The following is a 56,796-nucleotide window of genomic DNA, read 5'->3' on the forward strand; positions in this document are numbered from 1 at the left end:
CGTGGCGGCGGCCGCGCCCGGGGTCCCGCGGTCGGTGGGGAGCGTGGCGAGCCACAGCACGTGCTCGCCGCGTGCCTCGGCGCGTGCCGCGACGGCGAGCGCCACCTCGGACTTGCCGACCCCCGCGGGGCCTGTGAGGAGGGCGCGCCCGCCGGAGTGCAGTACGCGGTCGAGGCGGTCGAGGAGTTCGGCCCGGCCGACCGGGACGCGGGGTCCCTCCGTGCCCGCGCGCGAAGGCGGGTACGCACCGATGTTCACGTACCCCCACCACCTTCCGGCGCGCGGGCCCCCTGCCCGTTGGAGCAGAGAATACGAACCCGCTCGGCCCAGTCCAGGCCCGGTGTCCGGCATGCGGACAGGTCCGTACCGGACCGGCAGCGGGGCGCGCCCGTGGACAGTGCCCACAGACGCGCCCCTGACCTGCGTGGATGCCGGTCTTGCCGCTGTATCAGAAAGTGAGACTCCAGCTGTCGATGTAGCCGGTGTCACCCGATGCCACGTCGCGGACCTGGAGCTTCCAGGTCCCGTTGGCGACCTCGCCGGAGGCGTCGACCGTGTACGTCGCGAGGACGTTGTCGGCGCTGTCCGAGCCGGAGGAGGTCTTCAGGTTGCGCACGGTCCCGTCCGGGGCGATCAGGTCGATGACCAGGTCACCGCGCCAGGTGTGCTTGATGTCCACGTCGACCTTGAGGGCGGCCGGGGCGTTGCCGGTGAGGCCGGTCACCGCGATCGACGACGTGACCGTCGAGTTGTCCGAGATCGCGACGTCGGCGCCGTTGGTGAAGGTCGTGCCCCCGGGTGCGGTGCCGGTGACCGCGTCGACCGTCTTCGTGGCGTCGGCGATCCCGGCGCCGCAGCCACCGGAGCAGGTGCCGGGCAGCGGACGGGCGTTCGCCTTGATCGCCGACTCGATGTCGGCCGGGGCCAGCGACGGCTTGACCGACTCCAGCAGGGCGGCGAGACCGGCGATGTGCGGTGCGGCCATCGAAGTGCCCTGGTAGGGCTTGTAGTTCTCGGCGGACTGGGTGGTGGCGCCCGAGTTCAGCGTGGAGAGGATGCCGTTCTCGGGGGTGGTGACGGTGCCCGGGGTGTCGGTGGCGCGGCGGGTCTCGCCGCCGGGCGCCGACACGTCCACGACCGAGCCGTAGTTGGAGTAGAAGGACCGGCCGCCGTCGCGGTTCGTCGAGGCCACGTTGATGATGTTGGCGCAGTTGGCCGGGGTGAACCGGGATGCGTTGGCGTTGCTGTTGCCCGCCGCCACCACCACCGTGGTGCCGCGGGACACGGCGCCGTTGATGGCGTTCTGGTAGACGCTGGGGCAGCTGAAGCTGGGGCCGCCGAGGCTCAGGTTGACGACCTTCGCCGGGGTCGTGTTGGCCGGGACTCCGGGCACGCTGCCGCCGGACGCCCAGGTGATGGCGTCGGCGATGTCCGAGGACGAGCCGCCGCACTTGCCGAGCACCCGCACGTGCTGGACCTTCGCGTTGTACGCGATGCCCGCGACGCCCTTGCCGTTGTTCGTGGTCGCGGCGATGGTGCCGGCGACGTGCGTGCCGTGCCACGACGAGTTGCCCGCCTTGGAGTCGGGGCCGCACTCACCGTCGGTGAGGTTCCAGTCTCCCTCGTCCTTGGGGTCGCCGTCGCGGCCGCCGCCGTCACGGGCCTCCGAGGAGCTGGAGATGAAGTCGTAGCCGGGGACGGTGTTGGCCGCCAGGTCCGTATGGGCGGCGTAGCCGGTGTCGATGACGGCGACGGTGACACCGCTGCCCGTGGTCTTGTCCCAGGAGCCGGGCACGTTCATGCCGCCCGTGGCCTCGAACAGGTCCCACTGCTTGGCGTACTCGGTGTCGTTCGGGGTGACGGCCATCGCGTACGCGCGGATGTCCGGCTCCACCGAGGCGACCGAGGGGTCGGCGCGGAAGGCGTCCATGACCTCGGTGAGGTCCTTCTTCGAGGCCTCCCCGCCCAGGTCGACGAGGGCGGCACCGCCGGCGAGGCGGCGCTCGAAGCGCAGGCTCTCCCCGGTCTGGGCGCCCTTGGCCTTGGCGTCCCCGGCTGCGGCGGTGTTCGAACCCGCTTCCTCTGCCTGGGACTTGTAGGTGACGATGACCTTCTCGACGGGCGAGTCGGGCAGTTCGGTCATCGCTTGCGAAACCGGGGCGGGCTTCGGCGAGGGTTCCCCCGAGGCGGCGGCGAACGCCACGGAGGAAGTGGCGGCGGCGCCCAGAATCGTGGCGCTCGCGGCCACGACGGATATGAGTCTCCGTCCGGAACCGTTCAAGATGATCCCTTTCAACTGACGGTGCGGAAGCAGAGGGGCGGCGCATCGCGTCCGCGGTTCGCCGTGGGGGTGCGATCCGCGGAGCCCCGGGCCGGGTACGCCCGTGCGCCGCCTCCTGCGCGACGGCCCCTGGTCAAGAGCCGCCACCGGACATCACCCAGAGTCAGCATGTACCTGACATGCAGATGGCCGGGATTCGCCGGTGCGGCAGACAGTAGGGAACGCCGAGGTGAACCCGATACGGGGAAAACCCTTGTCACCCCCCGCACAGCCCCCCTCGAGCGGTCGCCGATCCCGCCTTCTCGCCCCGCTGACCTGCGGCGGCGCTTCGAGCTGAGCGCCCGGCCGGCCCGACGGACAATGGGAGGCGGGGGCCGTCGCCCAGAACCCGCGGAGGTCGGCGTGGATGTCCTGGTCCTGATCGGGCGCGTCCTGTTCGCGCTCGTGTTCCTCTACTCCGCGGTGGGGCACCTCACCCAGCACAAGCAGCTGGGCGCCTACGCCGCGTCCAGGGGCCTGCCCGCAGCGGAGGCCGCGACCCTGCTCAGCGGGGTGCTCATGCTCCTCGGCGGCCTGAGCGTCGTGCTCGGCGTCTGGGCGGACCTGGGCGCCCTGCTGATCGCGCTCTTCCTCTTCCCCACGGCGCTGGTCATGCACGCCTTCTGGAAGGAGACCGACCCCCGGACGCGCCAGACGGAACAGATCTCGTTCCTGAAGGACCTCGCCCTCGGCGGCGCTGCGCTGGTGATGTCGGCCTTCTTCGCCTACGCGGCCCACGACCTCGGACTGACGCTCACCGGCCCCCTGCTCTCCATGCGGTGAGCGCGGCGCCGGGGCGTCCGCCATCGGCCGGCCCCGGGTAGCGGCCCCGGCCCGGTGGACGGGCCCGCGGCTCCTCCCGCTCGGCCGGGACCTCGGTTGGATCTCGGTCGGGATCTCGGTTGGATCTCGGTCGGGATCTCGGTCGGGACCTCGGCCGGGACCGGAGCCGCCACGCCGTACGACGACGTGCCGCGAGGCCCGCTCGGAACGGCGGCTGCCCCGGTCCTCCCGGCGAACGCTCAGCCCGTGCGCAGCCGTGGCGCCCGCGCCGCCGCGGGGACCGGGCCCCCGTCCTCGCGCAGATCGTCGCGGAGCGCCGCCGCCCAGCAGGCCAGCCCGGCGACATCGACCCCGTGGGGCCCTTCGCCCCCGTGGGGCCCTTCGACCCCGTGGGGCCCTTCGACCCCGTGGGGCCCTTCGACCCCGTGGGGTTCTTCGACCCCGTGGGGTTCTTCGGCTCCGTGGGGTTCTTCGGCTCCGTGGGGTTCTTCGGCTCCGTGCGGCCCCTCGATCCCGTGCGGCCCTCCGGCTCCGTACGGTGCGATGGACTCCGCGCCCCGGGCCAGCAGCGCGGCGCCCCCCGCGGCATTGCCGCGTGCGGCGTGTGTCAGCCCCACCGCCAGCTGCGCCAGTCCCCGCCACAGTCCGCGCTCCTCGTCCGGCCCGGACTTCCAGGCGTCCTCCAGTACCTCATGGGCGTGGAACGGCATCCCCGCGTCCAGCAGCCGCTGTGCCTCCGCCAGCGTCTCCGCGGGCGAGCGGACCACCCCCTCCGGCTGCCGGTCCACCCCTTCCGCGCCGTACGGAAGCGGCCGGCCCAACCCGTCCCGCGGACGCGCACTGCGCGCCCTGCCCTCGTCATCGCGATCCCTCGACGTCCTGCTCACGCCCCGATTGTCACCCCTCGGCCCCGATCGGGCCCAACGCCGGACCCGCCGCGCACGCTGGGGCCGTGTCTCCGGGCACGGCGCGTATTGAGGTAGTGTTCTTCTGCGCGCTCGGCCGGGGCAGGCCCCGGGGGAAGCGCACACCGGGACGTGGCGCAGCTTGGTAGCGCACTTGACTGGGGGTCAAGGGGTCGCAGGTTCAAATCCTGTCGTCCCGACGGTATGGAAGCAGCTCAGAGGGGCCCCTCGGGGCCCCTCTCGGTCTTTTCCGGAGCTTCCCGTGGTGCACGGACAGTCATCTGCCCCGGCCTGTCCCCGAGTGAGCGGCAAGTGCCCGTAGTCGGCCGGCACTTCGCGCGCCCGCGGTACGCCCCCGTACTCCTCCGGCCGTTGCGGGACCGTCCGAGCCCGCTCCGCCGTCGCGCTCCGAGGAAGGCTCCCCCGGACGTGTGCGCAGCTCGGTGGTGTCGCTGATGGCGGCCCTCCCTTCCGTATCCGGTGCGGTCCCTCCCTGCCCCCTGGCCGGCTCCTCCTCGTGATCGCGCCCCCGGTCGGCTGAAACGCGATCCGCGCGACGGAGCCCGGGCCGCGGGCCCGCCCCCGGTGCGGCGAGCCCCGCCGCGTGTCAGCGGACCACCGAGTGTCAGCGCGCCACCGCGATCGCCGTGACCACCAGCCCCGACTCGACGAGCCAGCGCCCCTCGAAGCCCTTCAGCGGCTGCCCGCCGACGACCGGGCCGTCCACGAGCAGCCGGGCGCGGAACGTGGCGTCGTCGGGGTCGATCGTGACGACCGCCTCCTCGAAGTCCAGCCAGCGCCGGGCCAGCGGATACCAGGCCTTGTAGACGCTTTCCTTGGCGCTGAACAGCAGCCGGTCCCAGCAGACTTCCGGGCGCAGGGAGCCGAGCCGGTCCAGCGTCGCGCGCTCCTCGGGCAGGGTGACCAGATCGCGGACTCCCGGATCGGGCAGGGGCAGATGGGGTTCGGCGTCCAGGCCGATCGTCAGCACGTCGGCGGCATGGGCCACCGCGGCCGCCCGGTAGCCCCGGCAGTGCGTCATCGCGCCGACCGCGCCGGCCGGCCACTGCGGAGCCCGCGCGGCCCCCGGCAGGATCGGTCCGGGCGGGAAGCCGAGCTCTTCGAGCGCCCCGCGGGCGCACACCCTGACCGTGCCGAACTCCCGCTGCCGTTCCGGCACGGCCTTCGCCACGACGGCGCGCTCCTCGGGGTACATCTCCGGCGCCTCCGGGTCCCCGAACGCCTCGCGGACCGCGATCGGCGGGGGCAGCAGCTTGCCGATCACGCGCGTGCTCCGTCCGGTACCAGCGGGAAGACCTCCACGGGACGGCCGGGCGCTCCCGGGCGTTTGCGCCACTCCCGCGGATAGCCGAGCGAAACCTCCTGGTGCGGCACGCCCTCCCACCAGATCAGCCGCGGGATGTGCAGATGGCCGTAGACGACGGCGGACGCGCGGAACCGGCGCGGCCAGTCGGCCGTCGCCTCGGTCCCGCACCAGAGTGCGAACTCCGGGTGCCACAGGACCCCGGTGGGCTCGCGGACCAGCGGAAAATGGTTGACCAGCACGGTCGGCAGGTCCGCAGGCACCTCGGCCAACCTGGCCTCCGTGATCTCCAGCCGGGCACGGCACCAGGCGTCGCGTGACGGATGAGGATCCGGGTGCAGCATGAACTCGTCCGTGCACACCACACCGGCCTGCTCCGCGGCCGCCAGGGCCTCCTCCTTGGAACGCGTTCCGGCGGGCCGGAATGAGTAGTCGTAGAGGACGAAGAGCGGGGCGATCGCCACCGGCCCGCCGGGGCCGCCCCAGACCGGGAACGGGTCCTCGGGAGTGACGACCCCCAGCTCCCGGCAGACCCGTACCAGATGCTCGTAGCGCTGCTCGCCGCGCAGGCGCACCGGGTCGTCGGGGGGTGTCCACAGCTCGTGGTTGCCCGGTGCCCAGATCACCTTGGCGAACCGCCCGGCCAGCAGCTCCAGTGCCCAGCGCACATCGGCGACGTACTCGCCGACGTCACCGGCGACGATCAGCCAGTCCCCGTCCGACTCCGGGTGCAGCCCTTCGGTGATCTCGCGGTTCTCGGCATAGCGGACATGCAGGTCGCTGACGGCCACGAGCCTGGGGCCGCCCCGGGGGCCGCTTCCGGCGCGTACCTCCGCGGGCGTCTCCGGACCGCCACGGACCTCATAGCTCACGGTGCACTTCCCAGCTCCTCGGTTGGACGGACGGCTCGGTTGGACGGCTCGGTTGGACGGACGGCTCGGTAGGGCGGCTCGGTAGGGCGGCTCGGTAGGGCGGCTCGGTAGGGCGGCGGTGCGTGGCGGTGGAGCGCACCGCGGTGCGACGGCTGTACGACGGTGCAACGACGGCGGGTGCCGGGCCGGTTCCCGGCACGGCGGCGTACACCGCGGCCCGGGGGGACCGCCCGCGGCGGGTCGGCGGCTGGAGCGGGACGGGCCGCTCAGCTCACTCCGAGAGACCGCTGCCGTACGGGGCGTACAGGTCGAGCAGCCGTACCCGGGCCGAGTGCAGCCGGTGGGCCAGGACGCGCCCGACCCACTGGCCTATCGCCGAGCCGAACGCCGGGTCGGCTTCCATCAGGCCCCGGACGGGCAGCGCGTCGAACTCCTGGGCGCGCACCGGGGTCATGGCCTCGGCGCCCAACTGCCAGACGTACGGCGGGAACAGCCATGACCAGCCCACGAGTTCGCCGAAGCCGAGGTTCTCTATCACTGCGGGGCGGCGGCCGGGAACCCGGATGTCCAGGGTGACGGTGCCGGACCGGATGATCCAGAACCGGTCGGCGAGGCGGCCCTCCTCGAAGACGCGAGCCCCTTCGGCGAACTTGACGTCCTTGGCCATCTCCATCAGCCGGCCGCGGTGCTCGGTGGACAGGGCGGCCGTGATCCGTGTCGAAGAGGTACTCATTGCTGGGGCCTCCGTTCGCCTCAAGGCCATCGTGAGCCGTCCGGGCGCCGAATGCACGACCTGGGACCGCATGCCGTGGCGGGTGTCCGATTCGCCGAGCACGGAGAGCGTCCGGGGCTGCGAGCGCGTCGGTCGCCGGTCCGGGAGGTCCCGCCCAGCCCGAAGGTCCGCCCAGCCCGAAGGTCCGGGGAGCCCGAAGGTCCGGGATGTGGTGAGGTCCGGGGTGCGGGGAGCGGTGAGGTCAGGGGTGCGGGGAGGCGCGCTGTACCGGATGGCCCGACGAGCAGCGGCTTCCGTTGGACAGCGCAGTCCGAGGCGCGGGAGACCTCGAGGTTCCGGAGAGCCCGAGGTGCGGGAGAGCCCGAGGGGCCGGAAGCCGCGTCGGTCGCCGGGCGAGGTTCCGAGTCGCCCCCCGTGCACCGGGACGGTCGCGCCGCAGCGGGGACGCGCGGCGGCGAGGGGCGCTCCGAACGCGGCGACCGGCTCGTGGTGCCGGTGAGCGCTCCGCGGGTACGGGGCGCTCACCGGGGCCAGTCCTTGGTGATCTCGAAGCTGTGGGACTCGCAGCCGAGGAGCCGTCCGTCCTTGTCCGCGAAGGTGCCGGTGACCTGGTAGACGTCCCGGGCCATATGGCCGATGGGCAGCCGCTCCGGCGGCAGCACGATCTCGTAGGGGCCTCCGCGGCGGTAGTCGCCGAGCAGGATCTCCTGATGGCCGACCGTCACGCCCTGCCGGGTCCGTTCGTCGACGAACCGAAGCCCCTCCAGATCCCGGCCGGAGCCCACGGCGAACTCCAGCCGTACCCGGAACTCCGAGCCTTCCCGCAGCACCAGCGGTGGGGGTGGCGGCCCGGCGCCTCCATCCTCCGGGGGCGCGAGACGTACGTGCATGTCGGGGCGCCCCTCCACCTGGATCGTCACGCTCAGTAGCTCGAAGTCCGAGGTCACGTTCATCGCCTGCGCCAGCTTTCGCCGCTGATGAGAAGAAACAACCGGTATTTCAGCCTAGTCATGCATGCGCCGGGTAGTCGCCGCATGAGGCCCGGCGGAACGCGGTACGCCTGGGGAGGGCCGGGCGGTGCTGCCTTCGCGAGCCCGCCGAGCGGGTGCGAGGCCGCGAGGCCGCGAGGGCAGTGCCATGGTCGGGTTCGCGGCCGGCGGGTACGGACCCGGAGCGCTCAGCGCCGGCGCGGACGAAGGGCGGGGACGGAGCATCGGCAGGGACGGACGAAGGGCAGAAACGGAGCATCGGCAGGGACGGACGGCAGGGCGGGGACGGAGCATCGGCAGAGACGAAGGGCGACGCATGGTGTCAGGACTGGACGGCCGGCCCGGTGGCAGCAGCGACCGCCGGTTCACTGTCGAGGTACGGCCGGGCCCCGAAGCGGGCGTCGTGGTCGTCCAGGTCACGGGGGAACTCGACCACGACACGGCGGAACCGCTGCGCTCGGCCCTGGGGAACGCGGTCGCGGGCGGGGCCCGGCGGATCGTCGTGGACTGCGCCGAGCTGCGGTTCTGCGACTCCACCGGGCTGAACGTGCTGCTGCGGGCGAGGCTGGCCGCACAGGGCGGCGAGGCCCGGGTGGAACTCGCCGCGCTGCGGCCGCAGGTGGCCCGCATGCTCGCCGTCACCGGTGCGGCGGCGGTCTTCCCCAGGTACGCGAGCCTCGGCGAGGCGCTCGCCGTCCCGCGGCAGGAGTAGCCGTGAGCGCCGCACCTTCCCGGCAGGGCCGGACCCGTCGCCTCGGTATCTCGGGGACGAGGGGTGTGGTCGGCCGCTGCCGGGACTTCAGCGCGACGGCCCTCACCGACTGGGAGTGGCTGCCGCCCGGGGGGCTCGCCCGCCCCCCGTCGGACGACCCGTACGCCTGGGACACGGGCACCGACGTCGAACCGGACTGGGACGAGGAGCGGCGGGCGGTCGCCGAGGACGTCCTGATGGTCGTCTCCGAACTGGTCACCAACGCCTGTCTGCACGCCGGAGGGCCGCTGGAGCTGGTCCTCGACTGCACGCCCGAGCGGCTCCGGATCGAGGTCAGCGACGCCAGTCCCCGGGCACCCCGGCCGCGTCCGCACCCCGACCCCGCGGTGCCCGGCGGGCACGGGCTGGTGGTGCTGGGCCGGCTCGCCCGGGCGTGGGGCTCGATGCCCCGCGACTCGGGGAAGACGGTGTGGGCGGAGGTCGCCGCACCCCGGATGCCGTGAGCGGCCACGGGGCGCCGAGCCGGTCTCCCCGTGCGAGAGTCGTTAGTGGGGCCGGGGTCGGGGCCGGGGTCGGCGGACGGCCGCCGGAACGGGCCTCGGCCACGGGACACAGGACGATTCGGCACACGAGGTCGGCCATGGACGAACCGGGACGCACTCGGCCCGCCACGGGGCGCGAGCCTCTGGAGCGGGTACGGCCACCGGCGGAACTGAGCGAGGAAGGGCTCCGGAAGATCCTGGCCGGGCTCTCCGCGGTGCGCGACGGCGACTTCTCCTCCCGGCTCCCCGAGGAGGCCGGCGGGATCATGGGCGAGATCGCCGCCGTCTACAACGGCATGGCCGACCAGTTGTCGCTGGTCGCCTCCGAGGTCACCCGGGTCGCCAGTGAGGTCGGCGGCGAGGGGCGGCTCGGCGGGCACGCCCGGGTGGAGGGCGCGGGAGGGGTGTGGCAGGAGCTGACCACCGGCGTCAACACCATGGCCGACAACCTCACCTCCCAGGTCCGGTCGATCGCCCAGGTCGCCTCCGCGGTCGCCCGGGGCGACCTGACCCAGAAGATCCGGGTGGATGCGCGGGGGGAGATCCTGGAGCTGAAGGAGACCATCAACACGATGGTCGAGCGGCTGTCGTCGTTCGCCGAGGAGGTCACCCGGGTGGCCCGCGAGGTGGGCACCGAAGGCGATCTGGGCGGTCAGGCCACCGTCCGCGGGGTGTCCGGCACCTGGAAGGACCTCACCGACAACGTCAACTCCATGGCCACCAACCTGACCAACCAGGTGCGGAACATCGCGCAGGTCACCACCGCGGTCGCCCGGGGCGATCTCACCCGCAAGATAGACGTGGACGCGCGGGGGGAGATACTGGAGCTGAAGACGACCATCAACACGATGGTCGACCAGCTGTCGTCGTTCGCCGCGGAGGTCACCCGGGTCGCCCGGGAGGTCGGCAGCGAGGGCCGGCTCGGCGGCCAGGCCGAGGTCGAGGGCGTCTCCGGCACCTGGAAGCGGCTCACCGAGAACGTCAACGAGCTGGCCGGGAACCTCACCCGCCAGGTCCGCGCCATCGCCGGGGTCACCAGCGCCGTCGCCGAGGGGGACCTGACCCGCTCCATCACCGTGGAGGCGCCGGGCGAGGTCGGAGACCTCAAGGACAACATCAACGCGATGGTGGAGTCGCTGCGCGCCACCACCCGCGCCAACCAGGAGCAGGACTGGCTCAAGACCAACCTCGCCCGGATCTCCGGACTCACGCAGGGCAGCCGCGACCCCGTCCAGCTGGCGCACGTGATCATGGAGGAGCTGCCACCGCTCGTGTCGGCCCAGTACGGCGCGTTCTACCTGGCGGTACCCGCGGGCGAGGGGCCGGACGCCGGCCGGGGGCGGGCACGGGATGTGGGCGTGGACGTGGACTTGGGCGTGGACGTGGACGTGGACGTGGGTGAGAGTGCGGACGTTGGTGAGGGCGAGGGCGAGGGGACAGACGAGGGCGAGGGGGCGGGTGCCGGGCCGGGCGGCGGCGACGGTCGGGGACCGGGCGCGGGGGAGGGCGGCATCGAACTCGTCAGGATCTCCTCCTACGGCGCGCCGCCCGCGGCGGAGTCCGAGCCGCCCGCGCGCTTCCGGCTCGGGGAGTCCCTCGTCGGACAGGCCGCGCTGAGCCGCCGCACCGTGGCCGTGGACGGCCTGCCACCCGGCTACGTCACGATCTCCTCCGGACTCGGCGCCGCACCGCCCGCGGCGCTGATCGTGCTGCCGATCCTCCTCGAGGACCAGGTTCTCGGCGCCGTGGAACTCGCCTCCCTGGGGCCCTTCTCCGGTCTCCAACGCGACCTCCTGGGCCGGTTCGTCGAGTCGGTCGGCGTCGTCGTCAGCTCCCTGATCGCCCACGCCCGCACCGACGAGCTGCTGGAGCAGTCCCAGCTGCTGACCGCCGAACTGCGCGCCCGCTCGCAGGAACTGCAGGTGCGGCAGGAGGAACTGCAGAGTTCGAACGCCGAACTCGCCGAGAAGGCGGCCCTGCTGGCCGACCGCAACCGTGACATCGAGCGCAAGAACCTGGAGATCGAACAGGCCAGGCAGGAACTCGAGGAACGGGCCAAGCAGCTCTCCCGTACGTCGATGTACAAGTCGGAGTTCCTGGCCAACATGAGCCATGAGCTGCGCACCCCGCTCAACAGCCTGCTGATCCTGGCCCAGTTGCTCGCACAGAACCCCGAGGGGAACCTGACGGAGAAGCAGGTCGACTACGCGGAGGTGATCCACTCCGCGGGCTCGGACCTGCTCCAGCTGATCAACGACATCCTCGATCTGTCGAAGGTCGAGGCGGGGAAGATGGACGTCCACCGCGAGCCGTTCTCGCTGGGCCGGCTGCTGGAGTACGTCGAGATGACCTTCCGGCCCCTGGCGGCCGAGCGCGAACTGGACTTCCGGGTCGTGACCGTGCCCGGGGTACCGGCGGAGATCACCACGGACGAACCGCGGCTGCGGCAGGTGCTGCGCAACCTGCTCTCCAACGCGCTGAAGTTCACCGAACGAGGCGGAGTCGAACTCCGGGTCCAGCGGGCCGCCGACGGCGAACTCCCCGAACGGATGCGCGGTGTGCCGGTGGTCGCCTTCCGGGTGCGGGACACCGGCGTCGGCATCGCGTCGGAACACCTGGACACCATCTTCGGCGCGTTCCAGCAGGGCGCCCTGGCCACCGGCCGCCGCTACGGCGGCACCGGGCTGGGGCTCTCCATCAGCCGGGAGGTCGCCCAGCTCCTCGGTGGCGTGATCGTCGCCAGGAGCCGGCTCGGTGAGGGCAGCGAGTTCACCTTCTACGTGCCCGCCGGCGGCGCCCCGCCACGCGGTCAGGTGCCGGGGACCGGTCAGGGGCCGCTGGAGCGGGGCGGTGGGACCCCGGCCCCCGACGGCGGATCGCTCGCGGGACGTGTCGTCCTGGTCGTCGACGACGACGTGCGCAACGTGTACGCGATCACCGAGATCCTGGAGGCCGAAGGAGCGCATGTGCTCACCGCGGCCGACGGGCGTTCCGGCATCGAACTGCTCACCGCGCACCGGGAGGTGGACCTCATCGTGATGGACGTGATGATGTCCGGCATGGACGGCCATACGGCCACCGCCGCGATCCGCGGCACGCCCGGCTACTCCGACGTGCCGATCATCACGGTCACCGCGAAGGCGATGCCCGGGGACCGGGCCCGCAGTCTGGAGGCCGGGGCGAACGACTACATCACCAAACCCGTCGACGCCCACGAACTGGTAGAGCGCGTGCGCCACTGGCTGGACCGGGACTGACGGGGGCGGGAGACACGGGCGGCGTTCGCTCGGACCTGCCCGGGGGAGGGCGGCAGCCGCCGCCCTCCCCCGCCGGCGACGGGCCTCGCCCCGAGGAGCGGGGTGGCGCGAGCCGGACGGAGTCGGTGGTGGGGTCAGCCGGACGGGATGGCCGGTCGTCGGGGTGGCGCGAGCCGGACGGAGTCGGTGGTGGGGTCCGGCGGGAGGGAGCGGCCGGTCGTGGGTCGTAGGGCGGTCGCCGACGACGACGCAGACGTGCCGGTCGGGGCCGACGGCGAGTTGCGAGGCGCCGGCGGCCGGGAGGGGACTGCTGTCAGGACACCCGGAAGACCACCAGGCTCGTGTCGTCGTCGGTGTCACCGGTCACCGCGGTCAGCAGGGCGTCCGCCTGCTCGTCCGGACCGGCGGGCCGGAGCCGCTCCACCGCCCGCCGCAGCCTCTCCAGCCCCTGGTCGATACCGGTGCGCCGGCTCTCCACCAGCCCGTCCGTGTAGAGCATCAGCGTGTCCCCCGGCTCCAGACGCGTCACCGTCTCCTTGTACGTCACCGCCGGGACCGCGCCCAGGAGGATGTTCTGCGGGGGTTCGAGCAGACCGGCGGCGCCGTCGCGGAGCAGTACGGGCGGGAGGTGGCCGGCGCTGGCCCAGCACAGCGAACGGTCGGCAGGGTCGTACAGGCCGCAGACCGCGGTGGCGGTGGGCCCCCCGTGCGTGTGCAGGGTGACCTCGTTGAGCCAGGCCATCAGACGGCCCGGACGGTGGCCGGTGAACGCCAGTCCGCGCAGGGCGTTGCGCAGCGCCACCATGCCCGTCACCGAGTCGATCCCGTGCCCCGCGATGTCCCCGGTCACCACGAGCACCCGGCCGTCGGGCAGCGGCAGGACGTCGTACCAGTCGCCGCCCACCCGGTACTCCTCCGCGGCCGGCCGGTAGCGGGCCGCCACCTGGAGACCGGGTAGCCGCTGCAGCTCCGGCATCTCGGGGACGATCGCCTGCTGGAGCTGGAGTACGAGCTGCTGCCGCAGCGCGGCCTGGGTCTGCGCGGCGGTCAGCCGGTCGAAGGTGGCGCTCAGCGCGATCTCCGTGTGGTGCTGCGCCGACACGTCCTGGTACACACCGGTGATACCGCTGAGCACACCGCCGGTCAGCAGCGGCTCCGCGGCGATCCGCAGATGCCTCAGTCCGCCGTCCTCACGGACCGCCCGGACCACGGTGTCGCCGCCCTCCCTGCGCCGTGTCAGCGCCGTCAGCAGTTCGTCGAGCCTGCCGGTGTCCTCCCGGTGCAGATGCGGGGCCAGCCGCCGCAGTGGCACGGGGGAGGTACCCGGCTCGAGCCCGAAGATGCGGTAGGCCTGCTCGCTCCACCGCGATTCCCCCGTGATCAGGTCGTCCTCGAACGCGGCCACGTTCTCCAGCCGGCCGAGCACCCGGCTGAGGGAGAGCCCGGGATCGGTGGCGCCGTGCCAGAGCACCACCGTGCGGTCCGGGCCGACCGGAAGCACCCGGACGTCGTGCAGCGGGTCCGGGCCGCCGACCCGGTGCTCCACGGGGACCCGGGCCGCCCGCTGCGGAGCCGCCGACTCCCGAGCGGACGCCGCCAGCCGCACGAGGTCGGCGTGCATGGCGGGGAGCACCTGGGCGAGCTGCCGGCCGGCGGGACCGTGCACATGGCGGACCGAGTCCAGCGCCGGCCGGTTGAGGTGCTCGACGTGCAGTGCGCCGCTCTCCATGTCAGCGCGCAGGACCATGGCCGGATGCGTCAGCAGATCGAGCAGCGGGGCGAGCACCCCGGGCTCGGTGGTGCCGGGGGCGGCTGCGTCCAGGATTCTCGCCGCCGGTGCGGCGAGCCCGGTCAGCGCCCGCCGGACGGGCTCGTCCAGGACCGCGGGGCCCGGCCAGTCGACGAGGGCGAGTCCCGTCACCACGCCGCGCTGCCGCAGCGGAAGGACCGCCCGCGCCGCGCCGGGATCCGGCCCCGGCAGTGCCTCCGCCGGGCCCGTGCCGTCGGGCAGCCAGAGCGGCGTACCCTCGCCGAGCACCCGGTGCAGCGTGCTGCCCCCGGTCGGCGGCACCCAGCGCCAGTGGGACGCCTCCAGCGGGTTCATCCCGGCCCGGCCCGCCAGTTGCAGACAGTCCGTCTCGGTACGGCGGAACAGCCACAGTGCCCGGGCTCCCAGCGGTCTGAGCCCGCCGTCCAGGAGGGTCGCGGCGATCTCGTCGGCCGTGCCGCCGAGCCGTGCCGCCGCCTCGGTGCCGGCCTCGGCCCACCGCGCCCTGCGGTCCGCGCTCCCGGCCTCGCCGTACCCGGACCGCGCCGCATCGTCCGCGGTCCGCGGGCCGCCGTCCCGCTCGGGCGGCGGATCTCCGGAAGCGGCGCCCGGCGGGCCGGTGGCGCCGTCGACGATGTCGGCGGCGAGGTCCTCGGGGCCGACGTCCATCGTCTCGGCCAGCCGGACGAGGTGGTCGGCGGCCTCACCGGGGGTGAGGGAGTGCTGTGCGACGAGCACGCCGCCGGCCAGATCCAGCAGATGGCGGCGGGCGGCCTCGCGGCGTAGCGCGGCGAGTTCGGCGGTCAGCCGGGTGACCGCGTCGGCCAGCCGGTCGGGCTCCGGCCCGACCGGCCCCTGCTCGGGCATCGTCATCTCGTCTCCAGCGTGCCGCACCGGATTCCACCCGCGGGCGCCGCCCCGGGCCCGGCGCCCTGACGGTCAGCTGCCGCGCGGCCGCTCCGCCCGACGGTCCCGAGCTCCCCGCGGGCGGTGCGTGTCCTGCCGCGCGTGCACGGGCGTCCTCTCCTCGGCGCTTCCGGTGCCCCTGATGCCCCCGGTGTCGCTCTGGCGGCGCAGCTCCTCCGCCCTGCGGTGCAGCCGGGCGCGGTGTTCGGGCTCCTTGCAGCGTTCGGCGCCTCGGGTGAGTTCGTCGGCCATGAGCCGGAGCTCCTCCGGGGTCCTGGCCGGTTCGCGTGCTGTACCCATGGCTCCTCCTTCCGGGCCCGACACCTGACGGGGCCGGGCCAGGGGCCATGTGCCAGGCAAACACGGCCGGGTCGCCCCCGCATCCCCGGTCGTCACCCGGTGTGACGAAGGGGCTTCCTGCCTGGTTGGTTCCCGCCTGTGTGCCTGTGTGCCTGTGTGCCTGTGTGCCCGTGTGCCCGTGTGTCCTGCGCCGCGACGTGTCCCTTGCGTCCCTGCGTCCCTGCGTCCCTGCGTCTCTGAGTCCTTGGGTCTCTGAGTCCTTGGGTCCATGGGTCCTTGGGTTCCCCGTCCGTACGTCCTGTCCTCACGACCGTACGTCCTGTCCGCAGGCCCCTACCGTCCGCCCTTGCGTCCCTGCCGTCCGTACGCCCGTGCGTCGGGCGCCCTCCGGGTCCGGCCGTCCCGTCCGCCGTCCCCGCCTCGCGCGCCCCCGTCCCGGGATAACCGGGAGGAACCGGGGCAGGTGCGGAGTGTGAGGGAAGGGAGGCGAGTCATGGCACGGCTGGTGAAGGACGTGATGACGACCGGAGTGCTGGCACTCCCGCCGGAGGCGTCGCTCGTCGAGGCAGCCCGGCTGATGCGTGACATGGATGTGGGGGACGTCCTCGTCGCGGACAGCGGCCGGCTGCTCGGTGTGCTCACGGACCGGGACATCGCGGTGCGGTCGGTGGCCATGGGACACGATCCGCACTCCATGCCGGTCCGCTCCGTCTGCACTCCCGGCGTTCTCACGGTCGGCCCGCACCTGGACGCCTGGCAGGCGATGAGGATCATGGGGGAACACGGGGTGCGCAGGCTCGCGGTGGTGGAGGACGGCCGTCCGGTCGGGGTCGTCAGTCTGGGGGATCTCGAGAGGGCGCGGGAGCCGGGATCCGTTCTCGCCGGCATCAGCGCGGCCCCGCCGAACAACGGGGCCTGAGCGGGGCGGGTGAGTGGCCCGGGCCGGTGGGGGAGCGAGCCGGGTGTCACAGATGCCGGTTCGCGTAGTGCTGTTCGATGAGGCGGACGGTGGCCGCGTCGTCGTCGTATCGCCCCTGCTCGAAGTCCGGGGCTTCCCTGACGCGCTTCCCGACGCAGTCGAGCTGCACCGTCCTGCGCTCGTGGTCGATGCGGGAGACCAGCCCTGCCGGGACGAGTCGGCGGTGGCCGAACACCCGGGGCCCGGTGTTCACGACGAGGTGGGCGCGGCCCACGTCCCCGGAGTGCTCGTCGATCGTGCCGACGTGCCCGTCGGTGGCCTCGACGCGGTAGCCGGCGAGCTGTGCGCCGGGCGCGTGTCCCGAACCCTCCGGGTAGCTCCAGATCCCTGCGTTCACGGTGTCGTCCTGCCTTTCCGGGCATGGGCTTGTACGGTCGTTCGTCCTTCCCGCCGGGGCGCGTGAGCACCCCGGGAGATGTGGTGCGACCGGTGGTGTGACGGGACCGGTGGTGTGACGCCACGGGTGGGGCGGGCGCGGGTGGGGCGGCGCGACCCGGTGGAGCGACGCCGAGGCCGGCAGGGGGCCGCCTTCACGGCTCCTGCCCGCCCTCGTCCGCGAGCAGCGCCGCGCGCAGTTCGGCCAGGACCCTGGTCAGCAGCCGGGACACGTGCATCTGCGAGATGCCGAGCCGCTCGCCGATCTCGGCCTGGGTCAGGTCGTCTCCGAACCGCAGGGCCAGGATGGCGCGTTCACGTTCCGGCAGCCGGGCGATCAGCGGCTTGAGGCACTCCAGGCACTCGACGACGTGCAGTGCCGGGTCCTCGTCGCCGAGACGGCCGGCGAGGGGGCTCGTGCCCTCGTCGTCCTGGAGCGGCTCTATCGAGCGGGCGACGTAGCCGTTGGCGGCCTGCTGGCCCTCCAGGACCTCCCCCTCCGTGAGATCGAGGTGGGTGGCCAGCTCCGCCGGGGTGGGCGCGCGGCCCAGGTCCTGCTCCAGGACGTCGTACGCCTTTGCGAGATCCAGCCGGAGTTCCTGTAGCCGCCGCGGCACGTGCACCGCCCAGCTGGTGTCGCGGAAGAAGCGCTTGACCTCGCCGACCACGGTGGGCAGTGCGAAGGAGGTGAACTCGATCTCGCGCTCGACGTCGAAGCGGTTGATCGCCTTGATCAGGCCGACCGTGCCGACCTGGACGATGTCCTCCATGGGCTCACTGCGGCCCCGGAACCGGGCGGCGGCGTACTTCACCAGGCTGAGGTTCAGTTCCACCAGCGTGTTGCGGACGTACGAGTACTCCGCCGAACCCTCCTCGAGCGTGCGGAGCCGCCGGAACAGTGCGAGCGAGAGGGCGCGCGCGTCGAGCGCGCTGACGGTCCGGAAGTCCGGGATCTCCGGCAGGTCGCCGAGCGCCGCAGGCCGGTCCGGCCGTGTGCCACCGACGTCGGATCCGCGGGTGGGGGAGCTGGGCATGGGTGTCCTCCGGCGGGAGGGGGCGGCACCGCCGACGGTGCCGGGGCCGTCGGTCGGACTCTGCCGGCCTGGTACCTATCTGGTACCCAAATGTACCTTTCCGGCGCATCCGGTGTCCGGTGCGCCGGAGGTGACGCGGTGCCGTGGACGCCTGGGGAACGGCCGGTCCGGGTAGGCACGGTGAGGGTCGCCGACCGCGGGCGGCGGTGGCGAACGGTGACGGCCGCGAGGCCCGCCGTCAGGGCAGATAGCGCTCCAGGGCGGCGGCGCCCTTCTCCGCTATCTCCTTGCGGGCACGGGCCACGTTCTCGGGCGTGCACTCGCGGCCGGACGCCATCACCAGGTCCTCGGGGTCGAAGGGCCGCTCCGACCCGGTGAAGTACCGAGCCGGCCGCCGCCCGCTCTCGGGCTGCTGCTCTCCTGCGTTGTCCTGCTTCATGGTCTGCCTCCGGGCTCGTCCGGATGGGGACTGAGTACCAGCATCACGCGGTATCCGGCGCGATGCAGCCCGGCGGGGGGAAGGCGGAGCGAAGCGGCCGCGAAGGGGAGCGAAGGCGCCGCGAAGGGGGCCGCGAAGGGGACCGTGAACACGGCCCGTTGTGAGTGGACGGCTACACCCCGCGAGATAGCGGAGCGCGACGGCGCGACGGCACGACGGCACGACGGCGCGAGGAGCACCGGGGGTGCGCACGGGGATGTGCCGTCGCGCCGTGAGTGCCGGCCCGGGGCCTCTTGCCACGCTCGCGGATACGCGGCACGACCTCGGCGGGCACGGGGCGCACCGCGCGCCGGCGCTCGGCACGATCCCGGGACCCGCCGCGGAGACCGCGTACATCGCGTGGGTCCGGGCCCCTGCGTATCGCGTGGGTCGGGGTCCTGGCGGCGGTCGTCTGGAGGTGTGGACCACGCACCTCGGCCCCTCTCGGTGCCTGGTGCGCCAGCGCGCCAGTGCGCCTGTGCGCCCGCGTGTCTTGCGGCATCGTGGCCATGCGGCCGGGCCGGGGCGGCCCGGGACGCGGCGACGGGCCTGTGGCGGTCCCGCGCTCCCGGTGCGGTCCCGGCCGTCAGGCGATCGAGGCCGAGACGACAGCGGCGACCGCGAGGTTGCACGCCGCCGTGACCCAGACCGCCGGATGCGGTTCCGGCTCGACCAGCGTCGCCCCCAGCCTGCCGGGCGTCACCAGGTCCACCACCAGGAACGCCACGGCCATCAGCAGCAGCCCCAGCATTCCGAACGCGGCCGTCGACACGAGCCCCTTGGCGAAGTCGTCGTAGGTCGTCCAGATCGAGGTGAAGACGATCCCGCCGATGCCCAGCAGCGCCGAACTCAGCAGCACAGACGCGTTGCGGTTGCGCTCCTCCCAGATCAGACGGCCGAGCCTGCCCGGCGTCAGCACGTCCACCAGCACGATGCCGAGGATCAGCAGCACGATGCCGAGGACACCGTAAGCGGTGGTCCGGCCGAGTCCGTTGACTATGTCCGTCATGAGAAGCAGGTCTCCGTCAGAGAATGATCGTGGCCAGGGCGCGGCAAAATGTATCGCACGCGCACCGCGGCGGCGACGGAGCCGGCCCGGCGGCTCAGGGGCCCGGACGCCGGTGCGGCCGGGCGGGCGCGGTGCCCGGGGCCGCGGGCTTGCCGGCGGGCCGTTCGGGGCCGTGCCGCGGTTCGGCGGCGGCCCATCCGCCGCCGTACCCGCACGAGTACCACCATCCCGGCGGCCGCGCCCGCCGCCAGGGCCGCGCCGGGCCGCCGCCGTACGCCGGAGGCGAGGGCGCGGACCCTCCGGGCCGGTTCGTCGGCCGGTTGCCGCGCCACCGGCGCCCGGCCGGGAGGCGACGCGGTCCGGTCGGCGGCCGACGGCATCCGGGCCCACCCGGTCGCCCTCAGCGCCTTCGCCTTGGCCTGCGCCGCGACCGCCGAGGCCCCGGCGCTGATCCGGGACTTCGCGTCCGTTCTCACCGCGGGGTCCTGCGCCTTGCCACCTGCTTCCGTCCGGGTCCCGGCTCCTTGCGGGCGGCTGCCCCCGTCCGACGTGCCCTCGCGGGATCCGGCTCCGGCCGCGGCGCGGTCCGGGGGGCGGCCTCCGCCTGCTTCGCGGGGCCGTTCGGTCCCGGCCCCCGGCTTTCCGGCCACCGCCCGGCGATGGTCCTCCTCGCTCCACGCCGAGGTGTCCCGCGGTTCGACGTAGGGCTCCGCGTCCTTCGGGTGACCACCGGCGATCGCCCGCTGGCGTGAGAGTTCGGCGTCGAACTCCAGCCCCAGCAGGACGGCGAGATTGGTGATCCACAGCCACACCAGGAAGATGATGACTCCGGCGAGCGTTCCGTAGATCCGCTGGTAGGAGCCGAAACGGGACGCGTAGAAGGCGAACCCGGCCGACGCCGCCGCCCAGATGAGCACGGCGAGGGCGCTGCCCGGGGTGACCCAGGTGAAGCCGCGGTCGCGGGCGTTGGGCGCGGCCCGGTAGAGAAGCCCGATCATCAGCGTGACCAGTACGACGAGCACGGGCCACTTGGCGATCGACCACACGGTGACGATGGTCTGCCCGATGCCGAGTGCCTCCCCCGTCCTGCGGGCGAGACCGCCGGTGAGCACGACGATCGCGGCGGCGAGCACGGTGAGCACCAGCAGGAGGGCCGTGAGGGCGAGCCGCAGCGGGGCGATCTTCCACAGCGGCCGGCCCTCCGGCATGTCGTACACCGTGTTGGACGCGCGGATGAACGCCGCGACGTACCCGGAGGCCGCCCAGAGCGCGAGGGACAGACCGATGACGGCCATCGCCGACCCGAGCCCCGTGTGCCCCTGCAACTGCTGCACCGCGCCGGTGAGGATGTCCCGAACCGGGCCCGGAGCCGGCTCTCTGACCATGCCGAGGATCCCGGTGGTGAGCCGCTCGCCCGTGGCGCCGAGCAGCGCCACCAGCAGGAGCAGTGCCGGGAACAGCGAGAGGATGCTGTAGTAGGTCAGCGCCGCGGCCCGGTCGCCCAGTCCGTCCTCGCGGAACTCCCTGACCGTTCCCCGCAGTACGGCCGCCCAGGACTTCCGGGGCAAGTCGGTGGGCTCGTCCGGTGCCCGGCGCCGCACGGCCTCGTCCGGCCCCCCGCGGGGCCGGTCCGCACCGCGCCCGGCTCCGCGCTCTGCGCCCTCCGCCCGATCCGGCCCTCGCATGGGTGTCATGCCCAGCACCTAGCCGCCGTGCGGGAACGCAAACGGCGGCGATGCCCGGAGGATCACCGGCCGTGCGCCGCGCCGTGCCTCCCGTGCGAGATCCGCCGCCCGATCACCAGCAGATCCACCGCCGCGACCAGTGCCAGGACCCCGCAGACCACGGCCAGCGCGACGAGCACCGAGGGACTCGGGGAGTCCAGGGGGCCGGACGCACCGGCCCAGGCCGCGAACAGCCCGGTTCCCGCGGCGAAGACGGGGAGGGCGACGAGTGAGAGCACCAGCCTCAGGGTCAGCGCGCTCCGGGCGGTGACGGGTTCCGTTCCGGTCCGACGCGTCATGGAGCCTCCAGCGTTCGTGCCGGGTCCGCTGCCGGGCCGATCGTGGGGCCGGCCCGGCCTGCCGGGCCCGGGATCTCGCCGGCCGGGATCTTGCCCGGTCGGGATCTCGCCCAGGCCGCGATTTCGGCCGGTCGGCATCGCGTCGACGCCGGACGCTCGTGGCGGCGGACCCGTCTCGTTCCCCCGCTTCCCCCGTACCCGCCGGGAGGGGCTCCGAACACACCGGGCGGGGCCCTCCGGCGGTGCGGACCGGGGCGGTGGCCGCCCGTGCCGCGATCGGTACGGGCTGCGACGGCCGCACGCCTGCCACGAGCGGCCGCACGGATCGTGACACGGGCGGGCCGTACGCCGCCGCTGGTCGAGCGGGGCTCCGGTCCGCGCTCCGCCCCGGGCCCCGGTGCCGCCTTCTGAGCCGGGACGGTCACACCGTGCCGGGGCGCTTTTCCGGCACGCCCCGCCGCGCTCGACCGCTCCCCACCGCTCGACCGCTTCCCGCTGTGCCGGGCACTCCCCGCTGTTCCCCGCCACCCCGGCCGGTCAGTGGTGGGGGTCCTCCGGCAGCACGCCGACGAACGGGTCGCCCTCGCCGCTGAAGATGTAGGCGCCGCCGCGGATACGCTCGATCAGATCGCGGGTCCACTGGGCCCCGGTGTCGGCCGAGTGGAGCCAGAAGTTCATGATCTCGCCGATGTGGCCGAGCTGTTCCGGGCCCTCCGCGGGGATGTAGTCCGCGACCACCGTCGCGCGCCATGCCTCGATGGCACGCACCCGCTCCTCCAGGAGGCGCAGGGCCTCCCCGCGGTCGAGGTCCACCATGAAGCCGAGCCCCGTGGTGAGCATGTCCGGTCTCTGGTCGTAGGCGGTGAGGGACCGCCGGAGCAGGGCGAAGTACTCCTCGGTGCCCTGCTCGGTGACCTCGTACTCGGTACGCGGCGGGCCGCCTGCCGTGGACGGCGCGATCTCGTGCGCGCGCAGCAGTCCCTGCCTGGCCATCTGCTTCAGGGCGTGGTAGATCGAGCCGGGCTTGGCGTGGGACCACTCGTGCGCGCCCCAGTACTCCAGGTCGCTGCGCACCTGGTAGCCGTGAGCCCGCCCGTGCCGGCGGACCGCGCCGAGCACGAGAAGACGGATCGCTGACATGGGGCCAGCGTAGAGCCGACCCGGTCACTCCCAGGAGCCCGCCTGCTGTTCGGCGACCGGTTCGAAGGCCCCTCGCACCGTCCGGCGACACGCGGACGATGTCGGCGTGCCCGGCGTGCCGGGCCGTTCTCGCGGATCGGGTGGTGGCACAGCCATCGCACCGAGCCCCGGCCGCCCGGTGTGAACCAGGGCTGGTCCGGCGGGGGGCGAGACGTCGTCGGCGCTGGGCGCGGCGGGGTGTGCGAGTGACCATGACCGCCCCGCCTCCCGGGAGGCCCCGCAGCAGGACTCCTGCGGGAGCGCGTGGCCCGCAGCGGGGCTCCTGCCGGAGAGGGGAAGAGCCCGCCGCGCGGGCCGGCCCCCGGCGCCACCTCCGTCCCGCCCGGGTGCACCGGGGAGCCGGCAGGCCGCTCGCACGCCATCGCGGCGGTCGCACCCTCGTGTGCGCGTGCCGTCCTTCACCGCCGGCCGGCGGGCCGCGAAACGGTGCGGCTCCACCGGCCGGCGGAGACGGTCACTTGGCGGGGGTCTCCAGCGCGGCCAGGGCCTGCGCCCACCGCACGTACTTCAGATCGGCCAGGTCGGCGACCGTCCTGACGCCGAACGCCTCGTCGAGGAGTTCGCCGTCCCGGTCCGAGACGCCTTTCAGAGCCGACACCGGTGCGGCGAGGATCTCCGGCAGCCCCTTGTCCGCCCATGCCTTGTCCAGCATCTCGCCCAGATCGATCGAAGCCATGACTCCCCTCCCAGGGATGGATATTTACGGAGCGGCGATGCGCGCGGTCGGTGGGTTGGCGGTATGTGCCGGCTGACGCCCTGCCCACCCACGCTCCCCTTCCGGCCGACTGCGCTCGCCTGAGAGGCGGCCGGCGACATCCGGGCCGCCCCTCGCGATCTCTACACGCATGTAGAAGCATAGGCGGCGTGGCCGGCGCGCAGGCGGCATTCCGGCCACTCGCCGGGAAACGTCCGGAAAGCGCCGGGAAGGCTTGCGCGCGACCGGAGTTGACCGGGCGCGGCTCCGGCGCGACCGCGCGCGGGCTCGGCTCCGCCGGGGCCTCCGAGCGGGGGAGGGGCAGGAATCAACCCGCCCCGCCCCCGCCGGGACCGGTGCCCATGGCCGGCACGGTCGCCGTACCCCCGGGCTCGGGCCCGTACCGGACGCAACCCGCGGTCGCGCGGTCGCGCGGTCACGGGGTCACGGGGTCACGGGGACACGGGGCGTCCGCGGCGTCTCCCGGAGGCGGCGAGCCGGCCGATTCCACTCGCCGGGTATCGCCGGGTACACCGTCCCGAGCACGATCCCGAGCGCCGTGAGCCGACCGTAGGCGCCCGGGAGGCGCCCGGGAGGCGCGAGAACTGTCAGAGCAGTCCTGAGATGCATTCATCCCCGGCGTGAACGCCGGGGGCTTTCCGCAAGAGGCCCGGTAACCGCGCTCACCGAACCGGCGCCGCGGATCTCGGCACGATCGAAGGGCGGGGCGGCCCCCGCGGTCGGGCGGGCCCGCGTCCCCGGGGACCAGGAGGTGCCCGGTGAACGCGGAGCGGTCTCCTGCACGCCTCGACGGCAGATGCCGAGGGGCGCGGGAGCGATCGGCGCGGCCACGGTGCTGCTCGCCGGGGGAGGCGTGATCGGCTGGCAGACCCCGGCCGACCGGCCGGAACCCGTGACCGCGGTGCAGTCGGCCGGGGACGCGTCCCCGCGGGCACCCGCAGGGACCGTCGCGTCCCGCGGGCGCCCGCGGGACGCGACGGCCCCGCCGTGGACGAGCACCGCTTCGTCTGTGCGGGCGAGGCGGGCTTCCTCGACGACGCGTGGTCTTCGGGGACGACGCGTGGTCTTCGCGCCGGAGCACCGGTGCGGCGCCCGGCGGTCCCAGGCCGGGAGTCGGCTGAAGTCCGGTGCCTCGCCGTCCTCCTGACGATCGGTGAGCAACGGGCTGGGCGGCAGGGCGCTCGTCATCCGCTCGTCGCGGCCGTTGAACCCGGACGGGCCTCGGACAGGTCACGGACAGGTCCGGGACAGGCCGTGTTCGACCGGGCTCGCACCCCTCGCGCCGCCGTGCCGGGGGCCGGCCGCGGGGGGTGCCGCACGGCTCTGTACATCGCACCCTGGAGGTGCTGTCATGCACGCGACATGCTCAGCCGGGTATGCGGCGGACGTTCCCCCCGACGTACACCCGAAGCCCGAGGAGGACGGTCATGAGACCGAGTTCAGCGCACTTACGCCTGTCGATGGCCGGAGCTGCCGCCCTGGCACTCATGTGCCTGGCCATCAGCCCGGCATCGGCGGCGGGCACCACGCTCTCGATGGACTGCCAGGCCACCCCGCCGATCGGCTCCGCGCAGCAGTTCGACCTGTCCGCCGGTGTCGACGCCACCGCGCCGGACACCGTCGCGGCCGGTGGTTCCCTCTCCGTGAGGCTGGCCACCGAGCCGATGACGGTACCCGGCTCGGTGAGCGGCTACACCGTAAAATCGATCAAGAACATCACCCTCAAGGCCCCTGTACCGTCCAACGCGACCCTGAACGGAGCCCGCCTCACCGGCGGTTCCGGAATCGGCTCGGGAACCCCCACCGTCCGCGTGAGCGGCGGTGAGATCGTCATGTCGGTGCCCGGGCCCATCGGCGGCGGGAAGACCTTCACCCTGCCGGCGCTGGACCTGGATCTGACGGCGGGAACATCCGGCAGTGCCATCGAGACGCGGCTCTCCGGCACCGGTTACGGCAGCCCCGGCCTCACCTTCACCGCCAGCGTCCCCATCCTCTTCGTCACCGTCAGCGTGCCCACGTCCTGCTACCCCTCGCCCAACCCGGTGCTCACCTCCACCGCCGTCGACTGAACCGGACGGCCGGCGGGTCACGAGGCGGGGGCAGTCAGCGCGGCCGGCACGGCAAGTGCGGTGCGGGCCGGGCAGTACGGTCGGCATGCACGGCATGCACGGCATGCACGGCATGCACGGCATGCACGGTACGGGCGTACGGGCGGGGCCGGCCGCCGCCGGCTTCCCGCACGGCGCCCGTGTCGCTCTCGTCGCCCCCGCGACCCGCCGGCTCGTCGCGTGCCCCGGGAGGCCGGCCGCCGGGCCCGATGCGCCGCTCGACTCCACCCACCGCTCGACTCCACCCGCCCCTCGACTGCACCTACCTGCCTGTCGCTCCACCTGCCCGTCACTCCACCTGCCTGGTGGACCTGTCCGGACTTGTACGGCCTGACGGGAACGCCCGTGCATGACGGTCGCCGAAAGTAGACTCCCGCCCATGTCTGACCTTGCCGGCGCCCACGATGACGAGCACGGAGAAGTGATGGAAGAGGGAATCGTCGATGCCGCGCTCGCCGCGGGGCTCGATGCGTCGGCCGTCGAGGCGCTCAGCGAGATGGCGGCGGTGAACGGACTGGACTACAAGCTCGACCGGTGGCTGGTGAACGGCCGGAGCCGGGCCACCGTGGCGATGGTCTTCGAGAACGACCGCCGGATGGGGAGATCACTGCGTCTGCTGCTCAAGGTGCCCGCCACCGACGACACGGGGATCCGGCTGACCAAGACGGAATACGCCCTGCACAGCAGAGCCTACGCCGAGGCGCCGGCCGAGTTCGCGAAGGCACATCTGACCAAACCCGCCAGGGAACCCGTTCGCCTGGGCGGGGGACGCTTCCTGACCTTCCAGCACGTCGCGGGGGACGACTTGGAGAGCGTCGAGGTGCTGACGGTGCTCCTCGACTCGGTGCTCGGGACGCCGTCCGAGGAGACTGCCGGGACCGCCTGCACATCGGCGGAGTTCGCGGGGATCTGCGGGACGCTCGTGAGCGGAGTGCTCGGGGGGTGGAACGGCCGTCCCCTCACGGCACGCGGAGAACTCACGGTGGCGGAGTTCCTCCGCCTGCACATCCAGGACCAGTTGGAACCGGGCGGCCGCCTGCACGCCCTGTCCAGGGAGCACCGCACGGACCTGATCGAGATCGCAGGCGAGAGCCGTCCCCTGGTGAACCCCTTCGCGCTGGCCAGGGGCGCGCTCTTCGGTGATCGCCGCCTGGTGCGTGCCCTGGTCGGACGCACCCATGGTGACCTGCACACCGACAACGCGCTGGTCAGGGTCCGGCCGGCCATCGATGCCGCGGCCTTCCACCTCATCGACCTCGCGCTCTACGAGTCCGAGGGGCCCGTCACCCGGGATCCGGCGCACCTGCTCCTCTACATCCTCGCCCGCCGGATGGACACGCTGTCCGCTTCGCAGCGGGAGGCGCTGCTGGACTACGTGCTCGCGCCCGACGAACGCCTCGCAGGGCGGCTCCCGAACTGGCTGGTCGAGGTGATCACGAGCCTGGACCGTGCGTTCCTCGGCTGGCTGGAGGGCTCCGGGCTCCAGCCGGAGTGGCGGCGGCAGCGGCTGCTGTCCCTCGCCGGCTGCGCGATGCTGTTCCTCGGGCGGAAGTCGACCAACCGCGAGGACCATCCCTGGTTCATGCGGCTCGCCGCCCGGGCGGCCGACCGGTTCGCCGCAATGCCGGGCGTTCCCGCCCCCGACCCGGACGCGGCTCCGCCGGTGGCGGAGCGCCCGCCCGCCTGGCGCAGCCTGCCCGAACCCCTCCCGGTGACCTGGCTCTCCGGCCTCCTCCGGCCACGCACGGCCGCCCGCACGGCCGCCCGCACGGCCGCCCGCACGGCCGCCCGCACGGCCGTCGAGCTGCACCTGGTGCCCTACCCGCCGCTCGAACTGCCGGCCGCGACCCGGCCGGAGGCCCTGGAGGAGCGTCTTCTCACGGCCGGCCGCGACGCGCGGTTGTTCGGGGAGGAGGAGAAGGTCGACCAGGAGGATCCGGCCGTGGCGGCCGGATCGTCGGGAGCAGGGCTGGCCCTGACCCGCACCGGGCAGCTCTCCGCCTGGACCGGGCTGCCGCACGACGAATGGGGTCCGGTACTCGACCGGGACGACCTGGCGGAGCGGCTGCGGACACTGCTGGACGCCCTGCTGCGCGTCCCGAGGCCGGGTTCCGCTGACTTCGGGATAGCCCTGGGCATCGAGACCGGGGGGCTGGTGGTCTCCGCGGGCCACGCGCACGCCCCGCCGCACGACGCGACCCGGCCACGGCGCATGGCCGGCCCGCCCAGGCTGCTCGCCGACGAGATCCTGGCCCGGCACGAACTGGCGAGCCGGGGGAGCGAGGTGGCCGACGCGCTGGTGGAACGGCTGATGACCGCCTTCTACCGGGGCGCGGACGAGCGGTGAACGCCGGAGCCGAGGGCGGTGCGGGCGGCCATCCCGCCTCTGCCGTCCTGCACACGGCATGGCTCGCCGAGGATCGGGGCGAGCGGATGAGACTGGTCGGGGGTCTGCGGCCGCCCGGGTCGGTGGCACTGCGCAGCCGGTACCGGCATCTGCTGGACCCCGAAGCGGCTCCCGGCCCCTGCGATCCCGGTCTGACCTTCGCCGCCTGGAGCGCGTGTGTCTCCCTGGAGGAACGGGGGGACATCGCGGTACTGCGCAACGACTCCGAGACGGCCACCGGCGTCTTCACCGAGCTGCTCGGCCGTGAGACCTCTCCGGCGCTGCGGGTCGTCACGGTCAACGCCCGTGTGGGACTGGGCGACGTCGCGTTCGCCGCCGGCGACAACGAGACCGCGGCGCGCGAGTACGAGACGGCCCTGGAGATCGCCGGCGCCGACGGCTACCGCTTCGGCCGGCTGCGCGCCCTGGTGGGTCTCGGGCACCTCACGCTGATCGCGCACTCCGCCAGGACCGCTCGGACCAGGTTCGAGGAGGCGGCGGACCTGGCGAACGCCCTGGGCGACCCGCTGTTCGCGGCCAACAGCGCACTCGGCATCTCCGAGTGCGCCGAGCGGCTCGGCGACCTCGAAGCATCGGTCGGACACGCCCTCGCCGCGTACACGACGTACCTGGAGGTCCGATCCCCGATCGGCGAGGGCAACGCGGCCCTGCGCGCCGCGGTCGTCCTGCACCGTCTGAAGCGCCGCCCCGAGGCCGGGGAATGGTACGAGCGGGCTCATGAGGCGTACAAGGCCGCGGGCAATCCGATGGGACTCACCAACGCGCTGAGCGGGCTCGGTGACGTCCACCTGGACGCCTACGAGATCGACGATGCGGAGCGCTGCTACGAGGAGAGCCTGCGCACCGCCGAATCGGCCGGCCTGCTGCTGAGCCGGGCGAACGCGTTGCAGGACCTCGCCCGGGTGGCCAGGGCGCGGGCGGACTGGGAGGACGCGGTCGTCCGCTTCCGGGTATCCCTCGCGGCCTACCGCGAGCTGGACGAGATCATCGGAGTGAGCAACGCCTACCACCGACTCGCCGAGGCGTACGAGGAACTCGGCTCGGGCGGTGACGCGTTGAGCGCGCGGATGGACGCGCTGGTGGCCGTCGAGGAGTACCGGGCGACGCACCGCGACGACCGCTCGCAGCGCGAGTACCGAGACCGGTTCAGGGGCGTCTACACCCGGGCACTCGACGCCGCCACCCGGCACGGCTCGCCGGGCGCGTTCGCGGTCGCCGCCGACTGCCTCGCCGGCCGGCGACTGGCGGGGCTCTTCGAGGAGTCGGCGCGGGCGGCCGCGGACTCCGCCGAGCTGTCGCTGCTGCAGGAACTGCTCGTCCGAGCCGATCAGAGACTCGTCGGGCACCGGCGCGGTGCCGCCGGCCGGGCGGCGCGGGGTGAGACGCCCTCGGCACGCCGACAGCGGATCGTCGGGCTGCTGGGTGCCGTGGGCGTCAGGCACGGGCTGGTCGAGCAGGCCGAGACCTCGCTCGAGGACCTGCTGGCCACGGTCTACCTTCCGCCGAGGGAGGAGGGAGAGGCACTGCTCGACGCGCTCCCGGACGGCTGCCACACGGTGCAGACGCTCCTGGACCCGACGGATCGGCACATCCTGCGATGGCTCTGGCGTGAGCCCGACGGCACCTGCCATCTGGGGACGACCGAACTCGCCGGAAGGGCCGTCGAGATGCTCGGGCTCCTCGGCGGATCCGGCGACGAACGGGCCGATCTCCGGCTCGGTGACCTCGCTCCGCTGCGCGACCTGCTCCCCGCGCCGGTGAACGAGGTACTGGCCGGGCAGACGGGTGCCCGTCTGGTCCTCATCCCGGTGGGAGAGCTGTGGCTGGTGCCGTGGAGCGCCGTCCCCCTGTCCGACGGACGGGTACTGGGCGAATGCGCCGCCTACGTGCTCTGTCCCTCCCTGACGGTGCAGCGGCAGCTCGCGGTGCGGGGCAGACGGCCCGTACCGGCCGGACCACGTCAGGTGTACCTGTGGCGCAGCCCGTTCGTGCGCCACCACGAACTCGAGGCCTTCCGGCGAAGCGCCCACTGGGATGTGACGGTGCTGAGCACCGCGGCGCAGGCCAAGCAGCGGCTGCGGTCGGGCGCCCATGCCATGGTCGTGGCCGGGCACGGGCGCCCGACACCCGGTCTCGGGCACTACCTGGAACTCGACCAGGACGTGTGGCTGCTGCTGGTCGACCTGGTGGGGGCGGACTCACCCGGCCTGCTGGCGTTCATCGCCTGCTGGGCGGGCGCCATCCCGGGGCACGGCCCGACGGACCCGCTCAGCCTCGCGACACTGGCGCTCGCCGCGGGTTCGTCCGAGATCATGGCGACGGTCGGCGAGCTGGCCGACTCGGTTCCCGCGTCGCACTACGTGGAGCGTGTGCTCGACACCAGGGGCGGGCAGGCGCTGCCGGACACCGTCCTTGCGGCCACCCGCTGGCTGCTCTCCCAGGAGGGCGCCAGGTCGGAGCGGATACACCACTGGGCGCCGGTCGTGCCGCTCGGCACGTTCTACCCGGCACCGTCGATGGCGTAGGACCCGTTGACCAGGTCCAGGCTGAAGCGCAGCGGGCGTTCCGCCGCTGCCTCCCGGCGGGTGGTGATGCCGAACTGGCGATGGGTGAAGGCGACCTCGGCGTCGACCGTCCCGGTGAGCGGGGCCGGATCCAGCGAGGTCTCCAGGACGGCCGTGGTGAGTTGGGCGGAGGGCGCGAAGCCGGAACCGTCCTGGCGAGGGGAGAGCACGAATCTGAGTTCGCTGCGGCCCACTCCGAACGTCCGGACCTCGACGGCCTTCTCGGAGGTGGTGCAGGAGACCGTCACCCCCCGCACATCGCCGTCGAAGGCCATCCGGACGAGAGCGCCGACGTACCGCTGCCCGCTCCTGAGTTCTTCGAGTTCGAACGGCAGGTGGAGGGCGAAGAAGTGGCGATTCCGCAGATCGGGACGGCGCCTGGCCGACTCCGGCAGCTCGTCGTCGCCGACGGACGCGACCGTCGGGTGACCGAAGGCGACCCTCGCCTCCCTGAGGAAGCGGCTGTCGTTGCCCAGGACGGGCTCTTCGACGAACAGGTCGAGGACGGCCGCCGTTCCGGTACCGGGCAATGGGACTGCTCCGCTTCCTTGCCGAGATCTCCCGTGAAGGGCTGAGGTCCCATTATGTCGGCCGTCGGCCCGCGGGGCGACCGGCCTCAACCCCGGCGCCAGAAGTCACCGCCGTCCCGGCCGGGGACGAATCCGCAGCCCTCGGCCAGCGCCCCCATCCGGGCGAAGTCGCGGGCGACCTCGTCGGGTTCGTGGGCGTCGCTCCCGAAGCTGATCCACTTTCCTCCGCAGTCGCGCCACCAGCGGACGATGACCGCATCCAGTGGAACGGCAGTGTTGATCTCCAGGACCCGCCCGCCCGCTGCGAGCGCCCGAAGGACGGCGCGGAAGTGCTCCTCGAACGGGCCCGGTTCGAAGGGCCCGGCGCCCGCCGGCCAGGCGCGCACGGGGTAGTCCAGGTGCCCGAGCACCTCGAAGGCGTCCGACCCCTCCACCATCGCAAGTGCCTCGGCCAGGTAGTCGCGCAGGAGTTCGTCGGGCCCGCGGATCCCGTGGAGCCGTTCGACGACGAGCGCGTGCGGGCCGTCCCGCAGGGAGTGCACCGATCCCAGAACACGGTCGAAGGCGCCGCCGCGGAGGACTTCCTTCACTTTCGCCGAATGCCAGTGCGGCTCCCCGAGTTCCAGCCCGGAGAGAACACGGAGACCGGGAAAACGCGACCGGCATTCCTCGACGCAGGAGAGATAGCCCGCCACGTCGAGCGGTGGCGGCAGGAGTGTGCCGTCGTCGCGCACCATCTCCCGGTACTTCCCGGGCATGGTCGGAATCGCCTCGGGCGGTATCAGCCAGGCCGTGAAATCGGTGTGCTCGGTGAAGGCGATCGAGCGGAGGCCGAGGTCCACCGCCTTCCGGCAGGAGGCCGTCATCGATCCGGCGAGGCAGTCCCAGGACCATTCCGTGTGCACATGACTGTCGGAGGGGAGCATGGGCCCATGCTGGCAAGGGCGTTCGGATCGGACAAGGATTCTCCGCCGTGCTGCCTTGTCCGGCCTTGTCCGGCCTTGTTCGTGCCCGGCGGAACGGGAATCCGGAAGGGTGTGACCGGGCAGACTGGGAGACGCCGGAAAACAGTGAACGGGCCGGGAAGGCAGAGAAATGCAGAGCGATGAGGAGATCTCCGGTCTCCTGCTGGAAAGCGCGCGCCGCAACGGGCTCGACCTCCGGGACGGGACGGCCACGCTGGACGACACCGGCTGGGATTTCCACGTCGTCCGGGTGCTCGGTCGCGACGGGACCCCGTGGATCCTCCGGCGCGCGCGGCGACCCGGTCTCGCGGCGGCGATCGAGGCGGAGTCGAGGGTGCTCGGTCTCCTCGGCCCGCGCCTCCCGGTGGCGGTGCCGCAATGGGCCGTGGCCGGGCCGGACCTGATCGCCTACCCCATGCTGCCCGGTGAGCCCGCGGCATCGGAGGACACCCGTACCCGCGAACTGCACTGGAGGATCGACCGTGCGAACCCGCCCGAGCGGTACGTCGACGCACTCGCCGGGCTGATGGCGGTGCTGCACCGGACGGAGCTCGGGGAGCTCCGGGGCACCGGTGTCCCGGTACGTGATCCGCGCGCCGTCCGCGAGGCCTTCAGGACACGGCTGGAGACCGGCCGTGCGGAACTGGGCATGCACCGGAGCTGGTGGGACACGGGGCTTCGGTGGCTCGCGGACGACCGGCTGTGGTCGCCGCGATGCGTGTTCATCCATGGCGACCTGCACCCGGGACACACACTGGTCGACGAGGACGGCCGCCTCACCGGTGTGCTGGACTGGACGGACGCCGAGATCGGGGACCCGGGGCAGGAGTTCGTCGAGGCCGCCCGCAAGTTCGACCCGCCCACGTGGGATCTCCTCCTGAAGGCCTACCGCGACCATGGCGGCCCTGCGTGGCCCGGACTGCGGGAGCACGTGCTCAACGCCATCGCCTTCGCCCCGCTGGCGCTCGGCGTGCTGGGGCTGGAGAGGGGCCAGCCCCGCTATGTGGAGATGGCCAGGGAGCGTCTGGGCGTGGCGGCGGGCTGAGCCGCCTCGTGGAGTCCGGTTGCGCTGCCCGGACAGGGCGTGCCGGGGGAGAGCGGCTCCGTCCGTCCGCAGGGCGGGAGGGACTCCCACCACACGCCTCAGGGCCGGCGGCGGCGTACGGCGGCGAGCGTCTCCCGTGTCATGACCGTGTCGGGATGCCGCAGCCCGTGGGTGCGTTGGCGATCGACCAGCACGTCGGCGAGAGTCTCCTCCGCGTGGTCCACATCGCCGAGGTCGAACAGGATCAGCCCGAGCCGGTACCTGCTCGCCAGTGTCGCCCGATGGGCGTTCCCCAGCAGCCTGCGACGCCGCTCGACGAGTGACGCCGCCAGTTCCCTGGCCTCGTCGAGCTGCCCGGAGTCGTGCAGCAGATCCGCCAGTGTCCCGAGGACCGACAGCGTCCTGGGGTGGTCGGCGCCGCGGAGTCCGCTGTTGGTGTCGGCCAGCGCCCGCAGCTCCCCGGCCACCTCGGTGTGCTCGCCCAGCCGGTACCGCGTCCGGGCCAGGTAGTGGCGGGTCACCAGCGTCGCCGGATGCCCCGGGCCCAGGTGCTCGGTCCTGGACGCCAGGACGCGTTCGTAGACCTGCCGGGCACCGCGGTGGTCCCCCTCGGCGCTCAGCTGGTCGGCGATGCCGTGATGGCTGGTCAGCGTGTCGGGATGGGTTTCGCCGAGGACTGCCGAGCGGGTGCGGAACGTGCTCTCGAAGAGTGCCCCGGCTTCCGTCGGCACACCCCGCGCCAGCAGGGTCCGGGCGAGGTGGTGCCGGGAGGTCAGCGTGTCAGGATGATCACGACCGAGGTGCCGCTGCCGGAGGTCCAGGACCTCCCGGAACCCCTGTTCCGCTTCCCGCAGGCGGCCCTGGTCGTAGTGGAGCCTGGCCGTGTCGTGCAGGATCGTCAGCAGCCGCGGGTCCTCCGGGCGCAGCACGCGGGCCGCGGTCGACCCGGCCTGTGCGTAGGCTGCCTCGGAACGCCCGAGCTGGCCGACGGCGCGCAGGTATCCCGCCGCCCGGTTGGCGAGGTCCACCGCCGACGGCAGGGCCACCCCGGCTTGAAGGCCGTGGTCGTCGATCAGGTCGAGTGGTGCGGCGCAGTGGTCGGTGAGCAGGCTCCACCGGGCCCAGTCCTGCGGATGCTTGGGATCGGCGTCCTCCACCGCGGAGTCGAGCAGGGCGACGGCCAGGGCGACGAAGTCGCCGCTCATGGCGCGGACGTCCGCGTGCCAGCGGGAGACGTCCCGGACCACGGGGTGCAGCACCAGCAGACGTACCGCCCCCTCGCCGTTCGCCTCCCCGGCCGGCGAGGTGGTGAGGTCGAGCAGCCCGAGGGCTTCGAGCCCGCGCAGCGTCTCCCAGACCAGCCGGGGCGACAGCGTCCCGAACAGCGGCGAGGCCGACATGGCCCGGGCGTTCAGGACGAGTTCGTAGGGGACGGGCGCGGAGCCCAGACAGGCCAGGAACTGGAGGAGCCTGCGGGCCTCGGCCAAGCCGCGATCGGCGAGCAGGTCCAGGGACAGCTCCCAGGTGCGGCTGACCGTCATGTGCTCCGGCCTGGTGGGAGGGGTCGCCGCCGCCGTCGCCAGTAGCGCCGCCGGTTCCGTGCCCCGGTCCAGGGCCTGCGCATAGCCGCCGAACCCCCTGGGAAGGTCCGGGGTGATCCAGCTTCCGGGCATTCCGGCTATCTCGGCCAGGTAGCGTCCGGCCAGGACCAGAGCCAGCGGAAGCCCGCCGAGCCGCTCGGCGAGCATGGCGGCCCCGGTCTCCGCGCCGAGGTCGCCGCCCTGGCCCGTGAGTTCGATGAGCAGGTCCGCGCCGAGATCCGGCGGCAGGCACTCGACCTCGTGCAGCGCCAGCCACGGCGGGGGAGGGGCGCCCCAGCTCGACTCGCTTCTGTCGCAGCTGGTGACGACGACGGTCCCGAGACTGCGCCCCGCGTCCCGGAGCCATCCGGTGCCGTCGGTCACCGGTCGGCCGTTCAGCGAGAGCGCGCCCGGCGGGTCGTCGGCGTTGTCCAGGACCAGGAGCCACCGCTCCTGAAGTCCCCCGAGCAGCCGCCAGACGATGTCCTGGAGGCTGCCGAGACGCAACTCGTCCGGGTCCGCGCCCAGTTCCATGGCGATGGACAGCATGCCGGCGGTGAGCACCGCGACGTCGTCGGCGACCAGCCACCAGGTGCGGACTCCGGCGGCCATCGCGGCTCTGGCGGTGGCCAGGGCCACGGTGCTCTTGCCGCAGCCACCGAGTCCGTGCAGGACGTGGATGCTCGGTTCGTCTCGCAGCAGCGAGGCACTCCCGATCACCCCGGCGAGCGCGCCCACCAGAGCGTCACGGCCACGGATCTCCGGGTCGCCGCCGACCCGGCCCAGCGGAGGCCGCGTCGAGACCGAGACGAGCCGCGAACCGTCGGCGAGGAGCGGTGGCCGAGAGGGCTCTGCGGACCCGGCCTGGTCGGGCCCCGCCCCGCGGCTCCCCTGGCCGGCGTGTTCGTCGGCCGCCCGCTTGACCCGCCAGTAGGCCCGGTGCCATTCCTCCAGAACCCCGGGATCGGCCACCCCGCAGGCTTGCAGCAACCGGAGGAGCAGCCCCGGTGGGTGGAGGCCCGGGAGATGGGTGCCGGCGAAGTAGCCGCCGAGGGTGCTGGGGGGGACGCCCAGTTCGCCGGCCAGCCGGCGGACGGTGTGACCCGAGGCGTCCTTGACGAGGGTGAGTTCGCGGCCGAAGTCCTTGCGCGTCGCGATGCGCAGGGGATCGGGACGGGCAGGGTCGTCGAGCAAGGTCAACCGCCAGGGCAGATGCGTAGGGCTCTGCGGGCAGCATAGCGAAGGCCGGACAACGGAGTTGAGCGAAGGCCGGACAACGGAGTTGTCCGAACCTGTCTGGACATCCCGCACCGGTATTGAGCCCGGATGTCGCCCGAGGTCCCCTGGGAGTGGTCGGCAACGAGAAGGGAGAGCGGACCGGACATGACGGATGACCACACGACGATACGCACCGTCGGCGGCCTGGCGGCCGCCGGACTCACCGCGGACGCCAAGGCTCTGGAGGAGGTGGCCGAGCGGTACGCGATCGCGATCAGCCCGGCTGTCAGAAGGCGCCTCGGCCAGGGCGCGGACGACCCGGTGGCCGCGCAGTTCGTGCCCACTGCCAGTGAACTCATCGTCTCCGCAGAGGAGTTGACCGATCCCATCGGGGACGAACGGTTCAGTCCGCTGACCGGCGTGACCCACCGGTACCGGGACCGCGTCCTGCTCAAGCCGCTCGGGATGTGCCCGGTCTACTGCCGCTTCTGCTTCCGGAGGGAGGTCGTGGGACCGGAGCACGGGATCCTGCCCGACGAGGATCTCGCGGCGGCCCTCGACTACATCCGCGGCCATGAGGAGGTCTGGGAGGTCATCCTCACCGGCGGCGACCCGCTGATGCTCCCGCCCGCGCGCCTGGGCCGGCTGCTGGACGCTCTCGACGGCATCGCCCATGTGAGGGTGGTCCGGATCCACACCCGGGTCCCCGTCGTCTCCCCGGAGCGGATCCGGCCCCGGCTGCTGTCCGTCCTGAAACGCCGCATGCCGGTCTGGATCGTCCTGCACTGCAACCATCGCCGGGAGATCGGCGAGGAGGCGTCGGCGGCGCTCGGGGCGCTCGCCGACCGGGGTGTTCCGCTGCTGAGCCAGACCGTGCTGCTCCGCGGGGTGAACGACAGTCCGAGGGCGCTGGAGGAGCTGTTCCGGGAACTCGTCGAGCACCGGGTGAAGCCCTACTACCTGCACCACGCGGACCTCGCCCGGGGGACGGGGCACTTCCGCACGGGAATCGAGGAGGGCAGGGGCATCGTCCGCCGGCTGCGGGGCGATGTCTCCGGGCTCTGCCAGCCCACCTACGTCCTGGACATACCGGGCGGACACGGCAAGGTGCCGATCGGCAGCGACTACCTCGAACGGTCGGCGGACGGTTCGTATCTGGTGACGGACCGCGGGGGAGCCCGTCACCGCTATCCACCGGTCCCCGGGGAGGCGGAGCAGTGAGGCGGCCCGCGATCGCCCCGTCCCGGGAGCCGGCTGCGGTCTCCGGTGTGCGCTGGCATCTCCCCGAGGTCACGCCCGGACGGGTACGCCGGGTACTGGACCGGGCCTTCGCCGCGTCCGCGCGGAGCGCCGCCGTACCGCGCACGAAGCTGTTCGTGCGAGGCGAGCCCGAGGAGCGGCCGGGCGCGTGGCGCGGCAAGCGGCCGGCGGAAGGAGCGGCGCACGACGTGTTCGCGTGGGCCGGCGCGGCACAGACCCACGACCGGACGCTCTTCCGGGCCCTGGTCACCGGGCTGGAACCGTGGTTCGCGAGGCGGGGGCTGCCCCAGGGACGGGTCGAGGCGGAGGTCTTCTACGGCCGTTACGGGGAGACACCCGGGGGTATCCACCGGGAGGCCTGCTCCAACCTCCATCTTGTCGTCGAAGGCAGGAAGACCATGGACTTCTGGGCCGGGGACGCCTGGCTGCCGCCGGAAACGCCCGTCCGGGAGGACAGGGACCCCGAGAGCGGAGCACAGGAGCAGTACCTGTCCGGCCTCGCTCCGCGAGACCACCGGCACCGGGCCGAGAGCCTCACCGCGGCACCCGGGCAGGGCTTCGCCTGGGAGGCGGGGACCTGGCACGTGGGCCGGTCGGAGGGCGGGCCCTCGCTCGCCCTGAACGTGGCCTCCTACGGGCGGGGGGCCGCGTGCCCGGGGCCCGTGCTGCGCTCCTGGTCGGACCGCTTCGCCGGCGAGGTGCCGGGCGACTGGCTGGAGGACTACCGGTGTCATACCGCCTCGGACGGCACCGCCGCGGACATGCTGGCGACGCTTTCCGCGCTCGGCATGCGGCCACCGAGGCCGGCGCGCACCGGCGGACCGCTCGCAGGTCCGGCCCGGCTGCGGGCGCCGGTGCTCTGGCACGGCGACGGCGGGGTCCTGCGGATCGCCGCGCTGGGGGCGTCCGTCCGGGTGCCCGACCGCGTGGAGGTGCGGGACTGGCTGGCCCGGGGGCTGCGGTGCCCGCGAGCGGGTCTGGACGTACCCGCCGGCTGCCGGCAGGTCGCCGGCTGGCTCGCAGAGCGCGGGGCGTTGACCGTGGGGAGGGGAACATGAGCACCGGTTGGCTGGACGACGACACCGCCCTGTTCGTGAGGTACGGAGACGCGTTCGTGCCCCGGCGGAGGGAACAGCTCGACATCGTCTGCGACCTGCTCGGCGAGCTGCCGCGGCCGGTCGTTCTGGAGCTGGGCTGCGGGGACGGCAGACTCACCGAGCGGCTGCTCGGCCGGCTGCCCGAGGTCCGGGTGACCGCCGTCGACGCGTCGGCTCGGATGCTCCGGCTCGCCCGGATCCGGCTGGCGGGCTTCGCCGAGCGCGTCGCCCTGCGCAGGGTCGGGATGGAGGAGGACGGGGCCCTGTGCCGGGTCGGGATGGAGGAGGGCGGGGCCCTGTGCCGGGTCGGCGGGGAGGAGGACGGCGCCCCGGGCGGCGGGCCCTACGGAGCGGTCGTCACCTCGCTGGCCGTCCACCACCTCGACGACCGCGCCAAACAGGCCCTGTACCGCAGGGTCCGTGCCGCGCTGGCACCGGGCGGGGCGTTCGTGATGGCCGACCTGGTGTCACCGGTGGGCCCGGCGCCGCTGGCCCTCGCCGCGGCACGCTGGGACGCGGAGGTGGCCGCGGCCGATCCGGCGGCGACCCTGCCCTTCGAGTCCGCCCGGTGGAACACCTTCAGGTTCCCCGACCCCGTCGACCGCCCTTCCGGGGTCGGTGAGCACCTGACCTGGCTCGCCCGGGCCGGCTTCGCCGACGCGGACGTCTGCTGGCTGTACGCCGGGCACGCCGTGTTCCACGCGCGCCGCCCCGGCCGCTCCGAGGAGACGGCATGAGCGCGGCCGGGAGGAGCAGTCGGACACTGCTGGGGAATCTGGTCAACGACGTCATGATCGAGAACGCGCCGCCGTCCTACGCGCGGGCCATGGCGTCGGTGACGCCGCGGAAACTGTGGCTCGCGCGCCCGGGCGACTGCGTGGTCGTGCAGGCGCCCTGCCGCCCGGCGTTCCGCGACTACGTGGAACGGACCCTCGGCATCGACCTCGGCCTGGTCGAGCTGGTCCAGCCCGACGAGGTCTTCACCGGTCACGCCCTCGACCTGGTCGAGCGGCGGGGCGCGGTGGAGAAGGTGGTGGCGCGGTCCGAACTGCTGCCCTTCGTACTGGACCGCCGGGTCGTGGACTTCGCCGGGCGCACCGGGACACCGGTCGCCGGCTACGACCGGATTCCCGGCGAGAGGACGCTGCGGGCGGTACGGGACATCAACACCAAGAGCGGGTTCCGTGCGATCGCGCGGTCACTCGGACTCCCGGTGGCTCCCGGCGGCCACGCCGCGACACTGCCGGAACTGCGTGCTCTGCTGGGCGGGTTCCTCAAGGAGCGTCCCGCGGCGATCGTCAAGATCGACCGCTCCTCGAACGGGTACGGGACGGCGGTCGTGCACGCCGGAGACTCGCTGTCCCGGACCGGGTGGCTCACCGGGACCGCGGAACACCGGCCCGGGCGCGGATGCGGCTGGGTCTACGAGGAGTTCCTGGACTTCGTGTCGGTGCCCAGCGCCGAGATGATCGTCGAGGAGCACGGGCCCGTACCCTTCTCCAGCTGCGACCAGCGGACCGCGGACAACGCCTGGACCGGGATGACGGCGCCCGCCGCGCCGCGGGGTGCCGCGGTCGCGCACGAGGCGGCGCTCGCCGTCGGCTCGTGGCTGCACGGCGAGGGCTACCGCGGGGTGTTCGACGTGGACTGCTGCCTTCTGCCGGGGGGCTACGTCGTGACGGAGGCGAACGTCCGGCGCACGGGCGGCACCTGTCTGGAGGAACTCGCACGCCGGCTCACCGGACGGGACTCGCCGTACTGGCTCGCGGACGTCCGCCGGGGCGGCCGCGGCCGCGGCCGCGGCCCCGGCTTCGGCACGGTGGTCCGCGCCATCGAGTCCGCGGGCCTCGCCCAGGGCCCGACCAGGGTGGTCCTCACCGCCGACACGACCGAGATCGACGGCAGATGGCGCTATCTCGTCGTCGGCGGGGACGGGGCCGAAGTCCTCGAAGCGGAACGGACGCTCGACTCGATCCTGGAGCCGTCATGACACTCCACTCATCGCTCCACCCCGGCGTCAGCGGGATCCACGGCTCCGGGGTCGTCGCTCTCACCGACATCCCCCTGGGAACCGCGCTCTGGGCGCCCTGCCCTCGATGCCGTGTCATGGACGGCGTCAGCCAGCGGACGGCGCCGCCGGCGGTGGTCGACTGGCTCCACGAGTACGGCTACCGGCGTGCCGACGCGGGCCTGATCACCCCCTGCCACGGCGCTCACCTGTTCAACCATTCATGCCGGCCGGCGGTGCTGGACTTCGGCCTCTCCGCGGGGATCGCCGTCGTCGACATCCGCCGCGGCCAGGAGGTCTGCTGCGACTACCGGACCTTCCGCTTCGACGAGCCGTGGAGCTTCGCGTGCTCGTGCGGAACGCCCGACTGCGAGGGGGTCGTCGAGTCCAGCCCACCCCGTATCCCGGAACGGCTCGCGGACGGCTGGCGGACCAGGATCGCGGCGGCGCTGGAGGCAGCCGCCGGAGTGCCCCAGGAAATCATGATCCGGGCGGGGGACGTCAACGGCCGCTCACGGCGGGAGAGCGCCTGATGGCCGGCGGCGGGCGCAGGAGCACCGGGCTCTCCGCGGGCGACCTGTTCCGCGATCTGCGCCGCGAGGTGCGGGAGGACCGCCCCGCCTACACGGTGCTCGTCCGGCTCATCACCCTCGGCGGCCGGCTGCCGTACGAGGACGGGGCGGCGGGCCTGACCGAGCGGGAACGGCATCTGCTCCACGAGGTCATGGGGGACGAACGGCTGCGGCTGTCGGCCCCGTCCGCCCGGGACGGCGACGTCTTCGTCGCCTACTCGCGGCAGGGGAAGCTGTCCCTCCTGCTGCGGGACGAACTCGACGAGCTGCCCGACGCCGACATCCTCGCGGCGATGCGGGTCGGAGAGGCGGCGAGGGAGCGGGCCGAGGAGCGCCACACGGCCTGGCGGCAGGAAGAGCGGCTGGAACAGCGGGAACTGGACCGCATCCTCCGGGCATGGGAGAGGGAGGGGAGGCTCACCGAGCGGCTCGGGCAGGTCACCGACTGGGTCGAGCGGGTCGAGACGGTTCTCCTCTACGTCGGCAGGCGGATCTACTCCAGGTCCGACGCCGCGAGCAACACCCTTCTGCGGGACGGGATCCTCGAGGGGCTCGCCGGTGTTCCCGTCGCCGACTGGCCGCGGGCCGACCGGCTGTTCGTCGCCGCCGCCCACCTGCTCTTCACGGCAGGAGGACCGGTCTGCTTCGAGGAGTTCAACGGGCGGCAGCTGAGCGCCCTGGGACTGCGCCGATGGCTGGTCTCCCGGCTGCGCGGGTACGCGGGGGCGCTGGGCGTCCCGGTCCGCCCCGACACGGCCGGACGACCGCTCCAGGACCTCGCGGCGGAGGCGGCCGCGCTCAGGACCGCGGTGCACGCCTCCGGTGCGCTGTGCTTCCGGCGGATCTCCGCTCCGGCCTTCGGGAAGCGCGAGATCCTCGCCGGGGTGCCCGCCGCGGAGAGGGCCCACGACCGCCTCCCCGCGGCCCTCGCGGGCCTGGGGCGCGGGATTCCCGCCCTGGCGAACCCCACCGGACTGCCCGCCGAAGCGCTCGTCTCGCGGGCCGCCGCGGAGCTGGCGCTCGGCGGCGGAGACGCCGAAGAGCTGCTGGCGCTGATCGTCATGGCGGCCGTGCTGGACCTCCGGGCGGACTACGGGATGAGCAGCGCGGTCCGCGATCTGACGCGGCTCGGGGCCGCCGCGCCGGACCGGATCTCCGGGGTGCTCGCGCTGCGCAGACCCGACTTCTTCTGCTGTGTGCTCCCGCACCCGGGCTTCGCGGGGCGGCGGCCGGAACACGAGCTGGTGACGCTGCTGTGGTCGGTCAGCCAGCGCATGCAGTACAACCGCTGGCACTTCGTCCCGGGCAACTTCACCCGCGCCGAGGTGCCTGCGCGGCGGCACTACTTCCTTCCTCCGACGATGCCGGACCTCGCCGAGCACGCCGACCTCTGGCACGGCGGCCACGTCGCCGCCGGCGTCCGCCACTCGATCAGGGCGCCGGGCGCACAGCTGTGGCGGGAGCCCCTCTCGGTGGGAGGCAACCACTATCGCGGCGGATACGACATCCGTGTGGCCAGGACCGGCGGGCCGCCCTTCACCCGGGCGGATCTGTGGACCGCCGTGCGCTACAGCGGCCTGGTGGACGCGTTCTGGCGCGGCCTCGCGTGCCTGGAACGTCCGCCGGTGATCTCCGGGTTCGGCGGGGACTGGTACCGGTCGGGGGCCTGGAAGCGCTACGTGGAACGGGGCCGGGGCGGCCGGCTGCCGTCGGCGGAGCCTGCGAGGTGACGCGCGATGAGCCCGTTGCAGGTGCCGGCGCGTTCGAGGGGGAGCAGATGCCCGGCCCCGGGCACCACGGTGAGACCGGCCCGCGGGATCCGGTCGGCAAGGAGCCCCGCGACGGCGTGGAAGTCGGGAAGGTCGTTCTCGCCCACGACGACCAGGGTCCGTGCGGTGATCCGGTGCAGCAGGTGGACGGCGTCCCGGTCGGGCTCCCGGGGATCGTGCGCGCGCCAGTGGAAACCGCTGTAGTCCATGACCATCTCCCGCACGCTCCGCAGCAGTTCGGGTGTGGCGCGGACCCCGTCGAAGACGGCGCCGGCCAGCCATGCCGCGCGCATCTCCCCGAGAGTGCCGCCCGGCGGGTCCCAGTCGAAGGAGAACCGGTACCCTCCGACGTCGCTGCCGATCAGGCAGAGGGAGCCGACCCGCCCGCGGTGGGCCGTGGCGAAGTCGACCGCGATCCGGCCCCCCATGGACAGCCCGACCAGGTGCGCCCTGGCGATCCCCAGATGGTCGAGCACGCTGCGGAGATCGTCGGCGGGGGAGTAGGGCCCGGTCGGCACCGATGACCGGCCGAACCCCCGGCAGTCGTAGGCGACCACGCGGAAACCGCTCCGAAAGTGCTCGAACTGCCGGGACCAGAGGCGGCTGTCGAGGGTGAAGCCGTGGACGAAGACCAGCGCCTCGCCCCGCCCCGCCGTACGGAAGAAGAGACGGCCTCCGTTGTGCTCCACGAGGCCCGTACCCGTCACGGGACCCGTGCCCGCGGCCCGCGCGCACGGGACCCGCGGGGCCCGCCGGCGGCGGCCCGGCTCCGGGACCGGAAACGCGACAGTGAAGGGGGACTCATGGCACAGACCACCGGAGGCGCGCCGTACGGGCAGGGTGTCGCCCGGATCCTCAGAGCCGTCCCGCCGGTCTCGGAGCCGGCGATCGACCCGTCGGAACTGGCGGGACGCGCCGGGCTGGACGACCGGGACGTTCCCGGAGTCGAGGCCGCCATGGGCGTGCTGGGGGTCCTCGGCGTGCTGGACCTCGAAACCGGTCCGGGCGGCGAACCGCTGTTCAGGGCCGCGACATCCATCGCGCACGGCTGCATCCTGAGTCTGGCCGAACACCTCGACCAGGGACTCGACGTCCTCCTCAACTGGGGAAGGGCCGAAGCCGGCGCCGACACCTCGGCCGGCGGCGAGGCGGTCCTGTCGGGTCCCCGGTTCCTGTTCGCCGTCGAGAGCCGCCGCTTCGCGGAGAGGGGAGCCTCCGCTCCGCCGCTGGCGAGCGCCGAGATCGTCCAGGCCGTGATCAAGGAGGAGGCGCGAGGAGGCGAGAGCCGGTATCTGGTGCAGTACGACGCGCGGTCGCGCCAGTACCAGCTGATCGGTGGGCATCGCCGCCCCGACGACCTGACGATCGGACACACGATGGTCCGGGAACTGGAGGAGGAACTCACCGACTTCTCCTTCGACCATGACGGCGACACGCTCACCGAACTCCAGCGGTTCGAACGCCTGATGGTTTCCCGCACATCCGGGGTTCTCACCCGCTACCGCATCGTCGTCTTCCATCTGAGGACCCGTCGCCCACGGCTCCTGCTCGGGCCCGCCGACCGCTGGATCAGCGAACGTGAACTCAACACCGGCCGGGCCGACGACGGCCGGCGCATCCTGTTCTCGGCACCCACCGAACTCGCCGGCGGCCTGGCCGGGCTCGAGCCGAGCCTCCCGGCGGCCGGTGCGGGATCGCACGGTTGGGGCTTCCTCCGACGGCATCCCTGGGAGGCGATGGGACTGGTCCTGGGACTGCTCGGCCTCGCCGTCTCGGTTCTCCAACTGCGCTGAACCGCCCGTGGGGCGCGGAACCGGGGGAGCGGCGCAACGATCCGCGGCCGAAGTGCGCCGTGGGGAAACGGCCCCGCGGGCCCCGGTCGTCGGCTCCTGGCAGCAGGCGGACCTCGGCGCCGCCCTCGGTGCCGCACCGGGCCGGGACTGGATCGTTTACGGACCGGCCCTCGGCACCCGCCACGCCCACGAGGAGAGCACCACGTGATCCTTCACCCCGAGTTGCGCCGAGCCGCCCGGTGCCGGTGCCGGTGCCGGTGCACCGCGTGCCGGGGCCCTTCCGCGGGCGGCTTCGAACTCCTCGCCCGTCTTGGCTTAGCGATGCCTGCGGAGGGATACGACTACAGCGGAGCGGTCGTCGTGGCGACGCGGCGGCGACGGTCTGACCAGGGGGGTGCTCGGTGATGGACGCGCCGTTGTATCTGCGGCCGCGGGTGGAGCCACCGCTCGCCTCGCTTCTTCAGGACGCGCCGTTCCTGCACGCGCTGTGCGACGCGCTCGGATCGCCGCTGAACGTGCTCCTCCCGGAGGTCGTCGCCGAGAACGCCGAACGCTTCCGGTCCGTCTACCGGCGCCACCACCTCGCCGGGCGGGTGTACTTCGCGCACAAGGCCAATCGTTCCAGCGCCCTGGTGCGGAGGCTGGCCGCCTGCGACCCCGCCGCGGTCGGGATCGACGTGGCCTCGCTGGACGAGCTGCGGCACGCGCTGGGCTGCGGGTTCACGGGCGATCGGGTGATGGCCACCGGCCCCAAGGACCGGGACTTCCTGTGGCTGGCGGCACGGGTGGGGGCGACGGTCAACCTGGACTCGGCCGGCGAACTGGAGCAACTGGCGCATCTCGTCCGGAGGCACGGACTCGGCCGGGTGGACGTGCTGGTGCGGTTGTCGGAGTTCGAGTCGGACGCCGGGCCCACCGGATCCGGTACGCGGGTGCTGTCGCGCCGCAGCCGTTTCGGCACCCCGGTGGGCAGGTCCGGCGAGGTGTGGGAGGCGCTGGAGCGGTACGCGGACGCCGTCGAACTGACCGGACTGGCCTACCACCTCGACACCACCGCGCCGGAGGAGAAGGCCAGAGCGCTGGAGCGCTGCGTGCTGCTGATGGACGAGTGCCGGGGGAGGGGACTGCGGCCGCGCGCCGTGGACATCGGCGGCGGGTTCGGAGTCGGCTACGTCGACGACGCCGGCGAGTGGGAGCGGTGGACGACCGCGCTGAGCGAGGCGGTGCTCGGTGTGCGCCCGTCCCTGACCTGGCGCGGCCACGGATACGGGCTGCGCAACGAGGGCGGTACGGTGCGGGGTACGGCCGCGCTGTACCCCGCCCACCGGTCCGTCGCCGGGCCCGGCTACCTCGACGCCCTCCTGTCCCGTCCTGCTCCGGCCCTGGGCCGCCCGCCCGCCACGCTGCTGCTGGAGCATCTGAACGACCTGTACGTCGAACCGGGGCGCGCCCTCGTCGACCAGTGCGGCCTCTCGCTGGCCCGGGTGCTGGACGTGCGGCCCACCGAGGAGGGCCCCGCCCGCCATCTGGTGCGCCTCGGCATGAACGCGGGAGACGTGAGTCTGGAGGAGCACGGTGTCCTCGTCGACCCCGTCCTGCTGCCCCGCGACGGCGGCGGGGACGGCCGCCGTCCCGAGCCGTCCGGCGGCGGGCCCGTCGGGGTCCACCTGGTCGGCAACCTCTGCCTGGAGGCCGACCTGATCACCCGTCGGCTGGTGTACCTGCCCCGGCTGCCGTGCGCCGGGGACCTGCTGGCGTTCGTGAACACGGCCGGATACGTCATGGACTTCCACGCACACCGCGCCCAACGGCAGCCCGTCGCCAGGACGGTGGCCGTCGCGAGAGGAGAGGGAGCCTGGCGCTGGTGCCCCGACGAGGACTACTGGCCACTCACCGACCCGCAGGGAGTGCCCTCATGAGGTACGACACCATCACCGAGGCCATCGGCAACACACCCCTCGTCCGCATCGACCCGTCCGTACACGGGCTGCGCCACATCGACCTGTTCGCCAAGCTGGAGATGCTCAACCCGTTCGGGTCGGTCAAGGACAGGCCCGCCTGGTTCATGGCCCGCCCGCACCTCCAGCAGGGGGCCGGAGGCGACGGCACCGTCGTGGAGCTGTCCAGCGGCAACACGGCCAAGGCCCTCGCCCTGCTGGCCGGGATGCACGGGCTGAGGTTCAGGAGCGTGACCAACCGGATGCGCGTCCCGGAGATCAAGGAGCTGCTGCTGCTCCTCGGGGCGGAGATCGAGGAACTGCCCGGTCAGAGCGAGTGCCTTGACCCGACGGACACCGACGATCCGCTGACCCGTTTCCACCAGGCGCTCTCGGAACCCGACAGCACCTATCTGCACACCGACCAGTACTTCAACCCGCGCAACGTCGAGGCGCACGCGACCGGGACCGGACCGGAGATCGTCAAGGACCTGGACGGCCGCGTCCCCGACTGGTTCATCGCCTGTGTGGGCACCGCCGGATCCTCCACCGGTGTCGCCCGGGTGCTGCGCGAGCACGACCCGAGGGTGCGCGTCCTCGGGCTGGTCGCCGACAAGGCCGACTTCATCCCCGGCATCCGCACCATCGACGAGGTCCACCAGGTCGGCCTGTTCGACCCCGCGACGTACGACTCCCTCACGTCGGTCACCTCCCAGGACGCCATCGACGGAATGGTCACGCTCATCCGCCGCTGCGGGCTGCTGTCGGGGCCGACCGGCGGTGCCGCGTACCGGGGAGCCGTCCGGCATCTGGAGTCCGTCGACGCCGAACTGGCGGGCACCGGCAGCCGCCGGACCGCGGTGTTCATCGTCTGCGACCGGGCCGAGAGCTACCTCAGCTACGTACGCCGCCGGCGCCCGGAGCTGCTCGGAGCAGCGCGCCGCGGCCACTCCGCCGCCGCGCTCACCGACGGCGAGGTCCGCGCCGAGGGCCGGGCCGTCGAAGTGGGCGAGGCACGGCGCTGGATGGCCGACGGCGACCCGCGCCCGCTGGTGGTCGACCTGCGCGGGCCGCACGCCTACGCCGCACTGCACATCGAGGGCTCGGTCAACATCGTCGACGAGCTGTTCGAGGAACTGGTGCGGACCGGACTGCCGTTCAGCAAGCGGACACCGGTGCTCCTGGCCTGTCCCGTGGGCGAGAAGTCGCTGCGCTACGCCGCGCTGCTGACCCGCATGGGGCACCCGGACGTGCGCAGCCTGGCGGGCGGCGTCGTCGCCTGGCGGGACGCGGGCGCACCGCTGGTGCGGGAGTGACCCGATGAGCGGAGGAGACCGGGACGCGGACGGGGCCTGGCAGCGGACGGTGAGGGCGCAGTTCCCCATCATCACCGCGCATCCGGAACTGGCCTACCTGGACAGCGCGGCGACCTCGCAGAAGCCCCGGGCCGTCCTCGACGCCGTTCAGAGCTACCTCACGTCCGCCAACGCCAACGCCGGCCGCGGTAGCTACCCCTGGGCCAACCGGACCACCGCGGCGATCGAGCGGGCCCGCGACCGGGTCAGGGAGTTCCTCGGCGACCCGGAACCGGACCGCTCCACCGTCCACTTCACCAGCGGAGCCACCGAGGGCCTGCGCACCGTCGCCCGCGACTGGCTCACGGAGTACCTCGACGACGGCGACGAGATCCTGGTGCCGTTCGCCGACCACCGGGCCAACCTCGAACCGTGGCTGGAGGCCCGGCGCCTGCTCGCCGCACGCGGCACCGAGGTGCGTGTCCGTGCCCTGCCGTACCAGGAGGTGTCCGGCGACTACGACCACCGCGCACTCGCCTCGGCCGTCGGGCCCCGCACCCGCTTCGTCGCCGCCACGCACGTCCACCACGTCTACGGCGGCGACATGAACGTCCACCGGCTGCGCGCCGCCGTCGGTCCGCGGGTGCCGATCTGCCTGGACGCCGCCCAGAGCGTCGGCCACCTCCCCCTCCGGGTCGGCGATCCGGCGCTCGACGTCGACTTCGTCGTGTTCTCCGGGCACAAGGCGCTCGCGCTGCCGGGCACCGGAGCGGTGTGGGCGCGCAACACCCGCGGCCCCCTGCTGCGGCCCGCCGGATGGCAGGGCACCCCCAACACCGTGGGTGTCGTCTCGCTGCTGGCCGCACTCGACTGGCTGGACGCGGTGGGCGTCGACCGCGTCTGCGCCCATGTCGCCGCTCTGGCCACCCGCCTGACCGACCGGCTGCGCCATCTGGACGCCTACGAGATCCTCGGCTGCCCCGCCAGCCTGTCGTCGGACACCGCTTTGCCCGCGGCGCAGCGCCGGCACGGCATCGTCGCCTTCCGGCACCGCGACATCCCCTCGCACGACCTCGGCTTCATCCTCTTCAGCCATGGCTTCATGGTCCGGGCCGACAGCCACTGCCAGGCGGGGGCGGACGACGAGGACCGGTCCGTCCGCGTGAGCCTGCACGTATACAACACCGGCGAGGAGATCGACCGGCTGCTGACCGTACTCGCTTCGTTGGGGTGACGCCGTTTGACCTAGGGCAACTGATAACCGTTTCCACCTGTAGATTGCGTGGCAGCCGCATCGGGTGGGAGACGGAAGGGGTGCCGGGACGGAATGGGTGTGAGCATGGGGGCGGCCAGGACATGGGTGGAGCGCTGGGAACGGCAGCAGCAGCACTACGCCGTGGACCGCGAGGAGCGATTCACCGTGATCTCCGACGTCGTGGAGCACGTCTGCGCCGGCCGTCCCCGGCCGCTCCTGCTCGACCTGGGCTGCGGACCCGGTTCCCTCTCCGCCCGGCTCGCCCGCCGCCTGCCGGGTGCGGAGATCGTCGCCGTCGACATGGACCCCGTGTTGCTGGAGTTGGGGCGCACACACTACGGGGACGCCGCCCGCTATGTGGACACGGTGATCGGCGCGGACGGCTGGACCGACGCCCTTCGGCTGCACCGCGGTCCGGATGCCGCCGTGTCGACGACCGCCCTGCACTACCTGCCCGCCCCCGTCCTGCTGGAGACCTACCGCAGCATCGCGGCCCTCCTGCGGCCCGGCGGGGCGCTGGTGAACGGGGACCACTTCCCTCCGGACCCGGGGCCCTGCACGCATCTGACCGCCCATGTGGGGCGGTGCCGCGCCGAGCGCACGGGGGCACCCGGCCACGAGGACTGGGAGTCCTGGTGGAGGGACGCGGCCGCCGACCCCGAACTGGCCGACCTGTTCGAGCGCCGGGAGCGGAGCCGCCCGGTGCCGGGCGGTGACGACGCCAACCACCATCTGACCCTCGATCAGCACGCCGAACTGCTGCGCCAGGCGGGCTTCGGCCATGTCGCCCCGGTGTGGCAGGTGGGGGACAGTTGCGTGCTCGTGGCGCTCAAGGGCTGACAGCGGGGATGTGCGGCGGCTTCTCCGCCGGCTCCGGCTCAGGGCTGACCGGCTCGACCCGGTGATCGGACGGTCCGCCGCGGACGGGCTGTCAGTCCGGGTGGCGCGGCGCGGAGGCCGTGCTCCGGAGGCCGCGGCCCGGAGGCCGCGGCCCGGAGGCCGCGGCCCGGAGGCCGCGGCCCGGGAGTCCGGCGCCGGCGGGCGACCGTCTCGGCGTGCACCGCGGTCCCGGCGGATCCGGCAGCGCGGTCAGACCGCTCGTCGGGTCGCGCGCAGTACGACGTCGTCGACGTGGTGGGTGCTGGCCGCGCCGGGGGATCGTGCTCCGGAGACCGTGCCCCGGAGGCCGTGGCCCGGGAGTCCGGTGCCGGCGGGCGACCGTCTCGGCGTGCACCGCTGTCCCGGCGGATCCGGCAGCGCGGTCAGACCGCTCGTCGGGTCGCGCGCAGTACGACGTCGTCGACGTGGTGGGTGCTGGCCGCGCCGGGGGGCCGTGGCCGGGTCTCGTGGATCTCGACCCGCCAGGTGCCGGGGTCGGCGCTGAGCGCGGCGGCGATCTCGTCGACCCCGACGAACGCCTCCGGGTCGTACATCCGGCTCTGGGCCGCCACGTCCACCGGTTCGCGCAGGGGGGTGAGGTCGTGGTGCACGACCAGGAGCGTGCCGCCCGGGGCGACGGCGGCGAGCAGGCTGCGCAGACCGCGCTGGTCGGGCGTGCGCTTGAACGAGCCGTACTGCAGCGAGACCAGGTCGAAGGTCTCGGTGCCGAAGGGGGCGGGGTCGCCCACGTCGCCGCGTGCCAACTCGACCGCAAGCCCGCGGCGTTCGGCCTCGGCGCGCACCCGGGCGAGCGCGTTGCCCGAGATGTCGGTGGCGGTCACCTTCCAGCCGTGCTCGGCCAGCCAGAGGGCGTCGGCGCCCTCGCCGGTTCCGACGTCGAGCGCCCGGCCCGGGGCCAGGGCGCCGGCCTCGTGGACGAGCGTGCCGTTGGGGTTGGTGCTCCACGCTCGGTCGGGTCCCCCGTAGCGGTGGTCCCAATCGGCCTGCTCGCCCGAGTGCCGGACGGCGGCGCGCAGATCCTCCTCGGCGAGGCTGAAGGCGATCACGGCTCCGACCTGGCTGCCCTGGGCGGCCGACGGCAGCACCTGCAGGCTCGGGTCGGTGATGTTGCCGGCCGCGTAGATCCCCGGTACGGCGGTCTCGCCCCGCGGGTCGACCGCCAGGACGTCGCCGGCGCCGCTCCGGTGCGGGGTGGTGCCGAGCCCGGCCCCGGCCAGCACGTCGGCGCGTGCCCGGAACCTCGGGCCGACCGCGACGGCGTCCGCCTCGAGGACGCGGCCGTCGCCGAGTTCGACCCCGGACACCTCGCCGTCCGGCCCGGTGAGCACCCGGCCGACCTCGCCGCGCTCGACGGCGACACCGGAGGCGGCAAGGTCTTCGACGGCTTCCCGGTCGAGTCCGGTCGGGTTGTGCAGCACGACGGTCAGCCGATCGGTCAGATGCCGGAACAGCGGGGTCGGGTGGAGGCCCAGCGGGTGCGTGACGATCTGCACCAGGCGCCGGTCGCGCACCTCGAAGCCATGGCAGAACGGACAGTGGATCACGCCGCGCCCCCATCCCTCGGCGACTCCGTCGATCGCGGGGAGTTCGTCTGACAGGCCGGTCGCGGCGAGCACGCGGCGGGCCACCAGCACGTGCCCGCCGGTGAGGTCGAGCCGGAACCGGCCGTCGTCGCGGCGGTGCACCCCCACGACCCGGCCGGAGAGCACCTCCCCGCCGTACGCGCGTACCTCCGCGCGCCCGGCCTCCGTCAGTTCGCCGGGCGGGACGCCCTCGCGGCCCAGATAGCCGTGCATGTGCGCAGCCGGGGCGTTGCGCGGGGTGCCGTCGTCGACCACGAGGACGCTGCGCCGCTGGCGGGAGATCTGGAGGGCGGCGGCGAGACCGGCGGCCGAGCCGCCGATCACGGCGACGTCGCAGTGGCGTTCGAGGGCGGGATGCTGGGCGTGGCCGACGTGTTCGGTGTGCTCGGAACGGACCGGGTGCGGGCTCTGTGCGGGATCGTCGCTCATGGGTCCGACGGTACGGCGCCCGACGTTCTCGGCAAAGCCTCTTGCATAATCAGCAAGGCGTGCCAGGATGGGTGTGTGAACGGAGTCGCCGACATCGAGGCCCTGGCGCGGGCGCGCCTGCGCAGCATGCGCACCACCCTGGGCTACTCCCTCGACGAGTTGGGCAGGCTCACCAACCTCAGCCCGTCGACCATCAGCCGCGTCGAGACGGGCAGACGCGCGCTGAGCCTCGACGTGCTCGTGCCGCTGGCCAACGCCCTCCAGATGAGTTTCGACGTGCTCTTCGAGGTGCCCGACGACGACGACGTCGTCATCCGTCCGGTCGCGCACAGCAGCGGCACGCGGACGACGTGGCCGCTGAGCCGTCCGGACGGCCGCACGGTCGCGATGAAGATGCGCCTCGAGCCGTCCGGCACCCCGCCCAGCCGGCGAGTGCACCCGGGCCACGACTGGTTCCTCGTGCTCGAGGGGCGTGTGCGGTTGTGGCTGGGCGACCGGCGGATCGACGTCGACGCGGGGGAGGCGGCCGAGTTCGCGACGATGGTCCCGCACGCGTTCACGGCCCTGGACGGCCCCGCCGAGTTGATCATGGTCTTCGACCGCGACGGGCAGCGCGCCCATGTGCACCAGTGACCGGACCGGTCACCCGGACGGACCACTCCCCTGCCGGGAGAGGAGGACTCAAAGCGCGAGGCTCATCAGGATCTCGTCGCGGTCGTCTCCCGGCGCCAGGCGCAGCGCCCCCGGCCAGCGGCCGACCTCGGTCCAGCCCGCCCGCCGGTAGAACTCCTCCAGTCCCAGGCCCGCCCGTACCGACAACTTGAGGCGTTCGAGGCCCATCTCCTCCCGCGCGACGCGGCGCGCCTCGCCCATCAGCGCGGCCCCGATCCCCCGGCGCCTGAGGTGTACCCGCGTCTGCACGTGGTTCAGCACTCCGCAGTGTGCTTCGAGCGGATGCCCTTCGCGCCGGACGACCAGCCAGCCCGCGACGGACCCCGCTTCGCACCCGGCGACGGACCCCGCTTCGGACCCCGCTTCGGACCCCGCGACGGAGTCCTCGACGGAGCCCTCCAGGGCGGCCACCAGCAGCCTGCAGTGCTCGGGCGCCAGGCGCTCGGCGACGTGGTCCACGGCAGCTGCCACATCCGCCGGGACCAGGGGCGGCGGTGGACAGTCCGCCGGGATGACCGCCCCGCCGGCATTGACCACCGCGGCCCAGCACTCGGCGAGTTCCCGCCTGAGGGCGCCGGAGAGTTCGGCCGGGCGGGCGAACTGGGTGAGGGTGAGCGCGGTCGGTTCGCGTGCTGACACGCACGCAAGCATGTCATCCGGTCGCCGCCGCCCGGATACCCACCGGCGCACTCCTCACCCGGAGTCGGCCCGCCTCGGCGGCGGGGCACGCGCTGCCGAGACGGACGTGCGCCCTCCGGTGCGGCGGTCCTCTCCGGTCCGGCCGCCCGGGCGGCCATCGCGCGAACTCCCGGGCGGTCCCGCCCTCGGCGGCGTGCCGAGCGGTCCCGCCCGCCGGACCGCCGCCCGCCGGACCGTCGGCTGCCGGACCGCCGGCTGCCGGACCGCCGACTGCCGGACTACCGGACCGCCGGACCGGCGGGTGCGCGTGCGCGGCCAGCGGGTACGGCACAGGGCGCGGCGGGTCGGCGATCCCCTGCCGGGTGCGCGTGCGAGGCACCGGTGCCTCGCACGCCGGTGAGCCGGCCGCGCGGCGCGGTCCGGCCGTTCCCTACGCGGCCGGGCTGACGTGGCAGCGGACGCAGATGCCCGTCAGTTCCACGGTGTGTTCCACCTCGGCGAACCCCGTGGTCTCGGCCACGTCCTCCGCCCAGCGTTCCACCGTCTCCGCCTCCACCACCCTGCTGAGGCCGCAGCCGCGGCAGACGAGGTAGTGCCGGTGCCCCTCGGGGGGCCGGGGCCGGTAGCGGCGTTCCCCGGTCCGCTCGCGGATGACGTCGACCTGTCCGGTGTGCTCCAGGGCGTGCAGCGTCCGGTACACCGTGGTCAGGCCGATGGCGGTGCCGCCGGCTTCGAGGGCCCCGTGCAGGTCCCGGGCGGAGGCGAAGCCGCCGTGGGCGTGCAGCGCGCTCAGCACGGCCTTGCGCTGGCGTGTGCTGCGCCGTGGTGCCGGTGGATTCGTCGTCGGTGCGTCACGCAGGACGCCCACCTCCCGGGAAGCGGGGACCGGCCGGCCTGGCCGGCCGAACGCCGCGGATGTCGTGCCGACTGCCCGCCCCCAAGGGGCCGGGGCGCTCGGCACCGAAAAGTAATGCATACGGTAATCGTTGTCATCTTAGTGCGGGAGGATGGGTGCGTCGCCGAACAGGGCCGCCAAGCGCACCTGTTGGCCCCCCGTGGCCGCTGCGTCGCACCACGGGGGCCCGGTGGGCCGGTGGCCCGGACGGGGCCGGCGGCGTGGCGCGCGAGGCGGTCCGCTGCGCTCCGCCGCTTCGAGGGCGCCCGCGCCTGCCCGTGCGACTGCGGATGGTCGCTCCCGCGCCGCCGCTAGCCGCAGCAGCCGCATCCGGACGCGCACCCGCCGCATCCGGCGCCCGCCTTGACGCCCGCCTCGACGCCGACGGCGGTGGTGGTGGCGGCTCCTACGGTGGTGGCGGCCGCTCCGACGGCGGTGGTGGTGGGTGCGGCTGCGGCGTTGGGTGCGCAGCAGCCCTTGCCCTGCCAGGCGTCGAGGCCTTCCCTCACGGCGATGCCGGCGATGGCGAGGGCGGCGAGCGGGTCGGCCCAGGACCAGCCGAGGGCGGCGTTGAGGACGAGGCCCACCAGGAGTACGGCGGAGAGGTAGGTGCACAGCAGGGTCTGCCGGGAGTCCGCGACGGCCGAGGCGGAGCCGAGTTCGCGCCCGGCCCGGCGCTGGGCGGCGGAAAGGAACGGCATGACCGCGAGGGACAGGGCGGCGATGACGATGCCGGGGATCGAGTGCTCGGCCTCGCCGGTGCCGGCCAGCGCGCGGACTGCGTCGAAGGTGACGTAGGCGGCGAGCGCGAAGAAGGAGACCGCGATGATCCGCAGGGCGCGTTGCTCGCGGGCTTCGCGGACGGTGTGGTCGGAGGCCGAGAACTGCCAGGCGACGGCGGCTGCGGAGGACACCTCGATCACCGAGTCGAGTCCGAAGCCGATCAGGGCGGTCGAGGAGGCGATCGTTCCGGCGGTGATCGCGACGACGGCCTCGACGACGTTGTAGGTGATGGTGGCGGCGACCAGGAACCGTATGCGGCGGGAGAGCGCCTCGCGTCGGACCGGGGAGGGGCCGGGGGGTATCGGGGTCTCCGCGGTCACGGTCAGCAGCACCCCTTCTCGGCGGCGTCCGCGCACGTGCGGCCGGTCTGCACCGCCACGACGGCGGTGCGCAGGTCGTCCAGGGCGTGGCCGAGGCGCTCGTCGGCGATCTCGTACCGCGTCCGCCGCCCGTCGGGGACGGCCACGACCATGCCGCAGTCGCGCAGGCAGGCGAGGTGGTTGGAGAGCCGGGTGCGGGAGATGCCGAGGGCGTCGGCCAGGTCGGCCGGGTAGGCCGGGGCGTCGCGCAGGGCGAGCAGGACACGGCAGCGGATGGGGTCGGCGAGCGCGCGGCCGAAGCGGGCCAGCACCTCGATGTCGGAGGCAACAGTCAGCACACCAGGACAGTACACGAGATCCTGAATACAGGAAATCGTGTACTGTGTGCCGGTCCCGCCCGGACTTCACGTCGCGTCCGGTGGTGCGCCGGTCGTGCGCCGGTCGCGCTCAGGTGGTGCTCCGGACGTGCGCCGGTGGTGCTCCGGTGGTGCTCCGGACGGGGCCCGATCCCCTGCCGTGTCGCCCGCCCCTCGCAGGCGAAGCGAACGGTGGCGATCCCGGTCCGCGTACCGCGCTCGCTCGCGGTAAGAGCGGCGCCCTGACGACCACCGGCCGGGCTCCGTTCCGGTCCACCCGGAAACGCGCCCCCGACTCGGGGGCGCGTTTCCGCGCACTCACCGCCGCACCCCGAAGAACCGGCCGTCCCCCGGGGGGATCGGCGCCTTCGCGGTACGACGGGGTTCTACCGGATCGAGTACGGAAGGAGCGCCATCTCCCGGGCGTTCTTGATGGCCGCGGCGAGCTGCCGCTGCTGCTGGGCGGTGACGCGGGTGACACGGCGGCTGCGGATCTTGCCGCGGTCGGAGATGAACTTCCGCAGCAGGTCGGTGTCCTTGTAGTCGATGTAGGTGATCCCCGCCGCGTCCAGCGGGTTGGGGCGGGGCTTCGAAGGCTTGCGGGGGTCGTTGCGGCGGGCCATGGGCGCTCCTGTTTCAGATGTCGGACGGTCCGGTCATGCGACGGGGTCGAGGAGGGCGTCGAAGGCGGCCGGGAGGTGCTTCCAGGCCTCGGGTCCTGCTGCGTACTCGGCGTCGGTGAGCAGGCAGGACTCGAGGACCCGGGCCAGTCCGTCGCGATCGAGGCCGGGGGAGGTGAAGACGAGGTGCTGGCAGCGGTCGCCGTGTTCGGGGTGCCAGTCGAGGGCGGCGGCGGCCCGGCGTACGGGCGGGACCATCTCCCAGGCGGCGTCCGGCAGGGAGGCGAGCCAGGGTCCGGCACTCTCCACGCACAGGGCCCCGCCGGCCGCGTCCCAGGCGAGCAGGGTGTCGGGGCGATCGGCGAGCCAGAACCGGCCGCGGCTGCGAGCGGCGGCGCAGCAGAGGTCTTCCAGCGCCTTGTACAGCCGTTCGGGGTGGAAGGGGCGGTGCCGGCGCCAGACGAAGGTGGTGACGCCCGCTTCGTCGGCCTCCTGGGGGAGCAGGGCGCAGGCCGGGTGCTGGGCCGCGGCGGCCGCCTCGACGTCGAAGCCGGCGAACGCCAGCTCCGCGAACTCCGCCGAGTCGGCCCGCAGGCGCCGGGCGGTGGGATGCAGCTGGGCGAGCAGGGCGCGGTCGCCGTCGTCGGCGTCCTCGCCGTCCACGAGGGCCAGGACGGGGGCGTACTCCAGTTGCCTGGCCCAGGTGTCGCCGACGGTGCGCTGATCGTTGGGGGCGGCGGCGAGGCCGGCCTCGGCCAGGTCGTCGCCGTTGGCGAGGCAGGGCAGGACGAGGGCCGGGTCGACGGCCGTGATCACGTTGGTGAGGTGGACGGCGTCGCCGCCGTGCGCGGCGACGACCTCGGCCATCGACCTGGGTTCGACGGAGTCCCACAGTTCGACGACGGCGAGCCGGGCCAGGTCGGCGCCGGCCAGCCGTTCCAGCTCGGGCACCAGGTCCTCGCGCAGCGCGCA

Annotated in this window: 48 protein-coding genes, 1 tRNA gene and 2 pseudogenes (2 of these 51 running past the window's edge); 23 read left to right on the plus strand and 28 right to left on the minus strand. The window is 73.5% G+C overall.

Annotation, left to right across the window (positions count from 1 at the left end; genetic code table 11):
- Positions 1–258: the beginning of a helix-turn-helix transcriptional regulator gene (locus DDQ41_RS28700; RefSeq protein WP_109297069.1), read on the minus strand. The gene continues 2,667 nt to the left of window position 1, outside the view; the window shows 258 of its 2,925 coding nt (coding positions 1–258); its start codon is at positions 256–258; its stop codon lies off the left edge, out of view.
- A gap of 190 nt (positions 259–448) precedes the next feature.
- Positions 449–2,143, minus strand: a complete 1,695-nt coding sequence (locus DDQ41_RS28705; RefSeq protein WP_109297070.1) for a S8 family peptidase — start codon at positions 2,141–2,143, stop codon at positions 449–451.
- 540 nt (positions 2,144–2,683) lie between these two features.
- Here DDQ41_RS28705 and DDQ41_RS28715 point away from each other — a divergent pair.
- Complete coding sequence (locus DDQ41_RS28715; protein WP_109297072.1) at positions 2,684–3,103, plus strand: DoxX family protein; 420 nt, start codon at positions 2,684–2,686, stop codon at positions 3,101–3,103.
- A gap of 509 nt (positions 3,104–3,612) precedes the next feature.
- Here DDQ41_RS28715 and DDQ41_RS28725 read toward each other — a convergent pair.
- Positions 3,613–3,990, minus strand: a pseudogene (locus DDQ41_RS28725) (DUF309 domain-containing protein); the annotation flags it as partial.
- A gap of 144 nt (positions 3,991–4,134) precedes the next feature.
- On the opposite strand from DDQ41_RS28725, the gene DDQ41_RS28730 reads away from it, so the two are divergent.
- Positions 4,135–4,208 (plus strand) — tRNA-Pro (locus DDQ41_RS28730).
- 425 nt (positions 4,209–4,633) lie between these two features.
- Here DDQ41_RS28730 and DDQ41_RS28735 read toward each other — a convergent pair.
- The 4 genes from DDQ41_RS28735 to DDQ41_RS28750 form a co-directional block, all read right to left on the minus strand.
- Positions 4,634–5,293, minus strand: a complete 660-nt coding sequence (locus DDQ41_RS28735) for a 4'-phosphopantetheinyl transferase family protein (protein WP_109297073.1) — start codon at positions 5,291–5,293, stop codon at positions 4,634–4,636.
- Entirely contained in the window at positions 5,290–6,204 is a 915-nt protein-coding gene (locus tag DDQ41_RS28740; RefSeq protein WP_109297074.1) for a metallophosphoesterase family protein, read from the minus strand. Before DDQ41_RS28740 ends, DDQ41_RS28735 begins: the two co-directional genes overlap by 4 nt.
- Before the next feature lie 271 nt (positions 6,205–6,475).
- Positions 6,476–6,937 (minus strand): Crp/Fnr family transcriptional regulator, encoded by a 462-nt coding sequence (locus tag DDQ41_RS28745; protein ID WP_109297075.1) that lies wholly within the window; start codon positions 6,935–6,937, stop codon positions 6,476–6,478.
- Between the two features lie 521 nt (positions 6,938–7,458).
- Positions 7,459–7,890: a rho GDP-dissociation inhibitor gene (locus DDQ41_RS28750; protein WP_109297076.1), complete on the minus strand. Its 432-nt coding sequence runs from the start codon at positions 7,888–7,890 to the stop codon at positions 7,459–7,461.
- Between the two features lie 352 nt (positions 7,891–8,242).
- Here DDQ41_RS28750 and DDQ41_RS28755 point away from each other — a divergent pair, with 352 nt between their 5' ends.
- From DDQ41_RS28755 to DDQ41_RS28765, 3 genes are all read left to right on the plus strand, one after another.
- Positions 8,243–8,638: an STAS domain-containing protein gene (locus DDQ41_RS28755; RefSeq protein ID WP_109297077.1), complete on the plus strand. Its 396-nt coding sequence runs from the start codon at positions 8,243–8,245 to the stop codon at positions 8,636–8,638.
- A 2-nt stretch (positions 8,639–8,640) separates the two neighbouring features.
- On the plus strand, positions 8,641–9,141 hold the full coding sequence (locus DDQ41_RS28760) for an ATP-binding protein (RefSeq protein ID WP_394342164.1): 501 nt from the start codon (positions 8,641–8,643) through the stop codon (positions 9,139–9,141).
- A 137-nt stretch (positions 9,142–9,278) separates the two neighbouring features.
- Positions 9,279–12,437: a HAMP domain-containing protein gene (locus DDQ41_RS28765; RefSeq protein ID WP_109297079.1), complete on the plus strand. Its 3,159-nt coding sequence runs from the start codon at positions 9,279–9,281 to the stop codon at positions 12,435–12,437.
- A gap of 313 nt (positions 12,438–12,750) precedes the next feature.
- Here the strand turns inward: DDQ41_RS28765 and DDQ41_RS28770 are convergent, their stop codons facing one another.
- Positions 12,751–15,078 carry a SpoIIE family protein phosphatase gene (locus tag DDQ41_RS28770; protein WP_109297080.1) on the minus strand — a complete coding sequence of 776 codons (2,328 nt, stop codon included), beginning with the start codon at positions 15,076–15,078 and terminating at the stop codon, positions 12,751–12,753.
- A 66-nt stretch (positions 15,079–15,144) separates the two neighbouring features.
- Positions 15,145–15,411, minus strand: coding sequence for a DUF6381 family protein (locus DDQ41_RS28775; protein ID WP_109297081.1), 267 nt, complete (start codon positions 15,409–15,411; stop codon positions 15,145–15,147).
- Between the two features lie 493 nt (positions 15,412–15,904).
- Between DDQ41_RS28775 and DDQ41_RS28780 the strand changes: the two genes are divergently transcribed.
- On the plus strand, positions 15,905–16,330 hold the full coding sequence (locus DDQ41_RS28780) for a CBS domain-containing protein (protein WP_109297082.1): 426 nt from the start codon (positions 15,905–15,907) through the stop codon (positions 16,328–16,330).
- Between the two features lie 46 nt (positions 16,331–16,376).
- Here the strand turns inward: DDQ41_RS28780 and DDQ41_RS28785 are convergent, their stop codons facing one another.
- From DDQ41_RS28785 to DDQ41_RS28820, 8 genes and pseudogenes are all read right to left on the minus strand, one after another.
- On the minus strand, positions 16,377–16,727 hold the full coding sequence (locus tag DDQ41_RS28785) for a PRC domain containing protein (RefSeq protein ID WP_109297083.1): 351 nt from the start codon (positions 16,725–16,727) through the stop codon (positions 16,377–16,379).
- 193 nt (positions 16,728–16,920) lie between these two features.
- Positions 16,921–17,799 (minus strand): SigB/SigF/SigG family RNA polymerase sigma factor, encoded by an 879-nt coding sequence (locus DDQ41_RS28790; protein WP_109297084.1) that lies wholly within the window; start codon positions 17,797–17,799, stop codon positions 16,921–16,923.
- 238 nt (positions 17,800–18,037) lie between these two features.
- A complete protein-coding gene (locus tag DDQ41_RS28795) occupies positions 18,038–18,238 on the minus strand; it encodes a hypothetical protein (protein WP_109297085.1) in 201 nt (66 codons plus the stop codon).
- A 625-nt stretch (positions 18,239–18,863) separates the two neighbouring features.
- The gene (locus DDQ41_RS28800; RefSeq protein WP_109297086.1) at positions 18,864–19,286 is read right to left on the minus strand and encodes a DUF350 domain-containing protein; all 423 of its coding nucleotides are present in this window, start codon (positions 19,284–19,286) and stop codon (positions 18,864–18,866) included.
- Positions 19,287–19,939: 653 nt separating this feature from the next.
- Positions 19,940–20,980, minus strand: a pseudogene (locus tag DDQ41_RS28805) (YihY/virulence factor BrkB family protein); the annotation flags it as partial.
- A 53-nt stretch (positions 20,981–21,033) separates the two neighbouring features.
- Positions 21,034–21,309 (minus strand): DUF6343 family protein, encoded by a 276-nt coding sequence (locus tag DDQ41_RS28810; RefSeq protein ID WP_109297087.1) that lies wholly within the window; start codon positions 21,307–21,309, stop codon positions 21,034–21,036.
- A 537-nt stretch (positions 21,310–21,846) separates the two neighbouring features.
- The gene (locus DDQ41_RS28815) at positions 21,847–22,449 is read right to left on the minus strand and encodes a PadR family transcriptional regulator (RefSeq protein WP_109297088.1); all 603 of its coding nucleotides are present in this window, start codon (positions 22,447–22,449) and stop codon (positions 21,847–21,849) included.
- Between the two features lie 514 nt (positions 22,450–22,963).
- The gene (locus tag DDQ41_RS28820; protein ID WP_109297089.1) at positions 22,964–23,185 is read right to left on the minus strand and encodes a hypothetical protein; all 222 of its coding nucleotides are present in this window, start codon (positions 23,183–23,185) and stop codon (positions 22,964–22,966) included.
- Positions 23,186–24,651: 1,466 nt separating this feature from the next.
- Here DDQ41_RS28820 and DDQ41_RS28830 point away from each other — a divergent pair.
- The 3 genes from DDQ41_RS28830 to DDQ41_RS28840 all read left to right on the plus strand — a co-directional run bounded on the left by DDQ41_RS28830 (position 24,652) and on the right by DDQ41_RS28840 (position 30,264).
- Positions 24,652–25,293: a cyclodehydratase gene (locus DDQ41_RS28830; RefSeq protein WP_109297090.1), complete on the plus strand. Its 642-nt coding sequence runs from the start codon at positions 24,652–24,654 to the stop codon at positions 25,291–25,293.
- 418 nt (positions 25,294–25,711) lie between these two features.
- Positions 25,712–27,679 (plus strand): hypothetical protein, encoded by a 1,968-nt coding sequence (locus tag DDQ41_RS28835; protein WP_162602754.1) that lies wholly within the window; start codon positions 25,712–25,714, stop codon positions 27,677–27,679.
- Entirely contained in the window at positions 27,676–30,264 is a 2,589-nt protein-coding gene (locus tag DDQ41_RS28840) for a CHAT domain-containing protein (RefSeq protein WP_109297092.1), read from the plus strand. Before DDQ41_RS28835 ends, DDQ41_RS28840 begins: the two co-directional genes overlap by 4 nt.
- Here DDQ41_RS28840 and DDQ41_RS28845 read toward each other — a convergent pair.
- Complete coding sequence (locus DDQ41_RS28845; RefSeq protein ID WP_109297093.1) at positions 30,240–30,833, minus strand: hypothetical protein; 594 nt, start codon at positions 30,831–30,833, stop codon at positions 30,240–30,242. The genes DDQ41_RS28840 and DDQ41_RS28845 overlap by 25 nt on opposite strands.
- A gap of 86 nt (positions 30,834–30,919) precedes the next feature.
- The gene (locus tag DDQ41_RS28850; protein WP_109297094.1) at positions 30,920–31,759 is read right to left on the minus strand and encodes a PHP domain-containing protein; all 840 of its coding nucleotides are present in this window, start codon (positions 31,757–31,759) and stop codon (positions 30,920–30,922) included.
- A 169-nt stretch (positions 31,760–31,928) separates the two neighbouring features.
- Between DDQ41_RS28850 and DDQ41_RS28855 the strand changes: the two genes are divergently transcribed.
- The gene (locus DDQ41_RS28855) at positions 31,929–32,843 is read left to right on the plus strand and encodes a macrolide 2'-phosphotransferase (RefSeq protein WP_109297095.1); all 915 of its coding nucleotides are present in this window, start codon (positions 31,929–31,931) and stop codon (positions 32,841–32,843) included.
- A 98-nt stretch (positions 32,844–32,941) separates the two neighbouring features.
- On the opposite strand, the gene DDQ41_RS28860 is transcribed toward DDQ41_RS28855, so the two are convergent.
- Positions 32,942–35,623 (minus strand): tetratricopeptide repeat protein, encoded by a 2,682-nt coding sequence (locus DDQ41_RS28860; protein WP_162602755.1) that lies wholly within the window; start codon positions 35,621–35,623, stop codon positions 32,942–32,944.
- A gap of 183 nt (positions 35,624–35,806) precedes the next feature.
- On the opposite strand from DDQ41_RS28860, the gene DDQ41_RS28865 reads away from it, so the two are divergent.
- From DDQ41_RS28865 to DDQ41_RS28890, 6 genes are read left to right on the plus strand one after another with little or no spacing between them, the layout of a single operon-like run.
- Positions 35,807–36,862 (plus strand): lysine-2,3-aminomutase-like protein, encoded by a 1,056-nt coding sequence (locus tag DDQ41_RS28865; RefSeq protein WP_109297097.1) that lies wholly within the window; start codon positions 35,807–35,809, stop codon positions 36,860–36,862.
- Positions 36,859–37,959 carry a hypothetical protein gene (locus DDQ41_RS28870; protein WP_109297098.1) on the plus strand — a complete coding sequence of 367 codons (1,101 nt, stop codon included), beginning with the start codon at positions 36,859–36,861 and terminating at the stop codon, positions 37,957–37,959. The genes DDQ41_RS28865 and DDQ41_RS28870 overlap by 4 nt, the downstream gene beginning before the upstream one ends.
- Positions 37,956–38,735, plus strand: a complete 780-nt coding sequence (locus tag DDQ41_RS28875; protein ID WP_109297099.1) for a class I SAM-dependent methyltransferase — start codon at positions 37,956–37,958, stop codon at positions 38,733–38,735. Before DDQ41_RS28870 ends, DDQ41_RS28875 begins: the two co-directional genes overlap by 4 nt.
- A complete protein-coding gene (locus DDQ41_RS28880) occupies positions 38,732–39,988 on the plus strand; it encodes a preATP grasp domain-containing protein (RefSeq protein ID WP_109297100.1) in 1,257 nt (418 codons plus the stop codon). Before DDQ41_RS28875 ends, DDQ41_RS28880 begins: the two co-directional genes overlap by 4 nt.
- Positions 39,985–40,539, plus strand: coding sequence for an SET domain-containing protein (locus tag DDQ41_RS28885; RefSeq protein ID WP_109297101.1), 555 nt, complete (start codon positions 39,985–39,987; stop codon positions 40,537–40,539). The genes DDQ41_RS28880 and DDQ41_RS28885 overlap by 4 nt, the downstream gene beginning before the upstream one ends.
- On the plus strand, positions 40,539–42,308 hold the full coding sequence (locus DDQ41_RS28890; protein WP_109297102.1) for a hypothetical protein: 1,770 nt from the start codon (positions 40,539–40,541) through the stop codon (positions 42,306–42,308). Before DDQ41_RS28885 ends, DDQ41_RS28890 begins: the two co-directional genes overlap by 1 nt.
- Here the strand turns inward: DDQ41_RS28890 and DDQ41_RS28895 are convergent.
- Positions 42,254–43,036: an alpha/beta fold hydrolase gene (locus DDQ41_RS28895; RefSeq protein ID WP_162602756.1), complete on the minus strand. Its 783-nt coding sequence runs from the start codon at positions 43,034–43,036 to the stop codon at positions 42,254–42,256. The genes DDQ41_RS28890 and DDQ41_RS28895 overlap by 55 nt on opposite strands.
- 114 nt (positions 43,037–43,150) lie before the next feature.
- Here DDQ41_RS28895 and DDQ41_RS28900 point away from each other — a divergent pair, with 114 nt between their 5' ends.
- From DDQ41_RS28900 to DDQ41_RS28920, 6 genes are all read left to right on the plus strand, one after another.
- Positions 43,151–44,140 (plus strand): hypothetical protein, encoded by a 990-nt coding sequence (locus DDQ41_RS28900; RefSeq protein ID WP_162602757.1) that lies wholly within the window; start codon positions 43,151–43,153, stop codon positions 44,138–44,140.
- A gap of 52 nt (positions 44,141–44,192) precedes the next feature.
- The gene (locus tag DDQ41_RS31505; RefSeq protein WP_162602598.1) at positions 44,193–44,348 is read left to right on the plus strand and encodes a hypothetical protein; all 156 of its coding nucleotides are present in this window, start codon (positions 44,193–44,195) and stop codon (positions 44,346–44,348) included.
- A 196-nt stretch (positions 44,349–44,544) separates the two neighbouring features.
- Complete coding sequence (locus tag DDQ41_RS28905) at positions 44,545–46,059, plus strand: Y4yA family PLP-dependent enzyme (RefSeq protein WP_109297105.1); 1,515 nt, start codon at positions 44,545–44,547, stop codon at positions 46,057–46,059.
- The gene (locus DDQ41_RS28910) at positions 46,056–47,393 is read left to right on the plus strand and encodes a pyridoxal-phosphate dependent enzyme (protein ID WP_109297106.1); all 1,338 of its coding nucleotides are present in this window, start codon (positions 46,056–46,058) and stop codon (positions 47,391–47,393) included. The genes DDQ41_RS28905 and DDQ41_RS28910 overlap by 4 nt, the downstream gene beginning before the upstream one ends.
- 4 nt (positions 47,394–47,397) lie before the next feature.
- A complete protein-coding gene (locus DDQ41_RS28915) occupies positions 47,398–48,606 on the plus strand; it encodes an aminotransferase class V-fold PLP-dependent enzyme (protein ID WP_109297107.1) in 1,209 nt (402 codons plus the stop codon).
- A 93-nt stretch (positions 48,607–48,699) separates the two neighbouring features.
- The gene (locus DDQ41_RS28920; RefSeq protein ID WP_109297108.1) at positions 48,700–49,467 is read left to right on the plus strand and encodes a class I SAM-dependent methyltransferase; all 768 of its coding nucleotides are present in this window, start codon (positions 48,700–48,702) and stop codon (positions 49,465–49,467) included.
- A 422-nt stretch (positions 49,468–49,889) separates the two neighbouring features.
- Here DDQ41_RS28920 and DDQ41_RS28925 read toward each other — a convergent pair whose 3' ends face one another.
- Positions 49,890–51,539, minus strand: a complete 1,650-nt coding sequence (locus DDQ41_RS28925) for an FAD-dependent oxidoreductase (protein ID WP_109297109.1) — start codon at positions 51,537–51,539, stop codon at positions 49,890–49,892.
- 75 nt (positions 51,540–51,614) lie between these two features.
- On the opposite strand from DDQ41_RS28925, the gene DDQ41_RS28930 reads away from it, so the two are divergent.
- Positions 51,615–52,172 carry a helix-turn-helix domain-containing protein gene (locus DDQ41_RS28930; RefSeq protein ID WP_109297110.1) on the plus strand — a complete coding sequence of 186 codons (558 nt, stop codon included), beginning with the start codon at positions 51,615–51,617 and terminating at the stop codon, positions 52,170–52,172.
- A 48-nt stretch (positions 52,173–52,220) separates the two neighbouring features.
- Here DDQ41_RS28930 and DDQ41_RS28935 read toward each other — a convergent pair whose 3' ends face one another.
- From DDQ41_RS28935 to DDQ41_RS28960, 6 genes are all read right to left on the minus strand, one after another.
- Positions 52,221–52,850, minus strand: coding sequence for a GNAT family N-acetyltransferase (locus DDQ41_RS28935; protein WP_262508604.1), 630 nt, complete (start codon positions 52,848–52,850; stop codon positions 52,221–52,223).
- Positions 52,851–53,280: 430 nt separating this feature from the next.
- Entirely contained in the window at positions 53,281–53,718 is a 438-nt protein-coding gene (locus tag DDQ41_RS28940) for a Fur family transcriptional regulator (RefSeq protein WP_109297112.1), read from the minus strand.
- Between the two features lie 338 nt (positions 53,719–54,056).
- Positions 54,057–54,848 (minus strand): cation transporter, encoded by a 792-nt coding sequence (locus DDQ41_RS28945; protein ID WP_162602758.1) that lies wholly within the window; start codon positions 54,846–54,848, stop codon positions 54,057–54,059.
- Between the two features lie 2 nt (positions 54,849–54,850).
- Entirely contained in the window at positions 54,851–55,186 is a 336-nt protein-coding gene (locus tag DDQ41_RS28950) for an ArsR/SmtB family transcription factor (protein ID WP_109297113.1), read from the minus strand.
- A 404-nt stretch (positions 55,187–55,590) separates the two neighbouring features.
- The gene (gene rpsR / locus DDQ41_RS28955; protein WP_109297114.1) at positions 55,591–55,827 is read right to left on the minus strand and encodes a 30S ribosomal protein S18; all 237 of its coding nucleotides are present in this window, start codon (positions 55,825–55,827) and stop codon (positions 55,591–55,593) included.
- A gap of 33 nt (positions 55,828–55,860) precedes the next feature.
- A protein-coding gene (locus DDQ41_RS28960) for a CobW family GTP-binding protein (RefSeq protein WP_109297115.1) crosses the window boundary here: on the minus strand, positions 55,861–56,796 show its 3' portion. Its footprint extends 222 nt past the window's final position; the window shows 936 of its 1,158 coding nt (coding positions 223–1,158); its start codon lies off the right edge, out of view; the stop codon is at positions 55,861–55,863.

The sequence above is a fragment of the Streptomyces spongiicola genome, from assembly GCF_003122365.1.
GTDB classification, from domain to species: domain Bacteria; phylum Actinomycetota; class Actinomycetes; order Streptomycetales; family Streptomycetaceae; genus Streptomyces; species Streptomyces spongiicola.

Coding starts and splice junctions, on each gene's coding strand:
- DDQ41_RS28705 (WP_109297070.1), bottom strand. CDS start 2,143: ATGACCGAACTGCCCGACTCGCCCGTCGAGAAGGTCATCGTCACCTAC.
- DDQ41_RS28745 (WP_109297075.1), bottom strand. CDS start 6,937: ATGAGTACCTCTTCGACACGGATCACGGCCGCCCTGTCCACCGAGCAC.
- DDQ41_RS28750 (WP_109297076.1), bottom strand. CDS start 7,890: ATGAACGTGACCTCGGACTTCGAGCTACTGAGCGTGACGATCCAGGTG.
- DDQ41_RS28755 (WP_109297077.1), top strand. CDS start 8,243: ATGGTGTCAGGACTGGACGGCCGGCCCGGTGGCAGCAGCGACCGCCGG.
- DDQ41_RS28765 (WP_109297079.1), top strand. CDS start 9,279: ATGGACGAACCGGGACGCACTCGGCCCGCCACGGGGCGCGAGCCTCTG.
- DDQ41_RS28770 (WP_109297080.1), bottom strand. CDS start 15,078: ATGACGATGCCCGAGCAGGGGCCGGTCGGGCCGGAGCCCGACCGGCTG.
- DDQ41_RS28775 (WP_109297081.1), bottom strand. CDS start 15,411: ATGGGTACAGCACGCGAACCGGCCAGGACCCCGGAGGAGCTCCGGCTC.
- DDQ41_RS28780 (WP_109297082.1), top strand. CDS start 15,905: ATGGCACGGCTGGTGAAGGACGTGATGACGACCGGAGTGCTGGCACTC.
- DDQ41_RS28790 (WP_109297084.1), bottom strand. CDS start 17,799: ATGCCCAGCTCCCCCACCCGCGGATCCGACGTCGGTGGCACACGGCCG.
- DDQ41_RS28795 (WP_109297085.1), bottom strand. CDS start 18,238: ATGAAGCAGGACAACGCAGGAGAGCAGCAGCCCGAGAGCGGGCGGCGG.
- DDQ41_RS28800 (WP_109297086.1), bottom strand. CDS start 19,286: ATGACGGACATAGTCAACGGACTCGGCCGGACCACCGCTTACGGTGTC.
- DDQ41_RS28810 (WP_109297087.1), bottom strand. CDS start 21,309: ATGACGCGTCGGACCGGAACGGAACCCGTCACCGCCCGGAGCGCGCTG.
- DDQ41_RS28815 (WP_109297088.1), bottom strand. CDS start 22,449: ATGTCAGCGATCCGTCTTCTCGTGCTCGGCGCGGTCCGCCGGCACGGG.
- DDQ41_RS28820 (WP_109297089.1), bottom strand. CDS start 23,185: ATGGCTTCGATCGATCTGGGCGAGATGCTGGACAAGGCATGGGCGGAC.
- DDQ41_RS28830 (WP_109297090.1), top strand. CDS start 24,652: ATGAGACCGAGTTCAGCGCACTTACGCCTGTCGATGGCCGGAGCTGCC.
- DDQ41_RS28835 (WP_162602754.1), top strand. CDS start 25,712: ATGTCTGACCTTGCCGGCGCCCACGATGACGAGCACGGAGAAGTGATG.
- DDQ41_RS28850 (WP_109297094.1), bottom strand. CDS start 31,759: ATGCTCCCCTCCGACAGTCATGTGCACACGGAATGGTCCTGGGACTGC.
- DDQ41_RS28855 (WP_109297095.1), top strand. CDS start 31,929: ATGCAGAGCGATGAGGAGATCTCCGGTCTCCTGCTGGAAAGCGCGCGC.
- DDQ41_RS28865 (WP_109297097.1), top strand. CDS start 35,807: ATGACGGATGACCACACGACGATACGCACCGTCGGCGGCCTGGCGGCC.
- DDQ41_RS28875 (WP_109297099.1), top strand. CDS start 37,956: ATGAGCACCGGTTGGCTGGACGACGACACCGCCCTGTTCGTGAGGTAC.
- DDQ41_RS28880 (WP_109297100.1), top strand. CDS start 38,732: ATGAGCGCGGCCGGGAGGAGCAGTCGGACACTGCTGGGGAATCTGGTC.
- DDQ41_RS28885 (WP_109297101.1), top strand. CDS start 39,985: ATGACACTCCACTCATCGCTCCACCCCGGCGTCAGCGGGATCCACGGC.
- DDQ41_RS28890 (WP_109297102.1), top strand. CDS start 40,539: ATGGCCGGCGGCGGGCGCAGGAGCACCGGGCTCTCCGCGGGCGACCTG.
- DDQ41_RS28900 (WP_162602757.1), top strand. CDS start 43,151: ATGGCACAGACCACCGGAGGCGCGCCGTACGGGCAGGGTGTCGCCCGG.
- DDQ41_RS28905 (WP_109297105.1), top strand. CDS start 44,545: ATGGACGCGCCGTTGTATCTGCGGCCGCGGGTGGAGCCACCGCTCGCC.
- DDQ41_RS28910 (WP_109297106.1), top strand. CDS start 46,056: ATGAGGTACGACACCATCACCGAGGCCATCGGCAACACACCCCTCGTC.
- DDQ41_RS28915 (WP_109297107.1), top strand. CDS start 47,398: ATGAGCGGAGGAGACCGGGACGCGGACGGGGCCTGGCAGCGGACGGTG.
- DDQ41_RS28920 (WP_109297108.1), top strand. CDS start 48,700: ATGGGTGTGAGCATGGGGGCGGCCAGGACATGGGTGGAGCGCTGGGAA.
- DDQ41_RS28925 (WP_109297109.1), bottom strand. CDS start 51,539: ATGAGCGACGATCCCGCACAGAGCCCGCACCCGGTCCGTTCCGAGCAC.
- rpsR (WP_109297114.1), bottom strand. CDS start 55,827: ATGGCCCGCCGCAACGACCCCCGCAAGCCTTCGAAGCCCCGCCCCAAC.